The sequence below is a fragment of the Agromyces subbeticus DSM 16689 genome (genome assembly GCF_000421565.1).
Lineage (GTDB): Bacteria > Actinomycetota > Actinomycetes > Actinomycetales > Microbacteriaceae > Agromyces > Agromyces subbeticus.
Genome location: NZ_ATXG01000021.1, coordinates 1 through 47,422, shown reverse-complemented (window position 1 = coordinate 47,422; position 47,422 = coordinate 1). Strand labels below are relative to the sequence as shown.

Here is a 47,422-nt window from a genome sequence, read left to right as displayed (position 1 = left end):
CGTGTACGCCTCCAGCTCCTGCACCACCGACTCGTGCACCACACCCGCCCCGCCCAGCACCACGATCCGCTTCGGATCCAGACGATCCAACTCCGCCGCCACGACCGCCGGGATCATCGAGTCCGCCACCAACAGCAACGGACCACCCTGCGCACCAGCCACCGGAGCACCAGCCAACGCATCCGGGAAGTTCAACCCGTTCGCGACGAACACCACATCGACACCCGGCGCATAACTCTCCGCCGAGATCACCGCCGACGTCGCGAACCGATCAGCACCCGAGAAACGCTCCACCTGGCTCGGGACCGCCGGCTGCACGTCGACCGGGTCGCTCGATCTGACCGCGGTCTCGTAGCCTGCCTTGGACCCGGTCACCTCCACGGTGATGGACGCGTCGGCATCGTCCACCGTCAGGACATAGACGCCCGTGGTCGCGCCGACGATCGGCACGCCATCCCTCATCCACTGGATCGACAACTCGACGGGTTCCGGCGCCCACGTTCCCGGGACGACGGTCAGCTCGGATCCGACCGCCGGGACACCGTCGATGATCGGGGTCGGAGCGGCAGTCAGCTCCAGCAACGGTCCGCAGGAGTCCGGTGCGACGAACAGGTGCGTCCATCGGGACTGCCCCGTCGTTCCCCACCCATCGTCGAAGTAGGCCTCGACCGTGTAGGGAATCCCGGGTCGAGGTGACCACGGCGCACCGTCATGGGACTCTGCGCCATCGCCCGAGCGACCGTCGTTCGGCGACCACGACCACATTCCGTGGGGGAAGTCATCGAGCTTCAGGTGCGCAGGCGCGTCGCACGTGGCGTCGACGAATACCGGCTCCGGGATGGATACCGTCTGGAACACCACGTCGGACTCGACCTGGAAGTCGAGACCGGCGAAACCGCCGGGGAACGGGGCCGCGTCGTCGATGCCGGCCGGCAGCTTCGACGACATCGTGCCATCACGCAACAGGACGATCGAGCCGTCACCAGCCCCCGAATAGCGGACCTGCAGGAGCTCGGCCGCGCCGGGTGCCCAGGACGACGTGTCCAGCGGTTGCGTCGCCACCCCTGCCGTCGTCAGCGCACCCGACCAGTGGAGCGAATGGTGACGACCGAGTCCATCGACGTAGGTGAATGCCACCCAATCGACCGGCGCGTCGAACTCCCACCCGATCTGCAGCTGTTGGCCCTCACCGAGAGTGGGACCCGAGATCCGGGTCACCGACGACAGCGCCGGGACCGCAGCCAGGTCGATGTCGGAATCGACGTCGAACGTCAGCCCGACGAGGTCGGCGACCGGAAGGGTGGCATCCTTCACCCCGCTCGGAGACTTGTACTCGACTGCGCCGCTGGCATCCAGGCTCATCGAGGCGGCTCCCCAGCGGTACTCGATGCCGTCGAAGACCGCTGCGCCGCCGGCCCACTCCGTGGTGTCGATCGTTGCACGCGCGACGCCGTCGGTGGTCGGAGTCATTCCGCCCCACCAGGATGCGTATCTCGGCGAACCCATGGCGTCACGGAAACGCACGCGTACCTGATCGACCGGACGATCGAACGACCATGCGACGGCGAGTTCGTCACCGTCCGCGAGCACACCGGCCGAGGTTCGCGATGCGCTGGAGAGCAGCGGCGGTATCGACAGATCGAGGTCGGATTCCACCTGGAACTCGGGAACATCGATGGCCTCCGCGGCCGAGGGGATCTCGCCGACCTCACCGGATGCCCAGATCACCGCACCGTCTGCACCCAGCTGAACCGACTTGTAGTGCTCGCCGAGGCCCCACGCGTAGTGAATACTCTCGAGCACCACCGGGCCGCGCGGCCAGATCGCGGTGTCGACTGCCATGCGGATCTCGCCGGACGTCGACGCCCCCCACATCCCCGAGTACTGAGGATGCAGCCCACCCAACGCGTCACGCAGGGTCACCGTCATCGAGTCGACGGGAGCATCGAACGACCACTGAAGCACCACTTCGTCACCATCGCCGACCACGTCGGCCGACGTGCGCTCGAGCGAGGTCAGCCCGGGCGTCGCCGACGGATCGAAGTCGGAATCGATGTCGAACGCGAGGTGCCCGAGCCCGCCCGCGGGCAGGGTCGCATCCGCCAACCCGCTCGGCTGCTTGTAGACGACCGCACCCTGGGCGCTGAGGGTCATGGACTTCCCCATACCCCAGGTGTACGTGAGCTCGGAGAACACGACCGTGCCGGCGGCCCATTCCGGCGTTTCGACGAGCACCCGCGCAACGCCCGCCGTCGAGGGACCGGCCCCGTTCCCCCATGCGGACCACTCGGCGGCGTGTCCCCTGCCGACTCCATCACGGAATCGGAGCGTGACCGACTCCACGGGCCGGTCGAATTCCCAGGGGATCACGACCTCAGCACCATCGGTGAGCACCTCCGCCGACTGCAGTTCCGCGCTCAGCAGCGCCGGTGGAATCGACAGGTCGACATCGGAGGCCACGTCGAACGGCGCGACGTGGATCGCGTCACCGACGGGTGGCACCGCCGGAAGGCCGTCGGTCTTCCAGGTGACCACGCCGTTCGCGTCCAGGCTGACGGTCTTGTACTGGTCCCCCGACATCCAGGAGTAGCTGAGGCCGTTGAACGTGACTGTCCCACCCGGCCACGAGGCCGTGTCGACCGTGCCCCGAACCTCACCCGACGTGGCAGCACCCCCGTTTCCGTACAGGTTCTGCGAGCCGCCCATCGAATCGCGCAGCATCACGCTCACCATGTCGACGGGGGCGTCGAACTCCCAGCCGATCACGATCTCGTCGCCGTGCTCGACCACGTCACTCGAAAGGCGCTCGAGCGACACGAGATGCGGCACGTCCGGTTCGGATGCGGCGGCCACCGAGGGCTGCCAGATCGAGAGCGCGGTCATGAGGGCGACGAGCAGGGCGACGAGCGAAATCGAGCGTCGCGGGAGGGTGTTCGGGAGCAACGTGGGGATCCTGTCTGTTCGGGCCCTAGCAGCCTAGGGGGAACGCTTCGGTTCGTGGCCGGCCGGCGTGCCCCCCGTTCACGGGGTAGGCGCGCCGATCGTCTTGGCCGAATCGAAGAGCTCGTGCTCGTGCTCGTCGGCGAGTAGCCCGCGCGGCTCCCGCGCGGCGCGCGCCGTGTGTGGCCAGTGGCTACCAGGGCACCGTCGCCCGCACCACCCCGAGCACCTGATCGCCGGGCACCGTGCCGCCCGACGGCGACGACACCTCGGCGCGAGAGTCGTGGGAGGCCGCGCGGTTGTCACCGACGAGCCAGAGCGAGCCGTCTGCCACCCTGACATCGAACGGAATCACCCCGCCCGGGCGTGACGCGTCGAGCACGTACGACTCATCGAGCGCTGCGCCGTTCAGCATCAGCCGCCCGGTGCCGACCTCGCAGCACACGACTCGATCTCCGCCGACCGCGATGACGCGCTTCACGAGCAGTGCCCCATCGACCGATGACCAACCGCCGGGGTCCGCCACGACGACGACGTCCCCCCGAGCGGGAGGCACCACCCGATCGAACACCACGGCGTCGCCGGGTTCGAGGCCGGGCCGCATCGACTCATGGCTGACGTGTCCGACGCCGAAGGCGAGCGCCGCTCCGAGTGCGAGCAGCGCCGGTGCAACCGCGATGAGCACGGGGCGAAGCGCCGCGGCACCGCGCATCCGCTCGGTCGGCGGGGCCGTCACCCGAGTTCCTCGATGATCGCGCCCATCGCGGCGATCTCGCGCGCCTGCTCGATGAGCACATGCTTGGCCGACGCCCGAGTGAAGGCGTTCTCACCCTCGGCGACGGCCGTGCGCGCCATCACGAGGGCACCCTCGTGATGCACGATCATCAGTTCGAGGAACATGCGCTCGGCCGCGACTCCGTCACTCGAACGGAGCGCGTCGAGCTGCGCAGGGGTGGCCATGCCCTGCATGCCGCCATGCCCCGCTGCACCGCCGTGCGCCTCGCACCCCTCAGCCGCCTGGATGGTCGGCGTCGGCGGTGCGGCCGGTGCGGCTGCGGAACCGTGGGCCGCGTGACCGTCGTGCCCGCCGGCGGCCGGTGCGGCAGCCTCGGGCGGAGTCCGATCGGCAGCGGTCCACGCATCCCGCCACGCCTCCATCGCCTCGATCTCACGCGTCTGGTCGGTGACGATGAACTCGGCCAGCGCTCGAACGCGTTCGCCCGCCGACGGCTCGTCGAGCACGATGCCGCTGAGCTCGAGTGCCTGCTCGTGGTGCGGGATCATCGCCTCGACGTAGCAGTAGTCGGCCGAGACCGGGAACTCGGCGACGACTGCTCCGCCCGCGCCGGCGGCGAGAACGGTCGCGGGCGGAGCCGGGGCGATCAGCGAGACGCCCACGACGCCCAGCGAGGTCAGGGCGATGGCACCCGCGATGAGGGCGGATGCGCCGGCCAGACGCGATCGAGTCATGCTGTTCCTCCGGGATGCGGCCGTGGGTGGCCGTGGCTCGAGGCCACGACCACCCACGGCGATCGGTGTCAGGCGGCGACGACGCCCGACTCGTGGCGGCGGCGGTACCAGCCGGCGAAGCCGAGGCCCGCGCCGGCGAACAGCAGCAGGGCGCCGACCGTGGCGAGCACGTTCGCGTTGCTGCCCGTGTTGCCGAGCACCTCGAACACCGAGGCGACGGTCGCCCCGGCCACCGTGAAGGTGCCCTCGGCCGTCACCGACGATGTCTGCCCGGTGAGCACGAGACGGTGCTCGCCGAGCGGGAGGTCGGTCGGCACCAGGAACTGGAACTTCACGTCGCCCTCCTCATCTGCGAGGTAGGTGCCGACGTCGATCGGGTCGGAGTGCAGCACGGCACTCACCGACTCGCCCGGGGTGAAGCCCGATGCGGTGACCGACTGCGTGCTTCCGGGCGTGACTTCACCTGATCCGAACTCGACCGCACCCGTCGAGGCACCGCCACCGCCGGGCGGCGTGGTCGTCGGCGGAGTGGTCGTCGGCGGCGTGGTGGTCGGCGGGGTGGTGGTCGGCGGCGCCGTGGTGGGCGGCGTGGTCGGCGGCGCCGTCGTCGGGGGCGTGGTCGGGATGTTCGGGTTCGGAACACCGCGCATGTCGCCGTTCACCCACTTGCGTCCTTCGGGGATGATCGGGTTCTGCGACGTCACGTCGCGCGGGTAGAGGGTGAAGCCCTGCCAGTGGATCGGCATGGGGCTCTGGTCCTCGTCGCGGTTGATGTGGTGGAAGCCGACGTTGACCCAGGCGACCGGGTCCTCGAGGGTCTCGCCGTCGGCGATGTAGTCGGTCACACCCTGGTTCGCCTTGCGCGGGATCAGGTTGTACGACGCGTGCACCTCATCGGACTTCGCGCTCGTGAAGGCGATGTCGTAGTCGGTCTCGGGATTCAGGTTGTAGGCCTGATCGCGGTCGACGATGATCTCGTACGAGCGGGCGTGCCCGTCGGCGTTGATGCTGTCGGGGTTCACGACGCGGTACGCCTCGCGGTTGTCGACGATCACCTTGCCCTCGGTGTCGACCGACGTGAGCTGCGTGTCGAGGATCGCGGTATGGCCCGTGTCGCCGGTCGTGCCGTGCTCGCCGGTGGGATCGGTGTCGAACTTCTCGACGACCTGCTCCTCGGCGCTGTCGATGCCGAAGTCCACTCGCCAGAAGGCCGAGTGGTAGTGGTTCACGGCGTGGTCGGTGTCGCCCTCGCCGAGCGGCCAGCCCTGGTTGACGACGTTCGTGTAGTCGTTCGGCGAGAGGTCGCCAGTGGCGCCGAGGCGCACCGACACCTCGCCGTCATCGTGGAAGCGGTACTCGGTCTGGTACTCGTACCAGCCGATGCGCGACACCGTGTGCAGCACGAGGTCGGTGCCCTGCGCGGCGTACACCGCGTCGTTCGTGATGTTCGAGCGGTACGCCAGTCCCGAGTCCTCCTCGCCGATGCAGATCGCGGGGATCTCGCCGCGAGCGGCATCCGTCCACGCGGTGCGCACCTCGCCGACGGGGCAGTCGACGTCGGTGATGGCCTGGAGCCGCCGGCCACCGACCTGATAGGTGGTGACGTCGTTGTACTCGGTGGCGCCGGTGTCGTACGGCACGTTGAGCTGGGCGAGCGCGATCGAGTCGAGCACCATGATCGGCGCCGCTTCATCCCGTGGCTGATACGCGACCTTGTCGAGCACGAGCCCTCGATAGGTGTCGATGCGCCAGCACATCTCCCAACCGGAGCCGGCGTCGAGCGTCTCCTGCACGAGCGATTCGCCCGAGCAGGATGCCTCGGTGACGGTCTGTGCCGATGCGCCGCTGATCGGCACGAGCAGCAGGCCGCCGGCGGCGATGGTTCCCGCGAGCGCGAGCGCTCCGAAACGTTTGGTCATGGAAGTCTCCTGGTTCATGAAACGGGCAGAACGGTCTGGGTCGAGAGATTCACGACGTAGGTGCTCGTCGTGAGGTAGGGGCCGCCGTCGACCTGCGCGAGCACCTGCACGCACCGCTCGATGCCGCAGGACTCGGCCCCGAACGAGGCGGCGTCGGTCGTGAACGAATGGGCGCTGAGTTCCACGGATGCCGCGTCGCGGGTGAGCGCGGCACCGCCCGTGTACGAGGCGAACTCGGTGCCGAGCTCTGCCGACGCGGCAGGATCGGCGAGCAGCAGCTCCCACGCGTACAACGTCTCGGCGTCGGTCGGTGCTGGCTGCGACCCCGTGCCGCGCTGCACCTCCTCGATGGCGCCGCTCGTGACGTTCACGAGGAAGCTGACGAGCTCATTGCTCGCGTAGTCGTAGTACAGCAGCGTGAGTCGTCGCTGCCCGTCGCTGTGGAAGGAGGGGTCGGCGACATCCGTCGAGAGGTACTGCAGGCCGGTGCCGCCGAAGAGGTCGGAACCCGCCGTGAAGTCGGCCGACTGGCTCACGAGGAAGCGCACGTACGCCACCTCGTCACCGGCCAGCTGGTCGTAGGCTGCGGGGATCTCGGCCGGTGGCGCGAGCGTCTCGGCCTTCTCGGGCGCGTTCTCGTCGGTCGACTCGGCCGCGATCGGCGCCGACGCGGCGTCGGGCTCCTCGCTCGTGGCCTGCACCGCGACCTGCGTCGCGACGGCCAGCACGATGACAGCGCCCGCGGATGCGGCGATGGAGGCGATGCCGAGGACTCTCGACTTCCGAAGACGTGGCCCGGCCTCCGCCGGTTCCGTGGCATCGGAGCCGGGCGGGCGTTGAACTGGATGTTTCACGAGCATCCTTTCGCTGTGCTGATGGACCACCGGGCGCTCACGGCCGAATGGCGTGTCGTGAGTCTCGCCACCGCCTGTTTCGCCACTGTTGCCCGTGGGGGAAGTTCGTGGATGCGCGAATGGACACTTCGGCTGCTTCACCCCTTCGGCGTCCCACCCCGCGTCATCCGACCGAAATCCGAGCGAGACCCGTCGGCAACGTGCTCGCGTTAACCTGCCCGAGGCGGAGGGAGACTCGTGCGGGCACTCGAACGGGCCATCGCCGAACGCCAGCCGATCGCCGGCCTCGAAACGACGTCCCCGGTGCACGGCCTGCGACGACGCACGATCGGCGGCTGGGATGTCACGGGGCAGTCCGTCGCGGCGGTCGCTCCGGCGGGCGTGGTGCTCGTGAACCCCCTCGCACTCGGCGAGCGCGCCGGCTCGTTCGCCTTCGTCTCCCTCCTGGTCACGCTCGGCATCGCGGTGCTGCTGGCGTTGACCATCTCGGTGTTCGCCCGGCGCATCGCGAGCACCGGATCGCTCTACACCTTCGTGGCCCGCGGCCTCGGGCCCGTCGCCGGCATCGTGGCGGGCGTCGCACTGGCACTCGGATACGGCGGCATCGCCGCGAGCACCCTCATGAACGCGTCACGGCGCAGTGTTTCGCTGATCGGGCATGCCACCGGCGCGGAGCCGCCCGGCTGGCTCCTTCCCGCCGTGATCGTCGGGTTCGGTGTGATCATCACCACGGTCATCGCGTGCGGCCTGCGGCTCTCGACCCGCGTCATGCTCGTGATCGAGATTCTCGCGGTCGCGATGATCCTCACCGTGTCGATCGTCGTGCTGAACAGCACCGGCTGGAACCTCGCGGACCTCGTTCCCGACCTGTCCGCACCGTTCGATCCGGGCGCGGTGCTCGCCGGCGTCGGCGTCGCGCTCGTGGCCTTCATCGGCTTCGAGAGCGGCACCGGCCTCGGGCCCGAGACCCGCCGACCGCTCGCGACGATTCCGCGCGCGCTGCTCTGGACGGTGCTCGGCGTCGGCGTGGTCTACCTGATCGGCGCGGCCGCCCAGCTCTCGGGTGACGCCGCGCCTTCGGCCGGCCCCATGGATCTGCCGCTCGTCTCCCTCGCGGCCGACGCCGGCCTCTCCGGCCTCGGCCCCCTGATCGACCTCATCATCGCCCTGTCGTTCCTCGCGTGCGCGCTCGCCTCGACGACCGCACTCGTGCGGTTGGCGTTCGCCATGAGCCGCGAGCAATTGCTGCCCGCGGCGTTCGGGCGAACGTGGAAGCGGTTCGGCACCCCGGCGCTCGGCGCCGCGATCATCGCCGCGGGCGTCACTGCGGTGCCGTGCGTCTGGATCGCAGCCACGGGCGCAGGCGAGGGCCTGCGCTCGTATACCTCGCCGGCAGCAGTCTGCGGCTACATCGCCGCGTCGGTGCTGCTCTGCATCGCCGCGCCCGTGTTCCTCGTGCGCATCGGAGAGTTCACCTGGCGCAGCGCCCTCTTCGCACTCATCTGCGCCGGCGCGCTCGCCTCAGCGCTCGCCCACTACGTCGTGACGGCGAACGAATCGCTCGCACCCGGGCTCGTGCTCGCCGTCGTACTCGGCACCATCGCGGTCGTCGCGTGCCTGTTCCGGATGCGACGGCTCGGCATCGCCGATCGTCTCGGGCTCTACGACAGCCCTGTGGCTTCCGATTCCATCGGCGGGCTGCCCGGCAGGCCGGCGCACCCCGCCGCGGAACCAGGCGCTCAGGCGGACGCGAGCCGGTGATGCCGAGTCGCGATCCCGGTGCCGAGGCGGTGGCAGCGCCACGTGCGAACAACATCGCCCTCGCGCTCGAGATCCTCGAGCAGGTTGCACGACATCGCACGGGAGTCACGGCGAACGACATCTCCCGCACGCTCGACGTTCCGCGCGCCACCGTCTATCGCATCGTGAACTCCCTGGTGCAAGACGAGTTCCTGCTTCGCCGCCCCGATCTCAAGGGATTCATCCTCGGAGCGCGGGTGGTCGAGCTGGCGCATCTCGTGGCCCCGACCTCGGCAACAGCCGGGTACGAGCAGGTTCTCGAATCCCTGCGACGCGAGACGGGGCAGGCGATCCACTTCGCGAGATTCGCGGATGCCGGCATCGTGCTGGTCGACGAAGATCGTCGCAGCCCGATCTCGGATCCGCACGGCCTCATCCGCGACCCGGCCCGGTCGGCGATCGGGCGCCTGCTCCTCGCAGAGGTTCCTGCGGCGACGGCGACGGCCATGAGTTCGGCCTCGCTCGATGATCTCGCCGAGATCGCCGAAGCGGCACGAGTGCTCGACTACACCCAGCAGATCGGCTTGCTCTCACCCGATCGGGCGTGCTTCGCCGTGCCGGTGCGGTCGCCTGCCGGCGCCTTGCTCGGGGCGCTCGCACTCGCGACATCCGTCTCGCGGATCTCGACCGCCGCCCGTCACGTCGGTCTGCTCCGTCAGGCCGCAGCGGCACTCGCGGAGGCGTTGCCGCTGCCGGTGCACAGCCGAGCAACCGGCGCAGCGGCCCCGTGACCCGGGCGGCGCCGGTGGCTCTCGGCGTCACGGCGATCAGCGACGGGACTCACCGGCGCGCTACTCGCGCAAGTACGCGCGCAACTGCTCGACCACGAGGTCGTGATCGGCCAGCTGCGGCAGCCCCGAGACACCGACTGCACCGATGACGCCCGCTTCTCGGATGCGGATCGGCACCACGCCGCCGTGCGCCGCGAACTCGCGCGGGTCGAGGCGGGCGTGCACGTCGAAGTCCTCGCCCTTCGCGCGGAACTCCTCGCCGACGAGCATCGACGCCCGGCCGAACCGCTCGACGACGCGGTGCTTGCGGTCGAGCCAGGCGTCGTTGTCGGCGCTCGCCCCGGGCAGCGCGGTGTGGAACACGCGCTGCGGCCCGAACCAGATCGCGATGGCGACCGGCAGGCGGGCTTCGGCGGCGGCCGCTCGAAGGCGGCCGCCGAGCTCCCATGCATCGTCGAGGGTGAAGCGCGCGAACCGCAGTTCGGTCTCTTCGGCGACGAGCCGGTCGAGCAACTCGTGTGACTCGCTCATGGCCGCAACAGCACCTTGATCGCGCGGCGCTCGTCCATTGCGGCGTACGCCTCGGCGACATCGGTGAGCGGCAGTTCGAGGTCGAAGACGAGCCCGGGCTCGATCGCTCCCGACCGCACGTCGGGCAGCAGCTCTTCGATGTAGCCGCGCACCGGCGCGATGCCGCCGTTGACGCCGACGTTGCGATTGAACAGCGGCCGCACGGGCAGCTCGGGCCCGCCGTTCGGCGCGCCGACGTAGCCGACCATGCCGCCCGGGCGGGTCGAGCGGATCGCCTGGTCCATCGACTCCTTCGTGCCGACGCACTCGAGCACCCGGTCGGCGCCGATGCCGCCCGTCAGCTCCTGCACGCGGGTGATGCCCTCGTCGCCGCGCTCGGCGACCACATGGGTCGCGCCGAAGCGCTGCGCGAGCGCCTGGCGCTCGGGATGCCGCGACATCGCGATGATCGTCGTGGCGCCGAGTCGCTTCGCCGCGATGATCGCGCACAGCCCGACGGCGCCGTCGCCGACGACCGCGACCGAGTCGCCGGGGGCGATACCCGCCGAGACGGCGGCGTGGTGGCCGGTGCCCATGACGTCGGAGAGCGCCAGCAACCCCGGCACCTCGTCGTCGGCGATCGGGCCCGGCACGACCACGAGCGTGCCGTCGGCCAGCGGCACCCGCACGCGCTCGCCCTGACCGCCGTCGGCGAAGGCGCCGAGACGGTCGTCGCCGCCCCACCAGCCGCCGTTCAGGCACGAGGTCGAGACGCCGTTGCGGCAGTTGGCACAGGTGTTGTCGCACACGTAGAAGGGGGCGATCACGAAGTCGCCGACGGCGACAGCGGCGACATCCGCCCCCACCGCCTCGACGACGCCGACGAACTCATGCCCGATGCGATGCGGCTCGTGCGTCGGCGTGATGCCGCGGTAGGGCCAGAGGTCGGAGCCGCAGACGCACGCGGCGACGACCTTCACGATGGCGTCGCCACCGGTCGAGAGCACGGGGTCGGCGACGGTGTCGACACGGATGTCGCGGGGCGCGTGGATGACGGTGGCGAGCATGGTTCGAGCCTACGACGCCGGGCGAACCTCACCCCCACTTCTGGGGTGGTTAATCGATTCAGGCCACGCCGTTGAGCAGATGATTCGCCTGATCAACTGCACTTTCGAGCCATCCGTGATGTGCGAACCCATCGTCGGCCCAGGCTCCTGGGCGGATCAGCCCATGTACACGAACGACTCCATCGTGTGAGAATCGCGACGTACCACTGAGCGACGCGGGGAAGGCCTCTCCCCGGGGGGAGCATGGTGGCGCGGAGGCCTGTCGGGGGGCGGGCCTCCGCAATAATCCTCGCGATCCGCGACGTGCCGCGCTCGCTCGCGGCTCGAATCACGCACACGAACGGGGCCGACCGCAGTAGCGGTCGACCCCGTCGAGTGCGTCAGGAACTGACGAGCGTCAGCGTCAGCGCCTGATGGCGGCGAGCGCGTTCACGATGCCGTCGCCGTAGAACCCGTTCTTCGTGGGCGAGCCTTCGCACGTGTGCGTCGAGGTCGCCGTGGTGCCGTTCGGCAGGTGCCGCACGTAGGTGAAGTCGGCGGGCACCGGGCACGCCGTGTCGACGGCCGACGACAGCAGCTTCGCCTCGACGGCATCGGGCGACAGTGTCTTGCCGCCGTGCTCCTTGTCGCGCTTGCCGAACTGGCCGACGATGAGGGCTGCGACACCCGCGGCGTGCGGCGAGGCCATCGAGGTGCCCTGCAGGTACTGGTAGTAGCCGCAGGTCTCACCGGATGCGTCGCAGCTCTCGACGGCCCACGGTACGACGACGTCGCCGTTCTCGTCGATCGCGCCCTCGGCTTCGGCGAGCGCGGTCGGGTACGCGGCGAGGATGCCGGCGGCGTAGTCGCGGGTGCCTTCGGCGGTGTCGTAGACGTCGCCACCGGGAGCGGCGACATCGACGTAGCCGTTGCCGTAGTCGGAGTAGTACGACTTGCGCTCGCTCGGGCCGGTGCTGCTCACGGTGATGACGCCGTCGCCCTCGCTCGGCATCGAGATGCACGAGGCCGGGTCGAGCAGGTCGCGCGTGTACGCGATCTCACCGGGCTCGCTCGCGAAGTCGGGGCTCGAGGCGTCGCTGATGACCTTCGTGTAGTCGGTCGCACCGTTGCCGGCTGCGGAGACGAGCGTCACGCCGTTGCCGCGTGCGTAGTCGAGTGCGCGCTGCATGGCGGTGATGACGGTCTGCTGCTCGGCCTGGTCTTCGGGCGAGTCGGCGGGGTGCGAGGTGCAGTTGAAGAGCCACGGGTCGACGTAGTAGCTCATGTTCACGACGTCGAGGCCGTTGTCGCCCGCGTACGTGAGGGCGTCGAGCGAGGCCTGCAGGAAGAAGTAGCCCGAGTCCTGGCCGGCGCGCAGGTTGACGATGGTCGCATCGGGAGCGACGCCCGCGATGCCGATGCCGTTGATGGGCGAGGCGATCGTCGAAGCGACGTGCGTGCCGTGACCGTTCTCGTCGACGTCCGCCGCGTCTTCGCACGACTGGTCGGGCTCATCGGCGCACGCGCCGTCGATCGCGTCGCCGTTGGCATCGGTCTCGATGTCGACCGTGAAGTTGCGGCTCAGCTCGGCGTCGAAGTTCGGGGCGATGTCGGGGTGGGTTCCGTCGACACCGGTGTCGAGGATGCCGACCAGCACGCCGCGGCTCTTGTCGTGTCGGTACGAACCGTCGACCGTGGCGTCGATCGCCTGCATGTCCCACTGCAGGTCTGCGAGCGGTTCGGCGAGCGGCCGGCCGTTCGACGGACGCGTGGCGGGAGCTCCGGCAGCGGCGTTCTCGCCGGCGCCGCGGAGGTCGGCCTTCGCGCTGTCGAACTTCTCTGCCGCGCCCGCGCCCTTCTGCGCGTTCGGAACGTCGGCGATGACGCGGTTCTGCGCCGTGCCCTCGATGACCGACTGGGCGGCGGCTTCAGCGGCGAAGTCTGCCTCGGTCGTCACGACGGTCGCGACGCCGACCTCGGCGTTCTCGGCGATGATCGTTCCACCGGCGGCCGCCACCGCCGCTCGCGTCGCCTCGGTCGAGGCGCCTTCGGCGAAGAGCACGACGTACTGCTGCTCACCGCTCACCTCGTCGCCGGTCGAGTTCGCCGCGCCGGCCGGGCCGGCGACGAGCGCCGTCAGGGCGAGCGCCAGCGCGGAGGTCGTTGCTATGGATTTGAATCTCAACATGTTCGTCCAATCCGTGGGCCGTCAATGAGCGCGATCCTTCCATGTGCCGCGAATGGGGGCAAGAGCAGCGCTCGAAGCTCCCGCGAATCCGCGTGGACGCGCGAGCATGACGCACGTTCCGCGGCGTGTCCGGCAAGAATCGTGCGTCGTGAGGCACCGACCGGTGCGCCGCCTCACACGTGCGGCACGAACTCCTGCCAGGCCAGACGCTTCTCGCGTCGCGGGTCGAGCTCGACCCGATCGGCGCCGTCGAACACGATGGTGCGCCGGTCGACCTCGTCGTAGGTCGGCCAGTCTGCGCCGGGACATCCGGATGCCGCGAAGCTCACCCAGTGCCGCTGCATCCGTCGCCCGACCGCACGGAACATGCGGCGCCCGCCGAGCAGCGTGAGCCCGGTGCCGACCGGGGTGTCGAACTTCTCGAACAGTGCGAAGAGCTCGAGGCCGTGCGTGGCGTCGAGGCCGAGCAGCCGCGGCATCCGTGGTGCGGCATCGAAGCGGTAGCCGAAGGTCGGCGCGAAGCGCGAGTGCCGCTCGGCGACCTTCACCGACGGGAACCAGAAGGTGAAGTCACCGCCGAAGTCGGCGGCCGGCCGTCGTTCGGGCAGACCGGGGTACTGCCGCTTGATCGCCTTGCGCGCCTTCTTCTTCGTGTTGGCGAAGATCGCCCTGATGCGCGGCTTCGTCGTGGGCAGGATGTCGATGCGACCCTCGAACAGCGATCCCTCGCGGTCGTTCGTGCCGATGATGAGCGGCACCCGGTGCGCGAGCCCGTCGCGGAAGGCGTCGAGCGGACGGTGCGGCAGGAACTCGCCGTCGATGACGGGCGCAAGGCTGATCGTGCCGGGATTCTCGTCGGGGGTGCGGGTCGTGAGCGCCGTCGTCGCCTCGGCGAGCAGCATGGGGTCGGCGGTCACGAGCATCGCCGCGGCATCCTCGACCGACTCGCTCTCGAGGTCGTCGTCGTCGACCACACGGCTGAGCAGCTGCACGTATTCGCCCGCCCACCGCTGCGCGACGTCGGGCAGGTAGACCGCATTCGCGGGCGAGCTCTGCGCGATCGCACGATGGAAGAGCCCCTCGGCGGCGGGCACGGTGAGCAGCGTCGTCACCGAGTTGGCGCCGGCCGACTCGCCGAAGAGGGTCACGCGGTCGGGGTCGCCGCCGAAGGCACGGATGTTGCGGCGCACCCACTCGAGCCCTGCGACCTGATCGCGCAGGCCGAGGTTCGCCTCGATCGGCCGCCCCGGCCGCGAGTAGGCGCGGAAGTCGAGCCAGCCGAGGGCGCCGAGCCGGTAGTTGAGGCTCACGTAGACGACGCCGTGCTGCCGGGCCAGCCGCTCGCCCTGGCGCGGGTACTCCCCCGACGAGCCGACGCTGTAGGCGCCCCCGTGGATGAACACCATGACCGGGCGGCCGCCGGAGCCGGCCGCCCCGCCCACTGTCACGGTTTCATCGGGCGCGATCACGTTGAGGCTCAGGCAGTCCTCGCTGCGCGGCAGGTGGGGCGCGGCGCCGATGAACTGGCCGCGCCGCTTCTGCGGGGCGACCGGCCCGAAGCGCGTCGCGTCGCGCACGTCGCTCCAGCCCTCGGCGGGCACGGGCGCCCGGAACCGGCGCTCGCCCGCCGTCGAGGCGGCGTACGGGATGCCCCGCCACAGTCGCACCCCGTGGCGGCGCAGACCCGACACGGGGCCGCGATCGGTCTCGACGACGAGATCGCGTGACGTGCCCTCGCGCAACAGCATGCCCGAAGCGTAGAGCCGCAAGGTGAACCTCGGGTGTGCGATGCGCGCGACAGCGCGATGTCGCCGATGCATGCGATGTCGGCAGTGTCGGCCAAGATATTCAAGTGATCGGCATCAGGAGCTTCTGGAACGCACTGCCCACCGAGGGGCGATGGCTGCTCTCGACAGTCGCGATCCAGACCCTCGGCCGTGGCCTCACGCTGCCGTTCACGATCATCTACCTGCACGAGGTGCGCGGCTTCGACCTCGGCCTCTCGGGCGGGCTGATGAGTCTGATCGCGATCGTCGGACTCATCGTCACCGGTCCCGGCGGCACCCTCATCGACCGGTTCGGCGCCCGCAAGGTGCTGCTCGTCGGCCTCGCGGCGATGATCATCGGCTGCACGCTGCTCGCCTACGCGACCCACCCCGCCGTCGCTGCCGTCGCACTCGTGCTGATCGGCGTCAACTTCGGCGTCTCGTGGCCCGGCTTCAACGCCCTCATCGCCGCGGTGGTCACCGGTGAGCTGCGCCAGCAGTACTTCGGCGTCAACTTCGCCCTCGTCAACCTCGGCATCGGCGTCGGCGGCGTCATCGGCGGCTTCTTCATCGACGTCGACAAGCCCGAGACCTTCACCGTGATCTTCCTCATCGACGCGATCAGCTGCCTCGTGCCGGCGGCGCTGCTGCTCGGCCCGCTCCGGCACGTGCGCACGCACGCCGATCCCTCCGACGACGCTCCGGCGACCGCCGGGTATCGCCAGATCCTCCGTCGGCCGGCGGTGCTGTGGCTGACGCTGCTCACCTTCATCGCCATGTTCATCGGCTACGGCCAGATGGAGGCCGGCTTCCCCGCCTACGCTCGTCAGGTCGCCGAGGTGTCGACCCAGGTCGTCGGCTTCTCGTTCGCCGTCAACACGGTGGTCATCGTGCTGCTGCAGTTCACCGTGCTGAAGTTCATCACCGGCAAGCGGCGCACCAGAGTCATGTGGGTCATGGCGGCCGTGTGGGCGGTGGCGTGGCTGCTGCTCGGCGCTGCCGGGCTGCTGCCCGACTCGCTCACGGCGGCGATCGGCGTGCTCGCGTTCATGGGTGTCTTCGCCTTCGGTGAGACACTGCTGCAACCCACCGTGCCCGCGATCTACAACGACCTCGCCTCCGACCGCAATCGCGGGCGCTACAACGCGATCAACGCCGCAGCGTTCCAGGGCGGCGCGATCGCCGGGCCGATCGCGGCCGGCCTGTTGCTCGACCAGGGCCTCGACGCGGTCTACATCGCGGTGATGGTGCTCGGCTGCCTCGGCATCGGCGTGCTGTCGAGTGCGCTCGAACGTCGCATCCCCGCCAGCGCGAACGGCGTGCCCACGGCAGAGAGCACGGGCGCGTCAGACCCCGAGTTCGACACTCGAGGCTGACGCAGCCGTGCCCCCAGCGCGACGTCAGCCGCTCGTCGTGACGATCGACGCGAGCCGGCCCTTCGCCTGCCGCACGTCGTGCTCACTCGACGCCGGGTCGGTGCGCACCGTCTCTGCTGCGAGCACCGCCTCGCCCCACGTCATCGCCACGCCGCCGTAGGTGACGGGTGTCGACAGATCGACCGAGCCATTGGCGAAGTTCAGCCACGCCGCGAGCAGGAACTGGTCGAACTGCTCGTCGGCGCCGCTCTTCGGCGGCGAGTGGAAGATGTCCACGGCATCCGCTCGGTCGAGTGGGCTGTCGAACACCGTGCTGAAGAACACCACGATGTCGAGGTAGCACTCGAGCTCAGCGGCGGTGAAGTCGTTCGACTTCTTCTCGCGGTACTGGTTCAGCCACCACCCGTGCTGCTTCGACTTGGTGCCGTCGCCGACCACGACCACCGCGGCCGAGTCGGCGGCGGTGCCGCCGTCGTCGTCCTCGACCTCGGTGACCAGTTCGTACAGGCATGCCTCGGCGTACACGTGGTCGGCCGAGAGGTCGACGTCGCGCGGCTGCACGCTCGGCGACTTCGGCGGGTCGAGCGCCGGCGGATTCACGAGCGAGGTCTCAGAGCTCGTCGCTCCGTCACCCCAGTTCCACGTGACCGTGAGGTCGTCGCTGCCCGGGTCGGTCGTCGTGAGCGGCACCGTGAGGTTGCCGCCCGCGTCGAGCACGAAGGCCTCGACCCCGTCGTAGACCTGCGTGCCCGAGGTGTCGATCTCGATCGTCGGGTCGACGTTCGCGACGTCGACGACGATGCTCGCGCACGTGGTCGAATCGTCGTCGGAGCCGCAGACCTCGACATCGAAGAGACCGTTGTCGCCGTAGTCGAACAGCACCTCGAAGGCGAGCGTCGCGTCGGGCCGTGCGTTCTCCTCGACGCCGGCGAGCGCGAGGGCGCCCGCCCCGTCGTCGAGGTCGAGCGTCGCCGACAGGTCGTCGAGCCATCCCGGGTCGGTGATGACCCCGCTGATCGTGACGGTGCGCGTCGCCTCGTCGATGGGAGCGACCGGATCGATCGTCACCACCGGCTCGACGTTCGCGACGTCGACCTCGCTCGCATCGGTCGCAGTGTTGCCGAAGGCATCGGTCACCCGCAGCCCGATCGGGTACGACCCATCTTGCCCGACGAGCGCGAAGGTCGGAGTCTCACCCGTGGCGTCGTCGTACTGCCCGTCGCCGTCGAGGTCCCACTCCCAGGTCGCGATCGCGCCGGCGCTCGGGTCGGACCCGGCGCTCGAACCGGCCGCCGTCAGCGCGACATCCGTGCCCTCGATCGTCGCGTACGGCCCGCCGGCATCCGCCGTCGGAGCGCACGCCGCGGGCAGCGTGAAGTCGTCGACCTGATCGCCGTGACCGTTCGTGCCGGCCGCGACCGCGAGCTCACCGAGCCCGCGCTGCGCGAAGGCCGACCAGATCGCGCAGACGTTCGCGCCGGCGTTCGTCGCGACATCCGCTGCGATGAGGCCGTTGCGGGCGTCGACGAAGGTGGGCTTGCTGCCGACGTTCGTGTTCTTCATGCCGTCGATCACGAGTTGCTCGGCGACTGGCAGTCCGACCAGGGCGCGCACGGCGTAGACCATGGTCGCCCAGATCGTGCCGTTGCCGTGCGGACTGCCGTCGGCGGGCACGTAGTTGTTGTAGTCCGAGTACACGAGCGGCGAGGTGTCGTACGCGACCGAGCGGATGCCGGTCGTCGTGTTGCCGGTGGCGTACTCGCCGATGATCGCGTCACCCCACTTGAGGAACGAGAGCACGTCGCTCCAGCCTTCGCCGAGCGCTCCGGTCTGGTCGTCGCCGTAGTCGAAGCTGCCGCCGCCGACGAGCCGCGTCGAGACGCCGTGGCCGAACTCGTGGGCGATCACGTCGCCGTCCATCGAGCCGTCACGGAACGGCCGGCCGGCCGGCGCCCACATGTACATCTGCATGCGCGGGCTCGCGCCGTCACCCGGCGTGCCGAAGTTGGCGTTGTTCTGGCACCTGATGTCGTTCGGCGGGTCGGCCTGGTCTTGGCAGCCGAAGTCCCAGCCGTCCTGCGCCTCGGCGTTCACCGGGTCGCCGTCGCTGCCGCCGTTGCCGAAGTTGTCGATCTGGAAGTTGCGCCACGCCTCGGTGAAGCCGAGCTCGTACGTGTAGTCGTGCATCACGTTCGTGTAATAGAAGAGCTGCGTCGTGATCGCATCGAGGTCGGCGTCGAGGCTCGCCTGGCTGGCGTCGGCATTGGTGCGCCACGCGTCGGTGAACGCGTAGTCGAACACCTGGTAGCCCGGGTCGCCCATGGCGGGCGTGTTCGGCTGGTATTCGTCGTTCGCGTCGTTGTCGTCGAGGTCGCGGTAGGCGTTGACGTTGTTGCCGCTCGTCGTCGTGCCGCCCACCCACGTGCCGTTGACACCGGTGAACGGATGCAGCTCGCGCCCGGCGCCCGTGGCGTCGGGGTGCTGCTCGTCGAAGACCCGCCCTTCGGGGGCGGCGTGCGCGTAGCGACTCGACTCGGCGAGCACCTCACCGGTCACCGCGTCCACGACCGATTCGACCCAGATCTCGCCCGACAGTTCGACGTCGGTGACCCAGGCGAGCTGGAGCGCCGCGCCGTCGTCGACCATGTACCAGCGTTGTTCAGCCGTGAGCGGTGCGGCGTCGACCACGCCCTCTGCGATCGTGTTGGGCACCTCGACACTCGGCTCAGCGGTCGTGTCCGCTTCCTTCGGCACATCGTCCGTCGTGATGGCTGCGCCGGATGCCTCGACCGCCGCACCGACGATGGCATCGGCCGCGGTGACCTCCGGGGCCGGCGGTGCCGCCGACCTCGCCGCCGGAACGTCGGCTGCGACACCGCCGAGGTGCACGAGCCGGCCGTCGGCGGCGACGCTCGCGGTGATGACCGCGTCGTGCACCGGGATCGACTGCACGTGCTGACGCAGCTGCACGTAGCTCACGCCATTGGCGTCGGTGATGACCTCATCGGCCGTCAGGGTCTCGAGTCCGCCGCCGTCGAGCCCGAAGGCTGCGCGGTGAGCGTCGAGGTAGCCGAGCACGACGTCGGCCGGTGCCGCATCCGATGGCTCGGTGAGCGCGCCGATCGGGTTGAGCACCGAGAGCACGTCGCCCAGCGGGTCGACCCGCACGAGTGCGCCGGCGCCGAACTCGTCGGAGAGGCCGGGCGGTGGTGCCGCCGCCGGTGGGCTGGTCGGCGGTGCGGCAACCGCAGCGAGCGGCTGGCTGAGCACGAGTGCGAATGCGCCGAGAATTGCGACGGCGCCGATCGGACGGACCATGACGGCCTCCCGAAGGGAACTTCGACGAAGCCCGGGGCGATCCCCCCAGCCGCCCCGGGTCTGACTCAGTGAGCCGTCGCACAAGCTACGCCGACCCGCCACTCGCCGGTAGAGGGTCGGGGACGGAACCGTACCTCCAAAACGGGGGACACGGCCGCGGCGCGGCTACTCCGCGGGCACCTCGGCCCGCGCCACGGTCAGCGAGTCGCCGTCGTCGGCGAGACCGACCACGACGGTGTCGCCGTCGCGCACCTCGCCGGTGAGCAGCGCCCGCGCCAGGCGGTCGTCGATCTCGTGCTGCATGAGCCGGCGCAGCGGCCGGGCGCCGTAGAGCGGGTCGTAGCCGCGTTCGGCGAGCCAGGCTCGGGCATCGGGCGTGACGCCGAGCTGCAGTCGCCGCTCGTGCAGTCGCGCGCCGAGCCGATCGATGTAGAGGTTCACGATCTCGGCGAGCTCCTGCTCGCTGAGCGCCGAGAACACCACGATGTCGTCGAGCCGGTTGACGAACTCGGGCTTGAACGCCTGCCGAACCGTCTGCAGCACCGCCTGCTCCTTCTCATCCCAGCTGAGCGTCGGGTCGATGAGGTACTGCGAGCCGAGGTTCGAGGTGAGGATCAGGATCGTGTTGCGGAAGTCGACCGTGCGGCCCTGCCCGTCGGTGAGCCTGCCGTCGTCGAGCACCTGCAGCAGCACGTCGAAGACCTCGGGGTGGGCCTTCTCGACCTCGTCGAAGAGGATCACCGAGTACGGGCGACGACGCACGGCCTCGGTCAGCTGCCCGCCCTGGTCGTAGCCGACGTAGCCCGGAGGGGCGCCGACGAGCCGCGAGACCGAGAACTTCTCGCCGTACTCCGACATGTCGATGCGCACCATGGCGTGCTCGTCGTCGAAGAGGAAGTCGGCGAGCGACTTCGCGAGCTCGGTCTTGCCGACGCCGGTCGGGCCGAGGAAGAGGAACGAACCAGTCGGCCGGTTCGGGTCGCTGATGCCCGCGCGCGAGCGGCGCACCGAGTCGGCGACGGCGGCGACGGCACGCTTCTGGCCGATCAGCCGCTTGCCGAGCTCCTGCTCGAGGTGCAGCAGCTTCTCGGTCTCGCCCTGCAGCAGGCGGCCGACGGGAATGCCGGTCCACGCGGCGATCACCTGCGCGATGTCCTCTTCGGTGACCTGCTCGTTGACCATGCGCGGCTCGTCGGGCGCCGCTTCGGCCTGCTCGGCCGCCACGAGATCGCGCTGCAGTTGGGCGATCGTCTCGTACTCGAGCTTCGAGGCCGTCGCGTAGTCGGCCTCGCGCATCGCACGGTCGCGCCTCGTGACCGCGTCGTCGAGCTGCTTCTTCAGATCGCCGACGCGATTCAGCGACATCCGCTCACGTGCCCAGCGGGCCTCGAGGCCGGCGAGTTCGCGTTCTTGCTCGACGAGCGTCTCGTGCAACTTCGCGAGCCGCTCCTTCGACGCGTCGTCCTTCTCCTTCTTCAGGGCGAGCTCTTCGAGCTTCAAGCGGTCGACCTGGCGCTTCAATTGGTCGATCTCGACGGGGCTCGAGTCGATCTCCATCTTGAGGCGCGACATCGCCTCGTCGACGAGGTCGATCGCCTTGTCGGGCAGTTGGCGGGCCGAAATGTAGCGGTTCGAGAGGGATGCCGCGGCGACGAGCGCGGCGTCGGAGATCGTGACCCCGTGGTGCGCCTCGTAGCGTCCCTTGAGTCCGCGCAGGATCGCGATCGTGTCTTCGACGCTCGGTTCGCCGACGTACACCTGCTGGAAGCGGCGTTCGAGCGCGGCGTCCTTCTCGATGTACTCGCGGTACTCGTTGAGCGTGGTCGCGCCGATGAGCCGCAGTTCGCCGCGAGCGAGCATGGGCTTCAGCATGTTGGAAGCGGCGACCGAGCCTTCGCCGCCGCCCGCGCCCATGAGCAGGTGCAGCTCGTCGACGAAGGTGATGATCTCGCCCTCGGCGTCGTTGATCTCCTTGAGCACGGCCTTCAGCCGCTCCTCGAACTGACCGCGGTACATCGCGCCGGCGACGAGCGCCGAGATGTCGAGCGAGATGAGCTGCTTGTTCTTCAGCGATTCGGCGACGTCGCCCGCGACGATTCGCTGGGCGAGCCCCTCGACCACGGCGGTCTTGCCGACGCCCGGCTCGCCGATGAGCACGGGGTTGTTCTTCGTGCGCCGCGTGAGCACCTGGCTGACCCGGCGGATCTCGGCGTCACGACCGATCACGGGGTCGAGCTTGCCCGCCTTCGCGATCTCGGTGAGGTTGACACCGTATTGTTCGAGCGCCGACTTCTGCTCCTCTTGCGAGCTCGGCGCACCTTGCATGTTGGCCACAGGCGCTCCCTTCGTTCAAAACTTGAGTGTAGTTAACTCAACTTTGGCGAGAGGGCTGGTATTCCGATTTCGACGCCGGATCTCCCCCGGGAATCACGGTAGACGGATGCCGCGTGGCGCGCCAGCGTCGTTCAGTGCACCAGCGCCGTTCAGTGCGTCACGTCGACGGCGATCACGGTCGTGCGCTGCGTGCCGGCGGGCGTCGGCACTTCGTAGCGCACCGGCATGCCCGGGTGGGAGGCCGCGAACCAGAACGTCTCCGCCGCGGCATCCGCCGACTCGTCCGGCTCGCCCGGCTCGTCGCCATGAACGCCGTAGCGCCGGCAGGCGAGCCGCCCGATCGGCAGCTCGAGCACCTCGTCGGTCACGGTCGTGCGCTCGATCGGAAATGCGGCGTGCCCCTGCAGCTCATGCCAGGTCACGCGGGCGGTCGAGACCTCGCCGTCGACGCCGCCATCGGCGGCAACGCGCCAGCGCTCGAGTGTGGCGCCCTGGTCGTCGCAGTTGCTGAAGCGATTGACGCGCTCGTACCGCTGCCCGCCGGGCTCCTCGACGAGGAGACGGATCGTCTTGCCCGTGCCGCTCGCCCGGCGGATCTCGTCGGCAGTGAAGGGAGTCGGAAGCAGGCCGGGCCCGAGCACGCGTGGGTCGCTCATGCACGCCATTCTGCGTCATCCGCCGTCATCTCCACACGGTCACGGTGAATTCAATGCTTTCTCATACGTTCATCGGCAATGCTCGAAGTCCGAACCGGGGAGAACGCATGCAGAAGCGCACCAAGATCATCACCGTGTCCATCGTCGCCGGAGCGATCGTGCTCGGCGCGACCGCCGCTATCGCCGGTCCGATCTTCTATCGCGACGTCATCGTCGGCGAGGCCGAGGCCGCCCCGTCGGTGACCGCGGCGCCGACGGCGACGAGCGGCACGGATGCGGAGGCCGCGGCATCCGACCTCAGCGGAAGCTGGAATGTCGCCACCGGTTCCTACGCCGGCTACCGACTCGACGAGGTGCTGAACGGCACGGATGTCACGGTCGTCGGCCGCACCGAAGAGGTCGCGGGTTCGCTCACCGTCGAGGGCGACACCCTCACCGCGGGCGAGATCACCGTCGACATGGCCTCCATCGCCACCGACTCGGGCAATCGCGACGCGTACTTCCGTGACACCGCGCTGCGCACGTCGGAGTTCCCGACCGCGACGTTCACGCTGACCGCGCCGGTCACCGCAACTGCCGCGCCCGTCGCGGGCGAGGTGCAGACGGTGACAGCCACCGGCGACCTCACGATCGCCGGAGTCACGCGTTCGGTCAGCGTCGAACTCGAGGCCGTGCTGAACGGCGCCGACGGGCAGGTCGCCGGAAGCATCCCGATCACCTTCGCCGACTTCGGCGTCGAGGCGCCGAACCTCGGATTCGTCTCGGTCGAGCCCGACGGCTTCATCGAGTTCTCGCTCGTGCTCGCTCCCGCCTGAGCAGACTCGGCGGCGCTGTGGCAGGCTTCAGCCATGGACGCATCCGCTGATCAGCCGCAGATCGGGAGCATCACCGTCGAGCGCTCAGCGCTCGCGGAGCCTGGCACGGATCTCGCAACCGCGCTCGGCACGCTCGGGTTCGAGGTGTCGACCGAGGGCGTCCCCGACGACGCACCGTCGGGGTGGCGAGTGCTCGCCCGGCGCGCCGACGGCGTGCTCCTCGGGGCGCCGACGACGGACCGTCCGGGATGGTGGACCCTCGCGTACGCACGGTCGCGAGACGGGCAGTCACCCGCTGACGTGCAGGTCCACGCCGAACCTCAGCGTCTCCGGCCGAGTCGCGCCGAGCGCAGCCGGGGTCTCGTGCTGCGCTGGCCGGAGGTCACCCGCTCGGAGCCCGACTTCGGCCGCCTCGCCGTTGACATCGTCAACGCGGGTGACCAGCGCTGGCGACCCGACGGCGACTCGTTCGCCTCGATCGGGTTCATCACCGGGCCCGGCGGAAGCTCCGCGGCGGGGTACTTCGCCTTCGCCGGAGGAGGCTTCTCAGCGGTCCCGCTCGGTCCGGGTGAGTACGCACGCGTGAGCGTGCGCCTCGACGGGAGCCAATGGAAGGATCGGAAGCCCGGGCGCCACGAGATCTCCGCGACGCTCGTCGACCTCGACGTGCGCACCGAGTCGCCACTCGAGGTGGAGCTCACCGCCGAGCTCATCGAGCGGTATCGGCCGCACGACGAGCGGCCGCGAGCGTCTTCGCCCGACCTGCGGCGTGATCTCGAGGAACGCCTTGACGGCACCCACGCGATACTCGGCGCTCAGAAGCAGTTCGCCGCTGTGTTCGAGACGGTGGCCGCCGCGACATCCGACGAGGCTGCAGTGCTCGGCATCCGCGAGCTACTCGGCTGCTCTTCAGATGCGGCGCGCCAGGTCTACGAGACGCCGCTCCGCCGGTACCGGGCGGAGCATATCCGTCGACTGTCCGAAGAGGCCCGCGACCTCGAACAGCGGATCGCGCAGGCGGCCGCCGCCGAGGCATCCGCCGCCGATCGCCCCTAACTGCCGCCGACCGAGCGCGCACCGACGACCTTGCAGCCGTGGTCGCGGCATCCATGCACCGGAATAGACCCTGAGGCCCGGTCGTTCCACCAGTCGTGCAACGCTTCGGAACGCTCTCATTCGGACACTACGGCCCTCTGGGCGGCGGTCGCGAACTCTCGGCCGGCGATGCCATGCTGCAGGCGATCGATCTCGCGCAGGCCATGGACGAGCTCGGGGTGAACGGCGCGTACTTCCGCGTGCACCACTTCGCCCGCCAGCAGGCGTCGCCCATGCCGCTCCTCGCGGCGATCGCGGCCCGCACCCGGCACATCGAGGTCGGCACCGGCGTGGTCGACATGCGCTACGAGAACCCGTTGCACCTCGCCGAGGAGGCGGCGGCCGTCGACCTCATCTCGGGCGGCCGACTCGCGCTCGGCGTCAGCCGGGGATCGCCCGAGACGGTCGTGCGCGGCTACGAGGCCTTCGGCTACACCGGCTCGCAGGACCCCCGCGGCGCCGACATCGCCCGCGAGCACTTCGACCGGTTCCTCGACGCCGTCGAGGGCAAGGGCATCGCCGAAGCGGATGCCTCGTCGCCGTTCGGCGGCGCGAGCGGCCTGCAGCGCATCGAGCCCTACTCCCCCGGCCTGCGCTCGCGCATCTGGTGGGGCGCCGGCAACAGCGACTCGGCCGAATGGGCCGGGCGCCGCGGCGTGAACCTCATGTCGTCGACCCTGCTCACCGAAGACCGCGGCATGCCCTTCGACGAGCTGCAGGCGCAGCAGATCCAGACGTTCCGCGAAGCCTGGCGCGAGGCCGGCCACCCCGGCGAGCCGCGCACGTCGGTGAGCCGTTCGATCTTCCCCATCACGACGGCCGAAGACGAGCTCTACTTCGGCGGCCGTCAAGACGGCGACGGCGTCGGCTACATCGACGGCATGCGTTCGACCTTCGGCAAGACCTATGCGGGCACCCCCGACAAGCTCGTCGAGCAGCTGTTGCGCGATGCCGCGATCCGCGAGGCCGACACGCTCATGCTCACGATCCCGAGCCAGCTCGGCGTCGAGTTCAACCTGCGGCTCATCGCGGCCTTCGCCGAGCACGTCGCGCCGAGCCTCGGATGGGAGCCCGCGAACCGGTGACGTGAGGTGGCCCCGGCCGTCTATGAGACCACAAGTTTCGCGGCCGTGGGCAGCGGACCTGGTGTGTCAGTCGTCGTCGATACCGTGGAACGGTCAGTCCGTCGAGAGGAGACCACATGCGAATCGCCGTCACCACTCCGACCGGGCACGTCGGCCACCACGTGGTCGCCATGCTCGTGCGAGCGGGAGTGCGACCCCTCGTGCTCGCACGACACCCCGAGCATCTGCCCGCCGCAGTCCGGCCGATCGTCGACGCCGTCGCGGTGGATCAATTCGACGGCGACGCCGTGGCCGAGGCGACGGCTGGCGTCGACGCGCTCTATTGGGTCGACCCGCCCACGACCAGCGCCGATCCGCTCGACGACTACGACCGGGCTTCGGCCAGCGTGGTTCGCGCGGTCGAGGCGAACGGCATCCCTCGCGTGGTGTTCCAGAGCAGTGTGGGGGCCGAGAAGCGTCACGGCGTGGGCGAGATCGACGGCCTCGCAGCCACCGAAGTCGCGCTCGACGCCACGGCCGCGAGCGTGACCCATCTTCGGTGCGGGTACTTCTTCACGAACCTCGAGCTGCAACTCGACCAGGTGCGATCGGGTGCACTCCAGGTGATTTTTCCGGTCGACCACCCGTTGGCATGGGTGGCTCCGCGCGACATCGCCGAGGTCGCGGTCACCCGTCTGCTCTCGAGCGAGTGGAGCGGCCGGCATGTGCAGGCGGTGCACGGCCCCGAAGATCTCTCGTGGCGAAGGGTCGCCGAGATCGTCTCGGCGGCGACGGGCCGCCCGCTGGCGGTCGAGCAGATCTCCGCCGACGCGATGCGCAGCGGCCTGCTCGACGCCGGCATGCCGGCCGCGGGCGTCGAGGCGATGCTCGGCATGTCGACCGGCTTCCTCGACGGATTCGTTGCCGAGCAGCCCCGCTCAGTTCGCACGACCACGCCGACGACACTGGCCTCCTGGGCCTACGACGTGCTGCGTCCGCAACTCTGAGGCGCGGCAGGTCTGTCGAGTTGGGCTATGAACCGCCGTCGATGAGCTGCCGCACCGTCGACTCGGGCTGCGCCGCGGCGAGCGCGCGCACTCCCGCCGGCAGCAGCACGAGGTGGTGGTACGAGAGGCGCCCGGCTCTAGCCAGTGTTCGAGCGCCGCACCCGAGCGTCGCCGAAGCCCCAGAACATGACCGCGCCTCCCCGGCCGATTGGGGGGCCGGGGAGGCGCGGGGTTCAGCCACGCCCCGCCACCGCATGACGACGACGAAGCGCGGGTCTCTGCGGCGACCTAGCCGACGCCCTCGAGCGCGTCGGTCTCGGTGTTGCCGATGTTGCGGATGACCTCGGGGCGGCGCTTCGCGAGGTACTGGTACCACGCGAGTGCCGCGATCATCGTGATCAGGAACAGGTAGGGAATGATGTTCAGCGGCCACGCCGGCACCGGCACGACGTTCGCGAAGAACACGTAGGCCATGGCGACGACGGCGACGGTCGCGCAGACCCACACGAGGCCGTTGCGCATCTTCTCGCGCCGCGTGTAGACGACGCACGCGATGGCGACGAGCGCGTAGGCGACCATGTAGCCGTAGGTACCGTAGGTGTCGACCCACACGACGATGTCCATCGGGTGCACCCCGATCGCGAGCAGCACGATGTCGAGCGCGATGGCCGCAGGGCCGGCGACGAGCAGCACCCGGTGCGGCGTGAGGTGGCGTTCGTGCGTGCGGCCGAACCGCTCGGCGACTACGCCCTCCTTGCCCATCACGTAGATGATGCGGCCGACGACGTTGAGCGGCGCGACCACGACGGCGAAGAACGAGGCGCCGACGCCGAAGGTCAGGATCGGCGCGAACCATCCGGGCATGCCGATCTTCGTCGCGATGTCCTCGAGCGGGCTCGCGCTCGTGGCGAGCCCTTCGCCGAGCACGGCGATCTGCGTGTACGCGGCGAACACGTAGAGCACGCCGACGGTGACGGCGCTCCACATGATGGCCCGCGGAATCGCGGTGTACGGGTTCTTCGCCTCACGGCCGAGCGCATCGGCCGACGAGAAGCCCACGAACCCGAGGATGCCGAGCACCATGCCCGCGGCGACACCCTGCAGCGGCACGCCCTCGAACGAGAACTGCGCGGGGTCCCATGCGGCCGGCCCGGCCCACACCAGCGCGAGCACGAGGAGCACCAGGATGATGGCGACCGACACGAGCTCGAGCACGAGCGAGACGCGAGCAGAGAGACGGATGCCGCGAATGGTGAAGAGCGTCGCGAGCCCGCCGAGCACGATCGCGAGTGCGATCTGCCAGCCGACGCCCTCGGCCGGCACGCCCATGAGCACGAGGAACTGGTTCATGTACGAGACCGCGCCACCGAGCGAGCCGGCGGCGATGCCCCAGCAGCCGACGAGCAGCGCGACGCCCGCGAGGTAGGCGCCGAACGGCCCGAGCCCCTTCGCCACGTAGGTGTAGAGCGATCCGGCCGATGCGTGCCGCTTCGCGAACACGGCGACGCAGTAGCCGACAGCGAGGATCACGAGCGTGGCGAGCACGAACGAGAGCACGGTGCCGTTGCCGGCGCCGAGGTAGATCGCGGCCGCGGTGAACGCGATGACAGCGCTCGGTGCGATGTTGGCGATCGCCTGGGCGGCCAGCTCGGGCCCGCTCATGACGCCGTGGCGGAGCCCGGCGTCGACCGGCGCATCGGCGCGGGCCGCCGGCGCCTTGGTGGTGGGGGAAGTCATTGAGCTCTCCAGTGAGTCGGGTGATGACGATTGGATCAGGGAATGAGCAGCGTGCGCAGTGCTTCGCCGGATTCGAGGTCGTCGAACGCAGCGGCGGCTTCGGCGAGCGGTCGGCGCGCCGAGATCAGGGGGTCGAGCAGCAACTGGCCGTCCATGTAGCGGTCGACGAGCGCCGGGATGTCGATGGAGGGGCGAACGGAGCCGTAGTTCGAGCCGAGGATGCGCTGGTCGGCCTCGGCCAGCACGAGCGGCTCGAACGAGGCCTTGGCGCCGGTCGGCGGGAGGCCGACGATCACGGCGGCACCGCCGAGGCCGAGCATGCGGATCGCCTGCTCGGTCGTCGAGGTGCGTCCGATCGCGTCGAACGCGTAGTCGACCCCGTCGGGGATGAGTTCGAAGAGCGCCTCGACGGCGTCGACCTGCGAGGCATCGATCTGGTCGGTCGCGCCGAACTGCACGGCGAGCGCGGTCTTGTCGGCGCGCACGTCGATCGCGACGATGCGCTCCGCCCCGGCGAGCCGGGCACCCTGCACGACGTTCAGGCCGACCCCGCCGCATCCGATGACGACGACGGTCGCACCCGGTTCGACGGCGGCCGTGTTGAGCACCGCGCCCACGCCGGTCGCGACGGCGCAGCCGACGACGGCGACGACATCGAGTGGGGCGTCGTCGCGCACCTTCACGGCGCCGGATGCCGGCACGACGACCTCCTCGGCGAACGACGAGACCCCGAGGTAGTGGTGCAGCGATTCCTCACCGTGCGACAACCGCGAGGTGCCGTCGAAGAGCACGCCCTTCGGAGCGACGATCGTTGCGACCTTCTGGCAACGGGCCTCGTGGCCCGAGCGGCAGTAGCGGCACTCGCCGCACGGCGGCACCCATGAGAGCACCACGTGGTCGCCGACGGCGAGCGACGTGACGCCCTCGCCGAGTTCGACGACCACGCCCGACCCCTCATGACCCATGACGAGCGGTGCCGGGGCGTCCCATTCCCCTCGCTTCACGTGCAGGTCGGAGTGGCAGACGCCCGCCGCCGCGATCTTGACGCGAACCTCGCCGGCCTTGGGAGCGGCGAGCTCGACATCGGCGACCTCGATCGGCGTCTCCGGTGCGCGGAAGACGATGGCTTTCATGATGCTCCCTTGGATCAGTGCTGGGGGTACGCCCGATGCTAGGCACGGTCGCACCGCCGCGTCACTGTGAAGAATGTCGAAGAGGCGACGGATGTCTCGGCATTTCGTACACTCGAGGCATGGCCCGTGACGTGCTCTCGATCGCCCGCGTGCTCGGCGGCGAGCTCATCGGCGACGCCGTCGCGAATGCGACGCCGGTCGACGCCGCCATCCGCCTCGACGAGTTCAGCGTGGTCGGCCACCCGGGATTCGCGACCCTCGTGGTGGCTGCGGCCGAACCCGCGGTCGATGCGCTGAGCGCCGGCGGGCCGCGCGTCGATGCGCTCCGCGGTGCGGTGATCGTGACCCACGGCGCGAGCCGCGCGCTGCGCCGAGCCGTCGAAGCGGCCGGGGTGACGGCGATCATCGGCGCCACCGCGGTCGACACCGTGCTGCATCCGCTGCTCGTCGCGCTGCTCGCCACCGACCAGGCCGCCGAAGACCGACTCGTGACCACCGGCACGAAGGTGCTCACGCAAGTGGCGCGACGCGGCGGGGTCAGCGCCGTGATCGCCGAGCTGGCGCGGCGCATCGACGGCTGGGCGGTGCTGCTCGATCCGCACGGCCACGTGATCTCGACCGCGGGCGCCGGCGGCCTGCACGTGAAAGACGCTGTGGCGGTTGCGTTCAACCGGCCCGTGCGGGTGCGGCATCCGGGGCTGCAGGTGCATGCCGTCGGCATCGGCGAAGACCTCAGCGCCTACCTCGTCATCTCGTCGCGCGAGGGTTCGATGAGCCGCGGCCGCGACCTGGCATCGCAGGCGGCGGCCCTGCTCGATCTGATCCTGCGCACGCACGATCGCACGACGACTGAACGACTCGGTCGCGAAGTGATGATCGGCACCCTGCTCGACGGCGGGCCGCCGGCCGCCGCCCTGCTTCGCCGCTGGGGCGTGCACGAGGCCTCGCTCACGGGATTCGCCGTGACCGCACGCTCGAAGTCGGTCGACCTCGAGCGCCTCGTGACGCGTTGGCTCGACGAGCTCGGCAGCGCCCATCTCATCACCGAAGAGGCCGGGCACCTGCTCGGCTTCCTCCGCGACGACCGTGTCGATGAGCTCGTGCGCCGGGTCGACGACTTCACGGCCGATGCGCGAACGCCCCTGCGTCTGGGGCTCGGCTCCCCTGCGACATCCGACGCGCTCGCGCGCACGGCCGCCGAGGCGAGGCAGGCGCTCGACCTCGCGGTGACCGACGGTCGCGCGGTGTCGCGCTACCGGGCGCTGCCCACGGTCGCCCTCGTGCTCGATCGCCTCGATGCCGGCGACGGAGCCCGTCTCGCCCAGGTGCTCGACGCGCTGCGCGGCGATGACGGCGAGCACGGCGAGCTCACCCGCACCCTGCGGGTCTACCTCGCCGAACACGGCTCGTGGGGCATCGCCGCCGACCAGCTCGGCGTGCACCGCCAGACCCTCGCCAATCGCGTGCATCGCATCGAGGAGCTCACGGGCCTCTCGATGGGCAGCCCCGACGACCGCACCGCCGCATGGCTCGCGCTGCGGGCACTCGAACGTTGATGGAATGCCGCCGCGCGACGGCGGGTTGTGTTCGAAGAACCATCGAGGAGGACACATGCCGCTGGAAGGCGAGTACGAACCGGGTACGTCGAGCTGGGCCCGCAAGCAGGCCGAGGCGTTCGAGGCATCCGACGGGCAGAAATCGAACGACCTGCAGGGGCGCCCGATCATGCTGCTGACGACCGTCGGCGCAAAGTCGGGCAAGCTGCGCAAGACGCCGCTCATGCGCGTCGAGCACGATGGCGAGTACGCCGCGGTGGCGTCGCTCGGCGGGGCGCCGAAGCATCCGGTCTGGTACTGGAACGTCACGAAGCACCCGCACGTCGAGCTGCAGGACGGCAGCGAGAAGCACGACTACGTCGCGCGCGAGCTCGAGGGCGACGAGCGCGAGACCTGGTGGGCGCGCGCCGTCGAGGCGTACCCGTCGTACGCCGACTACCAGACGAAGACCGACCGCGTGATCCCGGTCTTCCTCCTCACCCGCATCACCCTCTGACCCGGTTCCGCACCCGCGGCGCCTGAGTACCCGATGCGCCGCTGAGTGCCGCATCTCCGCGCGCGATCCGCACTCAACCGCACATCGGGTACTCCCGCGGAAGCGGATCCGGATGGGAGCGAGCGCGGGCACGGTCGAACGCCTGCGCGTCAGAGCCAGCGCATCGTGAACGCGCGGGCGAGCACGGCTCGCAGCGGCGGCACGGAGAGGGTGCGCACCGCGGCGTTGCGCAGCCGCAGGCGGAGGCCCGCGGCGGGCGCACCCATCGCCATGTTGAACGCGGCCTGCCGCATGGCACGCGCCGCTGCACTGCGGCGCGTGCGCGCGTAGCGCTCGAACGCCTCGAACGGCGCGCCCGCATCGAGCGCTGCCGCCAGCTCGTGATCGAGCGCGAGCGCGTCGAGCCAGCCGAGGTTCATGCCCTGGCCGCCGATGGGGCTCACTTCGTGCGCTGCGTCGCCGACGAGGGCGACTCGGCCGTGCGCCATCCGCTCGGCCAGGTGCTGCCGCGCCTCGAAGCCGCTCGGCGCCGAGGCCGTCGCCTCGTCGAGCGTGTCGCCGGTGCGGCTCGCCACGATCGTCGCGAGCACGCCGGCATCGAGCCGCGCCGGCGGCCGGCGCACCCACGCCACCCACCGTCGCCGCTGCCCCGGCATCGGGAACGACTCGACCACGCCGGCCGGCTCGAAGTGCAGCAGCGCCGTCGCGGCCTCGCCGGTGTCGTCGCGCGTGTCGCCCATCACGTAGTGCGCCCGGCCCGGCCAGGCGTGCCAGCCGATGCCGACGAGGCTCCGGATGCCGCTGCGCACGCCGTCGGCACCGACCACGTACCGCGCGGCGATCTCAACCCTGGCGGCGATCTCGACCGGCTCGCCGCCCCGCTCGGCAGTGATCTCGAGGTGAGTGCCCCGGTCGCGGATGCCGACCACCTCGACGCCGCGCTCCAACGCGTCCGGGGCGAGCTCGGCGAGCCGCCGTTCGAGCAGCGCCTCGGTCTCGAGCTGCGGCAGCGACCACACCGACCCCGCGCCGCGGAACGACATCGCGCCGAGCACCCGCCCCTCGCACGTGACCCGGCCCTCGCCGATCTCGACCGCGGCCGCTCGCACCTCGGTCTCGACGCCGGCGCGGCCGAGCGCGCGGAGCCCTGGCGGGTGGATGCCGATCGCCCGCGACCGGCCCGTGCGCTCCGTGCGACGTTCGAGCACGACGACATCGCGCCCGCGCCGGGCGAGCAGGCACGCGAGCAGCAGGCCGACCGGGCCACCGCCCACGATCACGACGTCGTGCATGCGATCGGCGCCCATACGATCGGCGCCCATACGATCGGCGCCGCTGCGATCGCCACCGCTGCGAACATCGGATGCCTCAGACATCCGCGCCCCACACGACCTCGAGTCGCGACGGGAACGCCCGGCGCACCGCCCACCCGTCGGGCAGCACCGCGGCGAGCTCGGCGGCCGTGTGGCTGCGTCGGATGGACGTGAGCCCGTCGGGCCGTATGTACGACCCGGCGAGCAGATTGCCCGCGAACGGCAGCGTGCCGAGCCAGAAGCCCGCGTAGCCGAGGCGGGTGCGCTCGATGTCGCCGTGCACGGCGATGCCGCCCGGCCCGAGCAGCAGCTCGCTGTCACGCAGGAGGGCGCCGAACTCGTGCCCGTCGAGGTGGTGCAGCACGTGGTTCGAGAGCACGAGGTCGAAGCGCTCTCCCGTCTCGACGAGTTCGCTGCTCAGCGCTCGGCGCAGGGTGAGTCCGGGCATCGGGGGTTGCGCCGCCGCCCACTCCATGGCCCGCGCGTCGGGATCGATCGCCGTGATCTCGAGCAGCAGCCGGTCGGCCTTCGCCCAGCGCAGCAGTCGCCGCGGCAGGTCGGCGCTGCCCGAGCCGATGTCGACGAGCCGGGTGCCCCACACCGGTGAGAGCCGCGGGCGCACCCACCGCCGGTACACCGCGCGCTCGCCCGACACGACGGCGTTCACCAGCCGGAACCGCTCGTAGGTCTTCGAGAGCATCTCGGGGTCGGCCCCGGGGTCGTCCATCAGCTCGCTTGCGAGTTCGTCGCGCATGCCGAGCCCGCCGGCGTGCACAACTCCGGAGCGACGCGGCGAAACGCCGCGCGTGCCGCGGATTCCGCCGGCGTGCCGGCGAAGATATCCGGAGTTGTGCACGAGATCACCTTCGAACAGTCATGAGCGAGTCGCGCAGCATGATCAGACCCGGATGGTCATGAGCGCCGACTCCACGGTCAGGCCCGGGCCGAACGCCATCGCCGCGACGCGGTCGCCGTCGGCGGCGGCATCCGAGTGCAGGATGTTGCGCAGCACGAACAGCACCGTCGCGCTCGACATGTTGCCGAAGTCGCGCAGCGTCTCGCGAGCCGGCACGAGCTGCGCCTCGGTGAGCACGAGTCGCGACTCAACCTTGTCGAGGATGCTGCGACCGCCGGGGTGGATCGCCCAGTGCTCGATCGCGTCGGAGGAGGCATCCGTCGCGAGCGCCTCGGCGAGCGCGTCATCGTGCGCGAAGAGCGGCTCGAGCGCACCGGTGATGTGGTCGTCGATGATCGCCGGGATCGCGTTGGAGAGCACCATCTCGAAGCCGTGGTCGCCGATCTTCCACGCCATGTCGCTCTCGCCGACGGGCGTGATGCGCGTCGCGAACCGGTCGAGGTCGAAGGCGCGCTCGCCCGGTTCGAGTGGGCGCGCCGTGACGATGCCGGCTCCGGCACCGTCGGCGAAGAGCGACGACGCGACGATCGTGTCGGGGTCGTTCGAGGTGCGCAGGTGCAGCGTGCAGAGCTCGACGGAGACGACGAGCACGACCGCCGAGGCATCCGCCTTCGCGAGTTGCGACGCGATGCGCAACGCCGGGATCGACGCGTAGCAGCCCATGAAGCCGAGGTGGTACCGCTCGACGCCGGGGTCGAGGCCGAGTTCGCGGGCGATCATGAAGTCGGGCCCAGGTGCGTAGAAGCCGGTGCACGAGACGGTGATCACGTGCGTGACATCGGATGCCTCGAGGCCCGGCGTCGCCGCGATGGCCGCGCGGCCCGCCTCGACGTAGAGGTGGGTGGCCTCTGCCGCGTAGATCTCGTTGCGCACCTTCGTGCCGGGAAAGAGCAGCTCGCCGGATTCGACGTCGAAGAAGACCGGTTCATCCGGGTGCGCGTCGAAGCTGAGCTCGTCGAGCACCGTGTAGCGCGTCTCGATGCCCGAGACGTTGAACGAGGTCGCGACGATGCGCTGGCCGAGGCGATTGAGGCCCGGTTGCGCCGCGAACACGTCGCGAACCTGGTCTTGCACGAGCACGGTGGACGGAACGATGGTCGAGACACCCCTGAGCGTGACGGTCATGCCTCACCCTAGGCAGGTCGAATGGATCGACGACAGGGGTTCCACCCGCTGCGACGATCGATTATGGCCGGTCACGCCTCAGCCGAGCAGCTTCGCCTTGGCCGCGGCGAACTCGTCGTCGCTCAGGATGCCCTGCTCCTTCAGCGCGGCGAGCTTCTGCAGCTCGGCGACGAGGTCGGTGCCGCCGGCCGGTGCGGTCGCGGCAGCCGCAGCGGGAGCAGCCGCTGCCGCTTGCTGCTGCGCCGCGACGCCCATCGCGGCCTGCTGCTGCGACACGGCCTGCTGGGCGGCGGCATCGATCTGCGCCTGTTGCTGCTGCGCCTCGTACTGCTGCTGCTCGTACTGGTCTTGGGCCTTGCCCTGCTGGCGGCGCGCCATGCCGCCGCTGACCGCGGAGGCGGTTCCGGCGACGACGGCGGTGCGGGCGGCGAGGCCGATGAGGCCCGGGCGTCCCATTCTTCTGAACGGCATCTTCTACTCCTCTTCGGCGTCGGCGAGCGCGGCGTTGACGACCGGCGCGGGAATGCGTTCGGTCTGCAGCACGATGCCGCCCGCGGCGGCGAACCGCGACGCGAGCCGCTTCGCCCAGACGAGCTCGATCGCGAGCAGCGCACCCGAGGTGCCGGGCCGAATGCCCTCGGCGAGCGCGATGGCGTCTTCGTCGGCGACGAGGCCGATCGCCTCGAGCTCGACCGTGCCGAAGCCGTACTCGTCGCTCACATCTGCGAACTCGGTGATCGACACCGCGCCGTCGTCGGCCTTGGAGATCACGAGGAAGTCGAGCAGCCGGATCTCGCCGCCCTCGATCAGCTCGCGAATCGCCTCGAGACTGCCGTCATCAGGCCGGTCTCCCTCGAACCCCACCAGGTACAGGTCCACGGGACCGTACTCGAATTCCGCCATGTTCTCCCCCTTCACGTGTTCTGCACCCTACGCGCGCGACATCTTCGTGCGCCACCGTTTTTCGTGAATCCCCAGCGAACGAATCGGAGCCGGCTACGTCACGTGCGGGTCGCCCGACAGCCGGCGCAGCGATGCAGCCCGGGTATCGGGTTCGAGGAGCAGCGCCCGCACCAGCAGGGTGAGTGGGATGCAGAGGATGGCGCCGATCGGGCCGATCACGAATGCCCAGAACACGACAGAGAAGAACGTGAGCGTGAGGCTCAGGCCCACCGCGTCGCTCACGAACTTCGGCTGCACGAGCACCTGCAGCACGACGTTGATCACCGAGTACACGGCGATCACGAGGAGCATGAGCGGCCAGCCGCCGACCACGAGCGCGAGCACCGCCGGCGGGATCACGCCGATCACGAAGCCGATGTTCGGGATGAAGTTGGTGACGAAGGCGAGGATCGCCCACACGATCGGGATCGGCACCCCGATGGCCCACAGCACGAGGCCGTCGAGCACCGCGACGATGAGTCCGAACGTCGCGTTGACCACGTAGTAGCGGCGCACGCTCGTGAAGTAGTGGGCGCCGATCGCATCGCCGGCCACGGTGCCGAAGACCCGGCCGCGCCGCCCGAGCGCCGAGGCATCCGCCGCCATGAAGATCACGTAGGCGAGCACGAAGAAGAACGCCGTCGCGAAGCCGAGCACGGCATCGGCGATCGCCGTGCCGATGGCCACGAGGTTGCCGGGCTCGATCGCCGAGGCCGCAGCATCGCCGGCCTCGTCGCCGAGCCCGAGCGACTCGAGCCACTCGGCGATGCCCATGGCCGTCGCCTGCAGCTCGTCGGCGTAGTCGGGGATCATGCCGACGAACTGCACCGATGCCACGACGAGCATCACCGCGAGCGCCGCGAGGATCAGGTACGCGACCACGATCACGGAGGTCGTCGCGAGCCAGCTCGGCCATCCGCGCCGCTCGAGCGGGCGACGCACCGGGTGCGCGATGATCACCACGACCGCGGCGAGCGCGGCCGGCGCGAGCAGATCGCGCGCGAACCAGATGCCGGCGAACACGATGATCGCGGCGGCGAGGGTGACGAGCATCCGGGTGCCGTGCGCGAGACCCGGGCCTGCGGCATCCGCCATCAGAAGCTGCCGATGCCCTTGCCGATGACGACGACCCCGATGACGAGCAGCAGCACCGCCATGACCGTGGCGTTGTTCTGCACGAGCCAGGCGTGCAGCGCCTCGAGCGGGCGAGCCATCTGCTTCGACGCGAGCAGGTAGGCGATCACGGGAACCGCGACCGAGCACGCGGCGATGAGCGTGAAGATCACGATCGAGAGGGTGATCTCGCCGCCGCTCAGCCCACCCGTGCCGATGATGACACCGGCCGCGACGGCCATCAGCAGGTTCTTCGGGTTGACGGCCGAGAGCAGGAACCCGAGCACGAGCGCTCGAACCGGGGTCATCGAGTCGATCGCCGACATCCACTTCGGCAGCACAGCCGCCTCACCGTGCTGCGGGCGCCCGCGCCACTGCTTGAGCGCGAGGAACAGGAGCCCGATGCCCAGCAGGATCTTGATCCACCCGGCGATCGGCTTGGAGGCATCGGGGTCGCCCTCGGGAATGATCGAGGCGAGCAGTGTGAACGCCACGATCGCGACGACGATGCCGAGCACCCAGCCGATCAGGAAGCCCACGCTCGTGCCCTTCGCCTTCGGCGAGAGCAGCATGAGGATCGCCGCGATGATCGGAATCGGGCTGATCGCGACGCCGAGAGCGAGGGGCAGGATGTCCCCGATGACTGATCCCATGTGGTTCTACTCCTTTGAGGCGGATGCCGCGTCGGTTGTCGTGTCGAGTGTCGTGTGTCGTGGCGTGTCGAGTGTCGTGTCAGTTCGCCGGTTCGGTGAGGGCGACGAGCGCGGCCCGATTGGTCTCGTAGACCCGGTGCGTGCCGAGCAGCCCGAGCGTCTCGAGGCGCGCGCGGGCCTCGGGCCGCATGCGGCTGAAGCCGAGCTCGATGTCGTGCGCCGCGAGCCATGTCTGCAGGCTCTCGAAGGCCTCCGCGCCCGTGACGTCGACGTCGGTGACGGCCTCCATATCGACGACGACGTGGTGCACGGATGCCTCGGGCGCGGCCTTCACCGCACGCTTCACGGCATCGGCGAACACCGAGCCGTTGGCGAAGAAGAGGGGGGCGGCCAGGCGCACGACGATGACGCCGGGCGCGGTGACCTGGCCGGTGGGCGCGTCGGCGAGCAGCGAATCGCTCGGCTCGCCGCTGCTCGCAAGCACGTCGATGGCGGGGTTGGCAGCGCGCTTGGCGAGATTGATGAGCGCGAGCACGAACGCCACGAGGATGCCGGGAATGGAGCCGACGAACAGGGTGACGAGAAAGCACACGGCGCCGATCGCGAACTCGAAGCGGTCGACCTTCCAGAGGCGGGCGAAGTCGCCGATGCCGAGCAGCGGCAGGATCGCGACGCCGACGATCGCGCCGATCGCGGGCGACGGGATGTCGGCGAGCAGCGCCGTGCCGAAGAGCAGGAGCAGCAGCGTGCCGACGGCCAGCACGAGCGAGGGCAATTGCGTGCGCGACCCCGCCTGGTCCATCGCCGCGGTGCGCGACGTCGAGGATCCGACGGCGAAGCTGCCGCTCGCACCCGCGGCGATGTTGCCGAGGCCGAAGGCGAAGAGGTCGCGGTTCGGACTCGTCGGATAGCCGCGCTTCTCGCCGTACGAGCGGGAGACGAGCAGCCCCTCAGCCGTGGTGACGAGGGTGAGCGCCATCGCCGAGGGAATCAGCACGAGCCACATCGACCAGTCGATGACCGGCCAGGTGAGCGCTGGCGGCCCCGCAGGCACCGCGCCGAGCACGGCCACTCCGGCATCGTCGAGTCCGGCGACGACCACGAGGATCGTCGCGAGCACGAGCACCACGAGCGCCCACGGCACCATGCCCGCGAACCGCTTGCCGAGGAGCAGCACCGCCACGGCGGCGATCGAGATGAGCACCGACCAGCCGTTGAGCGTGCCGAGACCGGAGACCAGGCCGACGACCTTGTCGACGAACTCGCCGCCCGAGTCGATCTTCACGCCGAGCATCTTGGCGATCTGGCTCACGAGGATGTCGAGGGCGAGGCCGCCGACGAAGCCGACCAGGATCGGCTTCGACAGGAAGTTCGCGAGGAACCCGAGCTTGAAGACGGCCAGCAGCAGGAACATGATGCCGCAGAGGATCGCCTGCGCGAGCGCGAGCGTCGCGTAGTCGGCGCTGCCCGCCGCGGCGAGGCCGCCGATCGACGAGGCGACGAGGGCGGCGGCCGCGGCATCCGGTGACGCGACGAGCTGCCGCGACGACACCACGAGCGCGTAGATGACCGTGGGCACGATCAGCGCGTACAGGCCGGCCGTCGGCGGCAGCCCCGCGATCTGGGCGTAGCCGATGTTGAGCGGAATCGCGATCGCGAGCAGGGTGACCCCTGCCGTCAGTTCGCGCACCACGTTTCTGCGACCGAGTCCTGCGAGCGGTTTCTGCATGCCGGGTCCCCTCCCGTCTCTCCAGACCCTAGCGAGCGGATGCCGCCGAGCGCTCCCCTTCGCTCGCGGGTTCGATGCGGAATTCGGGAGCGCGAGTCATGAGCAGCCACGCCGGCAGCATGATGACGCACAGCGCGGGCAGGAGCGAGACGTCGCCCGTGACGGCGACGGCGAGGAAGAGCGCGATCCAGCCCTCGCGCGTCACGACGAGGAGGATGCCGAGCACCCCGCAGGCGACCGCGAGCCCGATGGGCAGCGCCGGGATCAGGGCGTGACCGAGCAGCCCGAGGGCGACGCCGATGAACGTGGCCGGGAAGACCCGACCACCACGGAAGAGCGCACTCGCCGCGATGAGCACCGCGAGGATCTTGATGCCGGCCATCGCCGCGAGCTCGGCAGCGCTGTAGTCGTCGGCGTTCGTGAGCAGGTCGCCCATCTCCGAGAGGCCCTTGAACATCGTGATCGGACCGCCGAGCATGCCGAGGAGGCCCAGCAGCACACCGCCCACGGTCGGAATCAGCACGGGATGCCGCAGGGCGTGCAGAGCCCGGTAGACCCACGGGAACGCGGCGAGCGCGGCGAGGCCGACCACCACGGCGCCGCATGCCACGAGCACCCCGGTCACGAGGTCGAGGGCGTCGAGCGCACCCGATGCCGGCAGCTCGAACGCGAGCGGCGGGGCGCCCAGCAAGTGCATCGTGAACGCACCGGCGCCGGCCGCCGCAACGGGCAGGAACAGGCGATCCCACAGCGAGCCGCCCGACTTCAGCGCCGCCACGATGCCGGTGAAGATGAGCGCCGCGGCCACGGGCGTGCCGAACAGCGCACCGATCGTGCCGGAGGCGGCGAGCATCAGCGTGAGCGCCTCGGGCATCTTCGGTATCAATCGCGCGAACAGCGCCACGAGGATCGAGGCGTTGATCGCGATGATCGGATTCTCGGGGCCGAGGCTCACACCACCGGCGAGGCCGAGCACGGTGACGACCGCGAGCCCGGGCAGGGTGGTCAGCGGCAGTGGCGCATCGACGAGTTCGGTCGTCGCCGAGTCGGGCCCGCCGTGACCGGGGAAGAAGCGAAGGGCGAGGCCGACCGCGAAGCCGGTGACCGTGAGCACGAGCAGGATCCACCAGCCGGCGGGGTCGACGCCGAGGGCTCCCGGAACGGCCTCCCAGATGAGATCGCGCAGGCCGCCCGAGACCTCGTCGAGCAGCCACAGCACGAGCGCCGAGACGACGCCGATGGCGAGCGCGGGCACGGCGAGCACGAGCAGCCGGCGCGGCGACGCATCCGGATCTCTCGGCGGCTGGGCGAGGGTCATCTCAGATCCCTTCGCTCGGGGTCAGCGGGGCGGGCGGGAGGTCGCTCGTGACGACCGAGCGCAGTTCGCGCGAGGCGAGCTCGGCCGCGACGGCATCGACCACTGCCGACTGCACGGCGGCCTGGTGCAGTGGGTGGTGCCAGAAGAGCACGCGGAAGACGTCGCGCTCCGCGGAGCGGGTCACGGCTCGCACGAGCACCGGTTCGTGCCGGTGAACACCCGCGGCATCGCTCGCCGCCGTGGCGATGGCGGTGCGCAACTCCTGCTGCTCGAGCCCGTGCGCGTCGACTCTCACCTGCACCTCGCTGCGCCGCGCACCGTGCTCGGAGTTGTTCGCGAGCGCGTTCTGCAGCACGTTGGAGTTCGGCAGGTGCAGCGTCTGACCGTTCGTCGTGCGCACGACGACCGAGCGGCCGTTGAGCTCGACGACCTTGCCGACGACGCCCTCGCTCTCGATCTCGTCGCCGAGCGCGATCGGCCGGCGGGTCTGCAGCACGACCCCGGCCGCGAAGTTGTCGGCGACGCCGCGCAGCACGAGCACCAGCACGACCACGATGATGAAGGCCGCCGCGAGCAGTGGCTGCACCGAGGCGCCGAAGAAGCTCAGCGCCACCCCGATGCCGACGACGATGATCGTGTAGCTGACGATGCGCACGAGCAGCGTCTGCATGGTCTCCGAGAGCGACGGCACCCGCACGAGCAGTCGACGCATGCCCTTGCGGGCGAGCCACGCGGCGATCCACGCGGCCACGAGCGTGATGGCCGCGAAGAACAGGCTCCATCCGTCGATGTCGAGCGATTGCAGCAATTCCCCCATGCGTGCCTCCCGCGGCCAGAGTATCGCCGCGCCCGCCTCGGCTGTGGACTCGACGTGCCGTCAGGCGATAGGTTCGCCACAGCAGCGCTCATGGGGGGCGCTCGATTCTCTGTATCGAAAGGCTGCGCACATGAGTCTCTGGGCAAACTTCTGGGACCTGATCTGGTGGTTCCTGTGGATCTTCGCATTCACGGCATACCTCTTCGCCCTGTTCGCGATCATCGGAGACCTGTTCCGCGATCACAAGCTGAACGGCTGGTGGAAGGCGGTGTGGATCCTCTTCCTGATCTTCGTGCCGTTCCTGACCGCGCTGGTCTACCTGATCGCCCGCGGAAACGGCATGGCCGAACGCTCGCAGAAGCAGGCCCAGCAGGTGCAGTCGGCGACCGACGACTACATCCGCCAGGCGGCCGGAGCGCACAGCCCGTCCGACGAGATCGCGAAGGCCAAGGGTCTGCTCGATTCGGGCACCATCAACCAGCAGGAGTACGACCTGCTGAAGGCGAAGGCGCTCGCGCACTCCACGCAGAACGTCTGATCGAACTCGACAGGTGAAGAGGGTCGGATGCCGCGGCATCCGGCCCTCTTCGCATGTCGACGGGCGGGCGCAACGTCAGATCTTGACCGGGAACGTCAGCATCACGATCAACGCCGTCACCGCGAACAGGCCGGCTGCCGAGAGCAGCACATGGCGCACCCATGGCTGCATGTCGCGCTGCGACATCGCGGTGAGGAAGAGCACGAGGGCGAACATCACCGTCAGCAGCGAGTAGTCGTCGCCGCGCTGGTTGTTCGCCAGCGCCTGCTCGAACCGTTCGTCGGCTCGCTCGTTGGCCGCGGCGGCCTCGACGGTGCCCGGCGGAACGTACTCGCTGCGCATGAACGGGCCGCGCTCGACCCGGCCGTCCTCGGTCCAGGCGTCGAATGCCGCATCGAACTCCGGTGAGAACCGGTCCTCGATGTAGGTCGCGAGTTGCGCGTCGCCCTGGTCGGTGGCGAGCACCCACTGCGCCCAGATGGAAAGATCGTTCGACCTGGCATCCCGCGCCTGGCTCGCCCAGTCGGTCGCCGTCACCCGCGCGCTCGAGGCCTGGCTGAACGCGATCGACATCTCGCCGCCCCACTTCGACGACTGGAACCCGCACCACGCGGTCAGCACGGCGACCGCTGCGAGCAGGAAGACGGCGAGCGCGTCGAGCAGTCGCCGCTGTCGTGTTGGCCCTTCGGGGCCCGATTCGTGGACCACGGATGAATCTTCGCCGCTGCTGCGCATCGCCCTCCCCCGGGCCGCGTCGCGGTGGTGTGCCATCGCGACTGACGTGTCAGATGTCGTCACCATATCGAGGATGCCCGGGCGGGGGAAGGCGCCGGCCCGACCGCTCACCCTTCCATCGCGGCCGCTTCCTCGCTAGCGTCGAACGAAGGGGCCGGAACGAACCGCCCCGACGAGGAGGGGGCTCCGCCATGTCAGAAGAGTTCAAGGGAACGATCAAGCTCGACGTTCGCGATTCGGTGCCCGACTGGGCGCCGTACGAGCTGCCGAAAGCTCCGGAGGGTGCGCCCAATGTGCTCGTCGTGCTCTACGACGACACCGGAATGGCGTCGTGGTCGCCCTACGGCGGCCGCATCAACATGCCCACGATGGACCGACTCGCTGCGAACGGGCTGACCTACACCCAGTGGCACACGACCGCCCTGTGCTCGCCCACACGATCCACTTTCCTGACCGGCCGCAACCACCACGCGAACGGCATGGGCGTGATCATGGAGGGCACGAACGGGTTCCCCGGCCTCTCAGGCCGCATCCCCGAGGAGTGCGCGAGCATCGGACACGTGCTGCAAGACAACGGGTATTCGACGTTCTGGCTCGGCAAGAACCACAACGTGCCCGAAGAGGACGTCTCGAGCGGCGGCAACCGCTCGCAGTGGCCACTCGCCATGGGCTTCGACCGCTTCTACGGGTTCCTCGGCGGCGAGACGAACAACTGGTACCCCGACCTCGTCGAAGACAACCACTTCATCGAGGCGCCGTACTCGCCCGAAGAGGGCTACCACCTGTCGAAGGACCTCGCCGATCAGGCGCTCCAGATCCTGCGCAACCAGCAGTCGTCGAACCCGTCGAAGCCCTGGTACATGTGGTTCTGCCCCGGCGCGAACCACGCGCCGCACCATGCCCCCGAGGAGTACATCGCCAAGTACGAGGGCGCCTTCGACGACGGCTACGAGGCCTACCGCGAGTGGGTGCTGCAGCGCATGATCGACCGCGGCGTCATGCCCGAGGGTACGCCGCTCACCCCGTTCAATCCCCTGCCCGACGATGTGGCCAATGCGGCCGACTTCGTGAAGCCGTGGGACACCCTCAGCGATGACGAGAAGCGCCTGTTCTCGCGCTTCGCCGAGGTCTTCGCCGGGTTCAGCGAGTACACCGACGCCCAGGTCGGGCGAGTCATCGACTACCTCGAAGAGACCGGGCAACTCGAGAACACGATCGTCTTCTACTGCGCCGACAACGGCGCCTCCGGTGAGGGCAGCCCCGACGGCTCGGTCAACGAGAACAAGTTCTTCAACGGCTACCCCGACGACCTCGCCGAGAACCTCGCGATGATCGACAAGCTCGGCTCGCCCGACACCTACAACCACTACCCCACCGGCTGGGCGGCCGCGTTCTCGGCGCCGTTCCAGATGTTCAAGCGCTACTCGCAGTTCGCGGGCGGCACATGCGACCCGATGGTCATCCACTGGCCCAAGGGCATCGCCGCGAAGGGCGAGCTGCGTCACCAGTACCACCACTCGACGGATGTGGTCGCGACGGTGCTCGACGTCATCGGCATCGAGATGCCCGACGTGTACCGCGGCGTGAAGCAGCGGCCCCTCGACGGCGTCTCGATGCGACCGAGCTTCGACGCCGACCCCGATGCGGCGACGACCAAGTCGGTGCAGTACTACGCGATGCTCGGCACGCGCGGCATCTGGAAGGACGGCTGGAAGGCCGCCGCCATCCACGCGCCGATCAGCGGCAAGGGCCACTTCGACGACGACCGCTGGGAGCTCTACCACGTCGAGGTCGACCGGGCAGAGGCGCACGACCTCGCCGCCGAGCACCCTGAGAAGCTCAAGGAGCTCATCGATCTCTGGTTCAGCGAGGCCGAGCGCAATAACGTGCTGCCGCTCGACGACCGCGTCGCCCGCGAGCAGCTCACGATCGAGCGGCCGCAGGCCGAGGCGCCGCGCACGCGCTACGTGTACTACCCCGACACCGTCGCGGTGCCCGAGAGCACGGCCGTGAACGTGCGCGGCCGATCGTTCAAGATCATCGCCGACGCACATCTCGACGAGGGCGCACAGGGCGTGATCTTCGCGCACGGCTCGCGCTTCGGCGGGCACGCCCTGTTCATCAAGGACGACAAGCTGCACTACGTCTACAACTTCCTCGGCATTCCGCCCGAGCAGACGCTCGTCTCGGCCGAACTCGCCCCCGGGCCGCACGCCCTCGGAATGGAGTTCATCCGCGAGAGCGCCGGCGAGCACGGCGAATCGGTCGGCACCTGCAAGCTCTACGTCGACGACCAGGTCGTCGCCGAGGGGCCGATGCGTGCGCAGATCGGCAAGTTCACGCTCTGCGGCGACGGACTCTGCGTGGGCTACGACAGCGCCGACACGGTGAGCCGGCAGTACACGAACCCGTTCCCGTTCACAGGCGGAAAGCTGCTCGAGGTCACCGTCGACATCAGTGAAGAGCAGTACCTCGACCTCGAGCTCGAGGCCCTCGCGATGCTGTCGCGCGAGTGACGACGACGTTGCCCTGAGGAGCATCGGGCGCCGGCCACTGTGCCGGCGCCCGATCTCGTCTGCTGCGGCATCCGTTCGCGTGCGGCGACATCCGCTCGCCTGAAGCGACCGGTCGACTCGTCTGGCCGCGGCTCAGTGCACGCGATGACCTGTGGCGGATGCCGCGGCCGCGCGCTTCGCGTGCCGCAACTCTGCAGCCTCGGCGTCGTCGGCAGCCACGCGCAGCTTCGTCTCGTCGAGTTCGCCGAGGGCGGGCCGCACCCATCCCATCGAGGGATTCGAGTCGACGAGCAGCATGCGCACGAGCAGTGTCAGCGGAATCGCGAGGATCGCGCCCATCGGGCCGAGCACGATCGCCCAGAACAGCACCGAGACGAAGGTGAGCGACTGGCTGAGCGACACGGCATTGCCGACGACTTTCGGCTGGATGATCGACTGGATCACTCCGTTGATCACGCCGTACACGACGATCACGGCCACCACCATGGGCCAGCCGCCGACGAGCGCGCCGAAGACGAGTGGCGGCACGATCGCGATGAAGTAGCCGATGTTCGGGATGAAGCTGCAGAGGAACGACAGCATGCCCCAGAGCGCTGCGCCCGGGATGCCCATGATCGCGAGGGCGAGCCAGTTGATCAGCCCTTGCGCCACGCCCAGCCCCGTCGTCGCGACCATGTACCGGCGCACGCCGGTGGCGAACCGCACGAGGGCGGCGCCGAGCGCCGGGCGCTTCGATCGGATGCCGGCCACGACCGCGGGCACGTACGAGGAGTCCATCGCCATGAGGATGAGCATCGTCAACAGCACCACGGCACCCGAGATGAGACCGGCCGCGCCGCCGAGCAGACCGCTCACGAAACCGCCGAGGAACCCGACGATGTTCGCAGGGTCGAAGGAACCGAGTATCGCGCTGACCTGATCGGCGCCGATGCCGAGACCCGAGAGCCACGACGCGACTGCGGCCAGCCACTCCTCGAACTGCGGCGCATAGTCGGGCAGCAGCGTCGCGAACTGGCCGAACGAGACCAGCAGGGCGAAGACGAACCCGCCGAGCAGCAGCACAACGGCGAGCAGCACCGAGAAGCTCGCGAGCCCGCGAGGCACGCCCCGGCGCTGGAGCGTATTGCGAATCGGGTGCACGCAGATCGTGAGCACGAGCGCGAGGAAGACCGAGGCGAACATGGAGCCGATTGCGGCGATGCCGAACGCGGCGACGGTCGCGCCACCGAGCCCGACGAGCAGGAACGCCGTGCGATGCGGGGGCGGCGGTGCTGCCGCCACGACATCGGCGTCGGCGTCGTTCGGTCCGTCAGGCTCGTGCTTCCGGTTCCACCACATGCCGCCCCCTTGTGTGCCGTGCGTCGTGTCGCCCCTCGTGCGTCAGCGTATCGCTGCGTTCGGCCGGTGCGCAGGAGCAGTTGCCGAACCCGGCGGCGGATGTCGCGACGACGGCTGTGTTGCGAACGTGCACGCGCCACAGGGAAAGTTCTCCACAACCCTCGAACATACGTTCGATTTCCGGTAGGCTGGCAGCATGCCGATCGCACCTCGAAACGCCACCTCATCCGGCATTTCGCTGAACGTCGGTCATGGTCTCGAGCTTGGGGCGTCGCCGTATGCGAGGGCGCAAGACGGGTTGGCGCAGCTGGTCGAGGCTGCGGTGCACGCGCAACGCATCGAGGCGATGCATGCCGCGATGCGGGTCGACGTGATCTTCCTGACCGTGTCGTACGCGCTGCACGCCGAGCAGGCGTTCGTGGCACCCAGCCTGTCACCGGTGCGGCGGCGTGAGATGGCGCGGCGCAGCGTGACCGCCGAACTGGCGACCGCACTGCACGTGCCCGAACGCACCATGCAACGCCAGATCGACGACGCCTGGGTGTTGTCCACCCAGCT

At 69.7% G+C, this 47,422-nt stretch carries 38 protein-coding genes; 12 read left to right on the top strand and 26 right to left on the bottom strand.

Annotated elements, in window-relative coordinates; all coding sequences use genetic code 11:
• From H521_RS0119290 to H521_RS0119270, 5 genes are all read right to left on the bottom strand, one after another.
• Window positions 1-2,943: cell wall-binding repeat-containing protein (locus tag H521_RS0119290; RefSeq protein ID WP_026482495.1), on the bottom strand; the 2,943-nt coding region annotated here is incomplete at its 3' end.
• 190 nt (window positions 2,944-3,133) lie between these two features.
• Window positions 3,134-3,676: a signal peptidase I gene (gene lepB / locus H521_RS24460; protein WP_051159362.1), complete on the bottom strand. Its 543-nt coding sequence runs from the start codon at window positions 3,674-3,676 to the stop codon at window positions 3,134-3,136.
• A complete protein-coding gene (locus tag H521_RS24455; protein WP_022894651.1) occupies window positions 3,673-4,410 on the bottom strand; it encodes a DUF305 domain-containing protein in 738 nt (245 codons plus the stop codon). Before H521_RS24455 ends, lepB begins: the two co-directional genes overlap by 4 nt.
• A 68-nt stretch (window positions 4,411-4,478) precedes the next feature.
• Window positions 4,479-6,329 (bottom strand): copper amine oxidase, encoded by a 1,851-nt coding sequence (locus H521_RS24450; RefSeq protein ID WP_022894650.1) that lies wholly within the window; start codon window positions 6,327-6,329, stop codon window positions 4,479-4,481.
• A 14-nt stretch (window positions 6,330-6,343) separates the two neighbouring features.
• On the bottom strand, window positions 6,344-7,183 hold the full coding sequence (locus H521_RS0119270; RefSeq protein WP_156891590.1) for a hypothetical protein: 840 nt from the start codon (window positions 7,181-7,183) through the stop codon (window positions 6,344-6,346).
• A 237-nt stretch (window positions 7,184-7,420) separates the two neighbouring features.
• Here H521_RS0119270 and H521_RS24445 point away from each other — a divergent pair, with 237 nt between their 5' ends.
• Window positions 7,421-8,944, top strand: coding sequence for an APC family permease (locus H521_RS24445; protein ID WP_022894648.1), 1,524 nt, complete (start codon window positions 7,421-7,423; stop codon window positions 8,942-8,944).
• Window positions 8,944-9,714, top strand: coding sequence for a helix-turn-helix domain-containing protein (locus tag H521_RS24440; protein ID WP_022894647.1), 771 nt, complete (start codon window positions 8,944-8,946; stop codon window positions 9,712-9,714). Before H521_RS24445 ends, H521_RS24440 begins: the two co-directional genes overlap by 1 nt.
• Window positions 9,715-9,774: 60 nt before the next feature.
• On the opposite strand, the gene H521_RS0119255 is transcribed toward H521_RS24440, so the two are convergent.
• The 4 genes from H521_RS0119255 to H521_RS0119235 all read right to left on the bottom strand — a co-directional run bounded on the left by H521_RS0119255 (window position 9,775) and on the right by H521_RS0119235 (window position 15,206).
• A complete protein-coding gene (locus H521_RS0119255) occupies window positions 9,775-10,245 on the bottom strand; it encodes a heme-degrading domain-containing protein (protein ID WP_022894646.1) in 471 nt (156 codons plus the stop codon).
• Window positions 10,242-11,291 (bottom strand): zinc-dependent alcohol dehydrogenase family protein, encoded by a 1,050-nt coding sequence (locus H521_RS0119250; RefSeq protein WP_022894645.1) that lies wholly within the window; start codon window positions 11,289-11,291, stop codon window positions 10,242-10,244. Before H521_RS0119250 ends, H521_RS0119255 begins: the two co-directional genes overlap by 4 nt.
• A 403-nt stretch (window positions 11,292-11,694) precedes the next feature.
• The gene (locus tag H521_RS0119240) at window positions 11,695-13,458 is read right to left on the bottom strand and encodes a S8 family serine peptidase (RefSeq protein WP_022894643.1); all 1,764 of its coding nucleotides are present in this window, start codon (window positions 13,456-13,458) and stop codon (window positions 11,695-11,697) included.
• Window positions 13,459-13,631: 173 nt separating this feature from the next.
• Complete coding sequence (locus tag H521_RS0119235) at window positions 13,632-15,206, bottom strand: carboxylesterase/lipase family protein (RefSeq protein WP_026482494.1); 1,575 nt, start codon at window positions 15,204-15,206, stop codon at window positions 13,632-13,634.
• Window positions 15,207-15,310: 104 nt separating this feature from the next.
• Between H521_RS0119235 and H521_RS0119230 the strand changes: the two genes are divergently transcribed.
• Window positions 15,311-16,600: an MFS transporter gene (locus H521_RS0119230; protein WP_022894641.1), complete on the top strand. Its 1,290-nt coding sequence runs from the start codon at window positions 15,311-15,313 to the stop codon at window positions 16,598-16,600.
• A gap of 24 nt (window positions 16,601-16,624) precedes the next feature.
• On the opposite strand, the gene H521_RS0119225 is transcribed toward H521_RS0119230, so the two are convergent.
• The 3 genes from H521_RS0119225 to H521_RS0119215 form a co-directional block, all read right to left on the bottom strand.
• A complete protein-coding gene (locus tag H521_RS0119225) occupies window positions 16,625-19,918 on the bottom strand; it encodes a M36 family metallopeptidase (RefSeq protein WP_022894640.1) in 3,294 nt (1,097 codons plus the stop codon).
• A gap of 165 nt (window positions 19,919-20,083) precedes the next feature.
• Window positions 20,084-22,252 carry an ATP-dependent Clp protease ATP-binding subunit gene (locus H521_RS24435; RefSeq protein WP_022894639.1) on the bottom strand — a complete coding sequence of 723 codons (2,169 nt, stop codon included), beginning with the start codon at window positions 22,250-22,252 and terminating at the stop codon, window positions 20,084-20,086.
• Window positions 22,253-22,401: 149 nt separating this feature from the next.
• Window positions 22,402-22,908: a hypothetical protein gene (locus H521_RS0119215; RefSeq protein ID WP_051159361.1), complete on the bottom strand. Its 507-nt coding sequence runs from the start codon at window positions 22,906-22,908 to the stop codon at window positions 22,402-22,404.
• Window positions 22,909-23,015: 107 nt separating this feature from the next.
• On the opposite strand from H521_RS0119215, the gene H521_RS0119210 reads away from it, so the two are divergent.
• The 4 genes from H521_RS0119210 to H521_RS0119195 all read left to right on the top strand — a co-directional run bounded on the left by H521_RS0119210 (window position 23,016) and on the right by H521_RS0119195 (window position 26,889).
• The gene (locus tag H521_RS0119210) at window positions 23,016-23,723 is read left to right on the top strand and encodes a YceI family protein (RefSeq protein WP_022894637.1); all 708 of its coding nucleotides are present in this window, start codon (window positions 23,016-23,018) and stop codon (window positions 23,721-23,723) included.
• Window positions 23,724-23,756: 33 nt separating this feature from the next.
• The gene (locus H521_RS25240; protein ID WP_022894636.1) at window positions 23,757-24,779 is read left to right on the top strand and encodes a hypothetical protein; all 1,023 of its coding nucleotides are present in this window, start codon (window positions 23,757-23,759) and stop codon (window positions 24,777-24,779) included.
• Window positions 24,780-24,874: 95 nt separating this feature from the next.
• Window positions 24,875-25,903, top strand: coding sequence for an LLM class flavin-dependent oxidoreductase (locus H521_RS0119200; RefSeq protein WP_022894635.1), 1,029 nt, complete (start codon window positions 24,875-24,877; stop codon window positions 25,901-25,903).
• Between the two features lie 116 nt (window positions 25,904-26,019).
• Window positions 26,020-26,889 carry an NAD(P)H-binding protein gene (locus H521_RS0119195; RefSeq protein WP_022894634.1) on the top strand — a complete coding sequence of 290 codons (870 nt, stop codon included), beginning with the start codon at window positions 26,020-26,022 and terminating at the stop codon, window positions 26,887-26,889.
• Between the two features lie 288 nt (window positions 26,890-27,177).
• Here H521_RS0119195 and H521_RS0119185 read toward each other — a convergent pair whose 3' ends face one another.
• Both H521_RS0119185 and H521_RS0119180 read right to left on the bottom strand, forming a co-directional pair.
• Window positions 27,178-28,626, bottom strand: a complete 1,449-nt coding sequence (locus tag H521_RS0119185; protein ID WP_022894633.1) for an APC family permease — start codon at window positions 28,624-28,626, stop codon at window positions 27,178-27,180.
• Window positions 28,627-28,661: 35 nt separating this feature from the next.
• On the bottom strand, window positions 28,662-29,759 hold the full coding sequence (locus H521_RS0119180) for a Zn-dependent alcohol dehydrogenase (RefSeq protein WP_022894632.1): 1,098 nt from the start codon (window positions 29,757-29,759) through the stop codon (window positions 28,662-28,664).
• A gap of 119 nt (window positions 29,760-29,878) precedes the next feature.
• On the opposite strand from H521_RS0119180, the gene H521_RS0119175 reads away from it, so the two are divergent.
• Both H521_RS0119175 and H521_RS0119170 read left to right on the top strand, forming a co-directional pair.
• Window positions 29,879-31,315, top strand: coding sequence for a PucR family transcriptional regulator (locus tag H521_RS0119175; protein WP_022894631.1), 1,437 nt, complete (start codon window positions 29,879-29,881; stop codon window positions 31,313-31,315).
• A 55-nt stretch (window positions 31,316-31,370) separates the two neighbouring features.
• Window positions 31,371-31,811, top strand: a complete 441-nt coding sequence (locus tag H521_RS0119170) for a nitroreductase family deazaflavin-dependent oxidoreductase (RefSeq protein ID WP_022894630.1) — start codon at window positions 31,371-31,373, stop codon at window positions 31,809-31,811.
• Between the two features lie 149 nt (window positions 31,812-31,960).
• Here H521_RS0119170 and H521_RS0119165 read toward each other — a convergent pair whose 3' ends face one another.
• The 10 genes from H521_RS0119165 to H521_RS0119120 form a co-directional block, all read right to left on the bottom strand.
• On the bottom strand, window positions 31,961-33,187 hold the full coding sequence (locus tag H521_RS0119165) for an FAD-dependent oxidoreductase (protein ID WP_211215522.1): 1,227 nt from the start codon (window positions 33,185-33,187) through the stop codon (window positions 31,961-31,963).
• Window positions 33,180-33,980 (bottom strand): methyltransferase domain-containing protein, encoded by an 801-nt coding sequence (locus H521_RS0119160; RefSeq protein ID WP_245561021.1) that lies wholly within the window; start codon window positions 33,978-33,980, stop codon window positions 33,180-33,182. Before H521_RS0119160 ends, H521_RS0119165 begins: the two co-directional genes overlap by 8 nt.
• Before the next feature lie 42 nt (window positions 33,981-34,022).
• Window positions 34,023-35,165 (bottom strand): type III polyketide synthase, encoded by a 1,143-nt coding sequence (locus H521_RS0119155; RefSeq protein WP_022894627.1) that lies wholly within the window; start codon window positions 35,163-35,165, stop codon window positions 34,023-34,025.
• A gap of 78 nt (window positions 35,166-35,243) precedes the next feature.
• Entirely contained in the window at window positions 35,244-35,636 is a 393-nt protein-coding gene (locus H521_RS0119150; RefSeq protein ID WP_022894626.1) for an SHOCT domain-containing protein, read from the bottom strand.
• 3 nt (window positions 35,637-35,639) lie between these two features.
• Window positions 35,640-36,068, bottom strand: a complete 429-nt coding sequence (locus H521_RS0119145) for a DUF6325 family protein (protein WP_026482489.1) — start codon at window positions 36,066-36,068, stop codon at window positions 35,640-35,642.
• Between the two features lie 93 nt (window positions 36,069-36,161).
• The gene (locus H521_RS24425; RefSeq protein WP_051159360.1) at window positions 36,162-37,202 is read right to left on the bottom strand and encodes an AI-2E family transporter; all 1,041 of its coding nucleotides are present in this window, start codon (window positions 37,200-37,202) and stop codon (window positions 36,162-36,164) included.
• Window positions 37,202-37,873, bottom strand: a complete 672-nt coding sequence (locus H521_RS0119135) for a GAP family protein (protein ID WP_022894623.1) — start codon at window positions 37,871-37,873, stop codon at window positions 37,202-37,204. The genes H521_RS24425 and H521_RS0119135 overlap by 1 nt, the downstream gene beginning before the upstream one ends.
• A gap of 79 nt (window positions 37,874-37,952) precedes the next feature.
• Window positions 37,953-39,602, bottom strand: coding sequence for a SulP family inorganic anion transporter (locus H521_RS0119130; protein WP_022894622.1), 1,650 nt, complete (start codon window positions 39,600-39,602; stop codon window positions 37,953-37,955).
• 28 nt (window positions 39,603-39,630) lie between these two features.
• Window positions 39,631-40,920 (bottom strand): ion channel protein, encoded by a 1,290-nt coding sequence (locus H521_RS24420; protein WP_022894621.1) that lies wholly within the window; start codon window positions 40,918-40,920, stop codon window positions 39,631-39,633.
• Between the two features lies 1 nt (window position 40,921).
• Complete coding sequence (locus H521_RS0119120; protein ID WP_022894620.1) at window positions 40,922-41,737, bottom strand: mechanosensitive ion channel family protein; 816 nt, start codon at window positions 41,735-41,737, stop codon at window positions 40,922-40,924.
• Between the two features lie 130 nt (window positions 41,738-41,867).
• Between H521_RS0119120 and H521_RS0119115 the strand changes: the two genes are divergently transcribed.
• Window positions 41,868-42,275, top strand: coding sequence for an SHOCT domain-containing protein (locus H521_RS0119115; protein WP_022894619.1), 408 nt, complete (start codon window positions 41,868-41,870; stop codon window positions 42,273-42,275).
• A gap of 75 nt (window positions 42,276-42,350) precedes the next feature.
• Here the strand turns inward: H521_RS0119115 and H521_RS0119110 are convergent, their stop codons facing one another.
• The gene (locus H521_RS0119110; protein WP_040425066.1) at window positions 42,351-42,983 is read right to left on the bottom strand and encodes a hypothetical protein; all 633 of its coding nucleotides are present in this window, start codon (window positions 42,981-42,983) and stop codon (window positions 42,351-42,353) included.
• A 218-nt stretch (window positions 42,984-43,201) separates the two neighbouring features.
• Between H521_RS0119110 and H521_RS0119105 the strand changes: the two genes are divergently transcribed.
• Entirely contained in the window at window positions 43,202-45,526 is a 2,325-nt protein-coding gene (locus H521_RS0119105; protein WP_022894617.1) for an arylsulfatase, read from the top strand.
• Window positions 45,527-45,658: 132 nt separating this feature from the next.
• On the opposite strand, the gene H521_RS24415 is transcribed toward H521_RS0119105, so the two are convergent.
• Entirely contained in the window at window positions 45,659-46,864 is a 1,206-nt protein-coding gene (locus H521_RS24415) for an AI-2E family transporter (protein WP_022894616.1), read from the bottom strand.
• Window positions 46,865-47,060: 196 nt separating this feature from the next.
• On the opposite strand from H521_RS24415, the gene H521_RS24410 reads away from it, so the two are divergent.
• Window positions 47,061-47,422: hypothetical protein (locus tag H521_RS24410; protein ID WP_040424869.1), on the top strand; the 362-nt coding region annotated here is incomplete at its 3' end.

What these genes read in the sequence shown, in the direction of transcription:
- H521_RS24450 (WP_022894650.1), bottom strand. Translation starts at nt 6,329, where the DNA reads ATGACCAAACGTTTCGGAGCGCTCGCGCTCGCGGGAACCATCGCCGCC.
- H521_RS24440 (WP_022894647.1), top strand. Translation starts at nt 8,944, where the DNA reads ATGCCGAGTCGCGATCCCGGTGCCGAGGCGGTGGCAGCGCCACGTGCG.
- H521_RS0119170 (WP_022894630.1), top strand. Translation starts at nt 31,371, where the DNA reads ATGCCGCTGGAAGGCGAGTACGAACCGGGTACGTCGAGCTGGGCCCGC.
- H521_RS0119195 (WP_022894634.1), top strand. Translation starts at nt 26,020, where the DNA reads ATGCGAATCGCCGTCACCACTCCGACCGGGCACGTCGGCCACCACGTG.
- H521_RS0119135 (WP_022894623.1), bottom strand. Translation starts at nt 37,873, where the DNA reads ATGGGATCAGTCATCGGGGACATCCTGCCCCTCGCTCTCGGCGTCGCG.
- H521_RS0119240 (WP_022894643.1), bottom strand. Translation starts at nt 13,458, where the DNA reads ATGTTGAGATTCAAATCCATAGCAACGACCTCCGCGCTGGCGCTCGCC.
- H521_RS24425 (WP_051159360.1), bottom strand. Translation starts at nt 37,202, where the DNA reads ATGGCGGATGCCGCAGGCCCGGGTCTCGCGCACGGCACCCGGATGCTC.
- H521_RS0119185 (WP_022894633.1), bottom strand. Translation starts at nt 28,626, where the DNA reads ATGACTTCCCCCACCACCAAGGCGCCGGCGGCCCGCGCCGATGCGCCG.
- H521_RS0119130 (WP_022894622.1), bottom strand. Translation starts at nt 39,602, where the DNA reads ATGCAGAAACCGCTCGCAGGACTCGGTCGCAGAAACGTGGTGCGCGAA.
- H521_RS0119175 (WP_022894631.1), top strand. Translation starts at nt 29,879, where the DNA reads ATGGCCCGTGACGTGCTCTCGATCGCCCGCGTGCTCGGCGGCGAGCTC.
- H521_RS0119155 (WP_022894627.1), bottom strand. Translation starts at nt 35,165, where the DNA reads ATGACCGTCACGCTCAGGGGTGTCTCGACCATCGTTCCGTCCACCGTG.
- H521_RS0119255 (WP_022894646.1), bottom strand. Translation starts at nt 10,245, where the DNA reads ATGAGCGAGTCACACGAGTTGCTCGACCGGCTCGTCGCCGAAGAGACC.
- H521_RS0119210 (WP_022894637.1), top strand. Translation starts at nt 23,016, where the DNA reads ATGCAGAAGCGCACCAAGATCATCACCGTGTCCATCGTCGCCGGAGCG.
- H521_RS0119105 (WP_022894617.1), top strand. Translation starts at nt 43,202, where the DNA reads ATGTCAGAAGAGTTCAAGGGAACGATCAAGCTCGACGTTCGCGATTCG.
- H521_RS0119145 (WP_026482489.1), bottom strand. Translation starts at nt 36,068, where the DNA reads ATGGCGGAATTCGAGTACGGTCCCGTGGACCTGTACCTGGTGGGGTTC.
- H521_RS0119250 (WP_022894645.1), bottom strand. Translation starts at nt 11,291, where the DNA reads ATGCTCGCCACCGTCATCCACGCGCCCCGCGACATCCGTGTCGACACC.
- H521_RS24455 (WP_022894651.1), bottom strand. Translation starts at nt 4,410, where the DNA reads ATGACTCGATCGCGTCTGGCCGGCGCATCCGCCCTCATCGCGGGTGCC.
- H521_RS0119235 (WP_026482494.1), bottom strand. Translation starts at nt 15,206, where the DNA reads ATGCTGTTGCGCGAGGGCACGTCACGCGATCTCGTCGTCGAGACCGAT.
- H521_RS0119150 (WP_022894626.1), bottom strand. Translation starts at nt 35,636, where the DNA reads ATGCCGTTCAGAAGAATGGGACGCCCGGGCCTCATCGGCCTCGCCGCC.
- H521_RS0119115 (WP_022894619.1), top strand. Translation starts at nt 41,868, where the DNA reads ATGAGTCTCTGGGCAAACTTCTGGGACCTGATCTGGTGGTTCCTGTGG.
- H521_RS25240 (WP_022894636.1), top strand. Translation starts at nt 23,757, where the DNA reads ATGGACGCATCCGCTGATCAGCCGCAGATCGGGAGCATCACCGTCGAG.
- H521_RS0119180 (WP_022894632.1), bottom strand. Translation starts at nt 29,759, where the DNA reads ATGAAAGCCATCGTCTTCCGCGCACCGGAGACGCCGATCGAGGTCGCC.
- H521_RS24415 (WP_022894616.1), bottom strand. Translation starts at nt 46,864, where the DNA reads ATGTGGTGGAACCGGAAGCACGAGCCTGACGGACCGAACGACGCCGAC.
- H521_RS0119165 (WP_211215522.1), bottom strand. Translation starts at nt 33,187, where the DNA reads ATGTCTGAGGCATCCGATGTTCGCAGCGGTGGCGATCGCAGCGGCGCC.
- H521_RS0119215 (WP_051159361.1), bottom strand. Translation starts at nt 22,908, where the DNA reads ATGAGCGACCCACGCGTGCTCGGGCCCGGCCTGCTTCCGACTCCCTTC.
- H521_RS24420 (WP_022894621.1), bottom strand. Translation starts at nt 40,920, where the DNA reads ATGACCCTCGCCCAGCCGCCGAGAGATCCGGATGCGTCGCCGCGCCGG.
- H521_RS0119120 (WP_022894620.1), bottom strand. Translation starts at nt 41,737, where the DNA reads ATGGGGGAATTGCTGCAATCGCTCGACATCGACGGATGGAGCCTGTTC.
- H521_RS0119225 (WP_022894640.1), bottom strand. Translation starts at nt 19,918, where the DNA reads ATGGTCCGTCCGATCGGCGCCGTCGCAATTCTCGGCGCATTCGCACTC.